This is a genomic window from Streptomyces sp. NBC_01471 (assembly GCF_041438865.1).
Classification (GTDB): Bacteria; Actinomycetota; Actinomycetes; order Streptomycetales; family Streptomycetaceae; genus Streptomyces.
In genome coordinates this window covers 7,793,909-7,851,579 of the sequence record NZ_CP109450.1, presented here as the reverse complement: position 1 = coordinate 7,851,579, position 57,671 = coordinate 7,793,909, and the positions used below count along the sequence as shown (strand labels likewise).

The window sequence follows — 57,671 nt, the reverse complement described above, 5'->3', positions numbered from 1 at the left end:
ATCACCGCCGAGGGCGAAGAAGTTGTCCTCCCTGCCGACGTCCTCCAGACCGAGTACCTCCTGCCACGCCCCGGCGAGCATTCGCTCCGCATCGGTTTCCGGCGCGGAACGCCCGGTTTCGCGCTCGGCCCGGGGGCCGGGCAGTGCCCGCACGTCCACCTTGCCGTTGGAAGTGAGGGGCAGTTCGTCCAGCGACATGATGATGGACGGGATCAGGTGTCCGGAGAGCCGGCCGCCGAGGAAGGTACGGACCTCCGCCGGACCGGCCTCTCCCACCACATAGGCGACCAGATGCGGCGGAGTGTCCGGGTCCTCGTGCGCGACCACCACGCAGTCCTGGACCCCCGGGTGCGCGAGGAGTGCGTGGCGGATCTCCCCGGGCTCGATCCGGAACCCGCGGATTTTCACCTGGTCGTCGACGCGGCCGTGGTACTCCAGGGTGCCGTCCTCCCGCCACCGCGCCAGGTCGCCGGAGCGATACCACAACGACGCATCGTGGGGCACGGGCCCGAGGGTGAACCGCTGGGCGGTCAGCGTGGGGTTGCCGAGGTAACCCTTGGCCACACCGGCCCCGCCGATCATCATCTCCCCGACCACCCCGATCGGCACCGGCGCGCCGTGCGGATCGAGCACCGCGACCGAGAGGTGCGGCAGCGGGCGGCCGATGATGCTGCGGGCGAAGGAGCCCGGCGAGTCGATCTCGTGTGCGGTCACGTGCACGGTGGTCTCGGTGATTCCGTACATGTTGCACAGCCGGGCCCCCGGTGCCTCGACCCGCTCGAACCACTGGCCGACGTGGTGGGGCTGCAGCGCTTCGCCGCCCAGCACGACCCACCGCAGGTCCGCGGCCGGGGCAGGGAGCGCGGCCAGGGCGGGGGTGAGCTGTGCCAGCGCCGACGGGGTCTGGCTGAGGACGGTGACCCCTTCCCCTACCAGCAGTTCCGCGTAGCGCATGGGCGCTCTGGCGATCGCCTGCGCCACCACGACCAGCCGGCCTCCGTACAGCAGGGCTCCCCACGTCTCCCACACCGAGAAGTCGAAGGCGTAGGAGTGGAAGCCCGTCCACACGTCGTGCGGGCCGAGACCGAACCTCTCGGCCACCGCGTCGAAGAGGGCGGTCACGTTGCTGTGCGCCACCTCCACCCCCTTCGGGCGTCCGGTGGAGCCGGAGGTGAAGATCACGTACGCGGAGTCCTCGCCGGACCCGGCGAGACCCAGGTTCCCGTCCGGCCACGCCCCGGACGCCACGGTGCGCGCCACCTCCTCGTCACGCAGCACCAGCCTGACCCGTGCGTCCCCCAGGACCAGCTCCTGCCGTGGGGCCGGGTCGGCGGGGTTGACGGGAACGTAGGCCGCTCCTGCCTTGAGCACGGCGAGGATCGCCACCACCTGGGCCGGACCGCGCTCCAGCGACAGCCCGATCCGGTCTCCGCGTTGGACGCCGCGTGACGCAAGGTACCGGGCCAGCCGGTTGGCACGCCCGTTCAACTCGGCGTAGGTGAGGTGTTCTTGGCCATAGCTGACCGCCGTGCTCCCGGGGCGTTCGGCCGCCACGCGCTCGAACACCTCGTGCAGCCGGGCGCTGTGCGCAACCCGGGGCGCGGGCACCGGCCGGACCACCGCGCGGTCCTCGTCGGTGAGCAGGTCGACGACTCCGACACCGGCGTCGGGGTCGGCCATGACCGCCTCCAGCAGCCGGACATAACGCCGCGCCATGCGCACCACGGTCGACTCGTCGAAGAGGTCGGTGCTGTACTCGACCTCGATCCGGGCCCCGGCGTCCGCGTCGCAGACCGACCAGATCAGATCGAACTTGGCGGCGCCGGTGTCGGCGGACAGCGGGCTGCCGGCGGCCCCGGCGATACGCGGACGGTCCGCGCCCCGGTCGGTGTGATAGCCGAAGACCACCTGCACCAGGGGCGGGTGGCCGGCCTGCCGGTCGGTGAGAACCCGCTCCACCACGGCCTCGAACGGCACGTCCTGGTGCTCGAAGTCCTCCAGCACGCCGTCGCAGACGCGCTCAAGGAGTTGCCGGAAGGACGGCTGCGCCCCGACGTCGATCCGCAGTGCCAGCATGTTCACGAAATAGCCCAGCAGGCCTTCCAGTTCCAGCCGGTCGCGGCCGGCCACCGGGGTACCCAGCACCAGGTCCTCCTGGCCGGTGTGCCGGTGCAGGAGGGCGGCGAAGGCTGCCAGTAGCACCATGAAGCCGGTGGCGCCCTCCTGCCGGCCCAGCTCGCCCGCCCGGTCCAGCAGACCGCTGGGCAGGGGCACGGTGGCCGTGGCGCCGCGGAAGGACTGGGTCGCGGGACGGCGGCGGTCGGCGGGCAGCGCCAGCGCCGTCGGCGCACCGCCCAACCGCTTTTCCCAGTACTTCAGTTCACTCTCGTAGGCGGCTCCGGTCATCCACTCCTGCTGCCAGCAGGCGTAATCGGCGAAGTGCACCGGCAGAGGTTCCAGGGCCGGCGGACGGCCCTGCCGCGCCGCTTCGTACAGCTCGGCCAGCTCCTGCTCGAAGACGCCGGTGGACAGCTCGTCCCAGACGATGTGGTGGAAGACCACCGCCAGGTCCCACTGGTCCTGGCCCGTCTTGAGCAGGCATCCCCGCAGGAGCGGCCCCTTCTCCAGGTCGAAGGGCCGGCGTACCACTTCGCGCAGGAGCTGCGCCGACCGGGACTCGGGGTCCGGCCCGTCGGTGAGGTCCTGCACGGTGAAGGGAACGTCGACGTCCGGCCGGATCACCTGGCGCGGCTCGCCGAGGGCTGCCGAGAACACCGTGCGCAGGGACTCGTGCCGCTGGACCACACCGCGCAGGGCGCGTTCCACGACAACCGGGTCGAGCGGGCCGCGCAGCCGCTGGATCCAGGGCAGGTTGTAGGTGGCCGTCCCCGGTGCCAGCCGGTCGAGGAACCACAGGGACCGCTGACCCGCCGACAGCGGCGCCGTCGTCCGGCCGGTACGGATGATGGGCTGCCAGGACTCGCTCATCTCACCTCACCTCGCTGTTGAGTTCGCTCACCGCGCGCACCCACTCGGCGTCGCCCAGCTGGGGCAGCGCGGCCACCGCCGAGGCCCGCCGCTCCATCTGGTCGAGGGAGCCGGCGTTCGCTCTGACGTACTGGGCCAGTTGGGCGATGGTCCGGGACTTGAACATGGTGCGCAGGGGCACGTCGGTGTGGAGCGCCACCGCGATCCTGGCCCGGACGCGCAGGGTGTTGAGCGAGTGCGCCCCCGAGGTGAACAGGTCCTGGTCCCGGTCGAGCGCCGGCAGGGCGAGCACCATGGACCAGATGCGGTTCAGTACGTGCTCGACCGGCTCGGACTCCCGCGGATCCCCGGGCCCGGACAGGGCCGTGCCTGACGGCAGCGGGTCCCCGGCGTCCCCGGCCCGCAGGGCGGACCGGTCCACTTTGCCGTTGCCGGTGAGCGGGACTTCGGACAGCCGGCGGAAGTGCGTCGGAACCATGTGGTCCGGCAGCACCGATGTGGCCCGTTCCCGCAGTTCCGCTCCATCGACCTCGCATCCGGCCGCCGGCACCACGTACGCCTGCAGCCGGTGGTCCTGGCCGTCGGGCACGAGGACGGTCACCGCCGCGGCCACCGCCGGGTGGCCCTCCAGCACGGTCTCGATCTCACCGGGCTCGACGCGCTGGCCGCGGATCTTGATCTGGTCGTCCAGCCGGCCCACATACTCCAGCTCCCCGTCCTCGCGCCACAGTGCGGCGTCGCCGGTGCGGTAGAGCCGGCTTCCGTCGTCGCTGAACGGGTCGGGCACGAACCGGTCCGCGGTGAGCCGTGGCTGGTTGAGGTAGCCGATCGCCACGGCGACGCCGCCGATGTGCAGTTCTCCCCGGGTGCCGGCCGGCACCGGTGCGCCGGCGGGGTCGAGCACGTACAGCCGTACGCCGCTGATCGGGCGGCCGATCGGAGTGGTCAGGGCCGTCGGCGGCAGTGTCCTGCACTGCCAGGAACTGACGTCGACAGCGGCCTCGGTGGGACCGTAGAGGTTGTGCAGCTCCCCGGGCATCCGGCTGAGGAAGTCGTTGACCAGACGCGGGGGCAGTTCCTCCCCACTGCAGATGGTCCGGCGCAGCGAGAGGCACTTCTCGACGCCTTCCTGAGCGAGGAACACGCGGAGCATCGAGGGCACGAAGTGCACGGTCGTCACTCGCTCGGCGACGATCAACTCCCGTAGGTGGCCGGGGTCCCTGTGGCCACCGGGTCGCACGAGGACCAGTCGCGCACCGGTCATCAGCGGCCAGAAAAACTCCCACACCGACACGTCGAAGCCGACGGGCGTCTTCTGCAGCACCACGTCGTCCCCGCCGAGGGGGTACTGCCGCTGCATCCAGGTCAGCCGGTTGTGAATGGCACGGTGGGAGGTGGAGACGGCTTTGGGACGCCCGGTGGAGCCGGAGGTGAAGATCACGTACGCGGGATCCTCAGGTCCGGCGAGCGGCGTCGGCGGCCGGTCTGACTCCTCGGCCCAGTGACCGGGGTCGTCGAGGTCCAGCACGGTGGCCTTCCCCGCGGACAGCAGGGGGACGAATCGGCGCTGGGCGAGGACCACCGGGGCGGCCGTGTCAGCGACCATGTGTTCCAGCCGCTCGCCCGGGTGGTCCGGGTCGAGCGGGAGGTAGGCCCCGCCCGACGCGACCACCGCGAGCAGCGCCACGACCAGGTTGAGGCCGCGCTCCCCCAGGACGCCCACCACGACCCCCGGCCCGACTCCGAGCGCGCGCAGCCGGTGGGCGAGGCGGTTGGCCGACGCGGCCAGCTCGGCGTGGCCCAGGTGGGCCGCGTCGATGCTCACGGCGGGCCGCTCCGGGTCACCGTCGGGGCGGGAACGGATCAGGTCGTACAGGGTCTCTTCGGTGCCCGGCGGCGCGTCGCCTGTGTGGCGGGCGACGGTTTCCCGCGCGCCCCCGTCGGTGAGGGCAGGGGCGTTCGATCCGTGCTCGGGCGATGAGGCATCCACGGCCGTTCCCTTCGGTACCGTCTCGGACGGGGTGCGCGCTGTCCCCGGTCGATAGGTGCAAGTCACGCTGTCCGGTTCGTTCACCGCGTCGCACAGCAGGGCCTTCCATCCCTCGACCAATTCCCGCACGGTCTCCTCGTCGAAGAGTCCGGCGTTGTACTCGACCACCCCGTGGAGGTGCTGCCCGTCGTCGGTGACCTGCCAGCCGATGTCGAACTTCGCGGTCCCTGTGGGGAGCAGCGCACGCCGGGCGGTGAGCGGTCCGGCCCGCCATCCGTCACCGGTGTGCCGGTGCATCTCGAAGGCGGCCTGGACCAGAGGGGCGTACGAGGTCGGGCGCTGGCCCAGTACCCGGTCCACCACGGCCTCGAACGGCACGTCCTGGTGACCGAAGTCGGCCAGCACGGCGGTGCGGACCCTGCGCAGCAGCTCCCGGAAGGTGGGCTCACCGGAGAGGTCGACGCGCAGGGGGATGAGGTTGACGAAGTTCCCGATCAGCCCGTCGAACTCGGGCCTGCTGCGGCCGGACACCGGCGTTCCGAGCACCATGTCCTCCTGGCCGCTGTACCTCAGCAGTGTGGCCGCGCAGGAAGTGAGCAGCACGAGGAAGGGGGTGGCGTTCTCCTGCCGGGCCAGGGCGCGGACCCGGGAACCGACAGTCGCCGGCAGCGAGAACCCGACGGTGGCGCCGTCGTAGGCGGGCTGCTCCGGGCGGGGGCGGTCGGTGGGCAGACGGAGCAGGGCCGGTGCGCCGGCCAGCCGGCGGGCCCAGTGGTCGAGTCCGGCGCGGTGGATCGCGCCGACTGCCCTTCGTGCCTGCCAGGCGACGAAGTCGTCGTACGTGGCGGTCAGCGGCGTCAGCGCGGGATCTCGCCGTTCCAGGGCCGCGCTGTACGCCTCGGTGAGTTCGCGTTCGAAGACCGCGAGGGAGAGCTCGTCCCAGACCAGGTGGTGGAAGACCACGAGCAGTACGGCCCGTTCCTCGCCGGTCCGTACCAGTACCGCTCGCAGCAACGGGCCGTGCTCCAGGTCGAACGGTGCTCGGACGGTGGCGTGCAAGCAGGCACGGACGGCTTCGTCCTGGTCGGCCGGGGTATCCCGGGAGCCGGTCCCGGCAGGTGCGGGGATCGCGGCCGCGGACGGTTCCACGATGCGCAGGTCGGGTACGAGGTCCGGGCGTATCACGCGCTGTGGCCGGCCGAGGTTCTCGACGAAGACGGAGCGCAGTACGTCGTGTCTGCTCACGACGGTGCGCAGGGCTCCTTCGAGAGCGGCATGGTCGACCGGGCCACTGAGCCGGAACTCCCAGGGCACGTGATACGTGGCGGTGCCGGGCGCCCAGCGCTCCAGGAACCACAACGATCGTTGGCCGGCCGAGAGGCCGTCGACCACCGGCTCGGTGGAGGCGGTGTGGTGAACACCGTCGTGGCCCGGCCGCGGCGGCTCCGCACCGGGCTCCGCCGCGGCCTCAGCCGCGATGTCGTCAAGGACGGCCGCCAGTTCGGCCAGGGTGCCGGCCGAGAAGACCGCCTGGGCGGACAGGCCGGGACCGTACACCGTGAGGAGTTCGGCGGCCAGTTGCAGGGCGGCCAGCGAGTCGCCCCCCAGGGCGAAGAAGTTGTCATCCTTGCCGACCCGCGTTACATCCAGCATCCTGCACCAGATCCCGGCCAGGGACGTCTCCGTGGCGGACAGTTCCCCGGCGGGCGGCTCGCCCTCTGATGTGGCCCCGGCGGCGCTGTCCGGGTCGGATCCCCCGGGCTCGGGCAGGGCGGCCCGGTCCAGCTTGCCTTCGGCGGTGAGCGGCAGGGCGGGCAGCAGCACGACGGTGGGCACCATGTGCGGCGGGAGCGAGTGGCTCGCGTGGGCCACCAGTTCGGCGGCGGCGACGTCCGGGGCCACGGTGTAGGCGACCAGGGAGATCTGGCCACGGGACGTGGGCCGTCCCAGTACGGCGCAGTGGCGGACCCCGGGGTGGCGCTCCATGACCAGGCGCACTTCCGCCGGCTCCACCCGGAACCCTCTGATCTTGACCTGGTCGTCGGCGCGGCCGACGAATACGAGGTTTCCGTCCCCGGCCTCCCGCACCAGGTCGCCGGTGCGGTACATCAGGGCGCCCGGGGAGTCCGCGTACGGATCGGGCACGAAGCGCTCTGCGGTTGTCACCGGGCGGGCCAGGTAGCCCTGGGCCACGGGGGCACCGCCGATGTACAGCTCGCCGACGCATCCGCCGGGAACCGGATCCAACCGCTCGTCCAGCACGTGCAGTCGGCGTTCACCGCAGGCGGTTCCCAGGGGGACCTCCTCGTGCTTCGTCATTCCGGGCGGGATCCGGAACAGGGTCGAGGTGATGACGGTCTCGGTGGGGCCATAGGCGTTGAGCAACGGCACCTCGGGCAGGACGTGCTGCCAGTGGGCCACGGCGGCGGCGGACATGCGCTCGCTGCCCGAGATCATCAGTCTCAGTCCCCGACAGGCCGCGATCTGGCGGTCGCTCATCGACAGGGCGAACGCGTTCCAGTAGCCGCCCGGCAGGTTGGCGACCGTCACCGCGTGGCGCTCGACGAGTTCGGCCAACTCACCGAAGGACAGCAGACCGGGCCCGCGCGCCACCACCGTGGCGCCGATTGACAACGCTGTCAGAGCCTGTTCGAGCGCGACGTCCACGTGGGGGGCGGCGAACCACAGGACTCGGTCGTCCGGCTCCATCTCCAGTCGCTCGGCCATGTCGTCCAGATGGGCGGCCAGGGCCGCGCGAGAGACGCACACGCCCTTGGGTCGCCCGGTGGTACCCGAGGTGTACAGCACATACGCGGTGTTGGCGTCGGTGAGAGTGGCACCGGCCGTCGGCGGGTCGGCGCGGCCCTCCAGAACGGGTTCGGCGTCCGGGCGGGGACCGTCGCGCAGTTCCACCCGGGCACCGCTGTCCGTCAGCACCTCCCGGCGCCGGCCGGCCGGTGCCGTCGTGTCCAGTGGCAGGTAGACGCCGCCCACGCTCAGGACGGCGAGCAGGGCCACCAGGGTGTCGGCGCGTGTGGTCAGGGAGACGGCGACGACGGTCTCCGGGCCGACACCTCGCGCCAGCAGGCGTTCCGCCAGGCGGGCACGGCGGGCTTCGAGTTCGGCGTAGGTGACCGGGGAGCGTCCGTCGCACCGTAAGGCCACCGCTCGGGGCGGCCACGCGGTGAGGGAAATGGTTAACGGTGCGGACATCTCGAATTATCCCTACCGATCCGGGGAGAGGGGCACGTCCGTTACCCCTCTCGCAGCCGTATGCACACAACGACCACGGGACAGGGCATGCGCTGTTCAACTCGGAAAGGTGTGATCAGGGTGAGGTGCGAATTCGTGGCGTGATGGCGACGGGGGGTCAGTGGGCCCGGCGGGACGGAGCCTCCGCAGTTCTGGCGAACCGCCCTTGTTGTGGGGTGAGCACCTCGGGCGCCATCCCCTTCATGGACTATGCCGGCTCATCGACACAGCAGTAACTTTCGTCACTTTGGCTTGCTCGAATCACTCTGATCACTCTGCACGGGCTGGTGGTCATATGCAATAGGCCCATTTTTCGGGTGGCTGGATACAGGTTGTTTGCCCGGCACTCAAAGGTCCGGCCTGCGACGCAGCGATGATGGACCCGAGCACCTCCGCCCGGTGATGTCTCAATGACAGTGCGCGTTTGCGTGGTGCCGTGGCCGCTTCCCTCCCCGCTGGACTATGAGTCCTGCAACCGTGTTTGGTGCGACGGTGTGTCGTAGCGGTCGTCGTTCCTGTGGTGGGGGGATCTCGAAGTCAGCGACGTGTGGCGATGGGCGGCGGGGCTGGAGGAGGGCACGAGCGGTTCGTGCACCGGTTTCAGCGCTCGGAGCCCCGGGAGTCCGCGTTGGCCCATATGCGTGGACTGGTGTCGTCGCTGGAGCGGAAGAGCGCGTGGACGGTCGTTCCCGGCGCCCGCGAAGCCCGACGTGGAGGGGAACCCCGACAGCCACGGTGGCGTCGTCCTGATCTTGTTGTTGGGCGTGCCGGTTTGGGCATGAACCCGAGCCTGGAGGGACGAGAGGGCGAGGGGCGGGGCCGTCGCGGTGGGATGACGATGTCGTGTGCCTTGAGCCGTCGCCTGTTTTCGAGGAGGGTGCGATACATCGCGGTGCGGCTGCCGGCGAACAGTACGGCGAGGGGTTCCGCGGCCAGGGCGACCCGCGGCTGGAGCACGGGCCAGCCGCTCGCCACTTCCCCGCCCGGAGTGACGGGGAAGGCGATGGCCTGCCGGGCGCCGGTCCGCGGGGTGGCGACCAGCAGGCCGCGGCTGGTCCCGATGGCCATCGGAGACCGGGACACGCGCGGGTCGAACAAATGGCTGAGTACATTCATCTGCGCTTAATGGAACACACCTTGCTCGAATAAATATTTTCATATGTTTATCTGCATTTGGTGAAACGTGAGATCCGCTCTCACCCGGGGACGACACCCCCTTACCCCGGACAGCAACCGTGCCACTGATTAACCCGCCAGAACTGACCACCCGTCACGAATTTCTTCCGTCATTATGTACTCAATAACCCCACCCGTCACGGAATTTCATTGAGTACTCGACACCAGTCTGCCGGTATGGGATCGTGGCACGAGGTGCTTCTTATTGAACAGAAGCAGGCATTGTCGCGGGATTATTGTCGCGGGGTTGTGGATTTACAAACCTGTACATCCAGGAACCGAAAACACATCCCCTGGCATTAAGGAGCACGCGTTGCTCAGTTTCAGACGCTTAATCTCGCCCGAGGGACACGTCTGGGAGACAGACGAAATCGTGGCCCGCATATGCGGTGCCACCGAACGTCTTGCGCACCGCAGAATCGAACCCGGTTCACGGGTGATGATGAGCGGAGCCAATTCTCCGGAATGGGTCGTCGACTTACTCGCGCTCATTCACCTCGACGCTTCGGTGGTGCTGGCCGATCATCGCGCCACCCCGTCACAGCGATCGCAGATCCGCGCTCAGGCACGCGTGGTGCTCGAAATCAGCGACGGTACGAGCGACACCGCGGCGTCACGGCCCGCATCGGACACGGCGGCCGTGCCCGATGTCGCGGCCTGGGCCCGGCGCCGGGACGCCGCGATCTCGTGGTCCTCGGGTACAACAGGCAGCCCCAAGGGCATTGTTCGCTCCGGCCGCTCGATTCTGGACAACCTGACGCTCAGCGCGGAACGCATGGGATACCGGCCTGACGACGTCTTCCTGCCCGTCCTGCCGTACTCCCACCAATATGGCCTGTCGCTGGTCCTCTGCTGGTGGCTGGGCGGAGGCACGCTCGTGGTCTACGGGCCGGCCACGCGCCTGGACCGTGCGCTTGAGGTCGGCGCGGAGCACGGCCTCTCCATCGTCGACGGGGCCCCGTCGACCTACAGCAGCCTGCTCAACCTGTTCGACCGCCGTCCCGCTCTCGCGAACACGCTGGAGATGGTACGAGCCTGGTGCGTGGGCGGCGCGCCCCTGGGGCGCCACCTGGCGGCACGGTTCCACGCCCGCACGGGCCGGCACCTGCTCGACGGCTACGGAGCGACCGAAGTGGGAAACATCGCGCTGGCGGCCCCTGCCGATCCGGTCGGGTGCAGCACTCCGCTGCCCGGCGTGACCGTCGAAGTCCACGACGACCACGGCAGGCCGCTTCCCCACGGCCGGCTCGGCGAACTCGTCGTACGCAGTGCCGGTCTGATGACCGGCCACCTGGGTGATGACGGTGAGATTGTTCCGGTTACGGGCCCCGTTCACCGGACCGGAGACATCGGCCGCCTCGATGACGCCGGCCGTGTCTTCCCGGTCGGGCGCAAACACGCCGTGCACCGTGACGGCCACACGCTCTATCCCGACCACCTTGCCGAGCGGGCCGAGTCGGTCGGTGCGCAGACGGAGGTCGTCGCCGTCCCCGATGAGCGTCTGGGCTGTCGTCTGGTGTTCGTGATCACGGACCCGGACGATCACGAGCCTGCGCACTGGAAACGGCTGCTGCGCTCTGTGCTCGCCCGCTACGAGCAGCCCGACCACATCATCGTGCTGCCCGCGTTGCCTCTCACGAACACGGGAAAGCCCAACCTGGCCGTTCTGGAGAAGATCGCCATGACCTCGCTGCCCGCGCCGCATCACAAGACCACCGGCGTATCCGCGTCCGAGTCAACCGTCGGTGCGACCGACTACCGCATTCCCTTCTCCGACCGTGTCGATGCGCTGCGTGAAGTGCGCCGGTACGTGGGCGACAACGAAGACTCGGTGATGAGGATTCTCACCGAAATCTCGCCCCACCACACCGCCAGCGCGGAGATCCGTTCGTTCCTCGCCACGCTCGATGGAGCGGAGGAGGAGATCCGTCGTGTCCGGCCCGGCTGCGTACCTCTGGCCGCGGTCTTCATGCCCTCCAACATCCCGCTCTATTCCTACGCGCTCTACGTGCTCGTGGCGTCTCTTTACAGCGACAGAGTCACCTTTCGGCCGTCCTCCGAGACCAAAAGTCTGATGCAGCGCTTGCACGACCTGCTGGCGCCTGTGCACGGCCTGCCCATCACGCTTTCCGAACTCAGCCAGCGCAAGTTCCTGACGGGACCGGTACGCGAGGCGGACCTCATTGTCTTCACCGGAAATTACTCCAATGCCGAGACTGTCCGCGAAGGGCTGACGGAGGACCAGCTCTTCCTCTTCTTCGGTAACGGCATCAACCCCTTCGTGATCGCACCCGACGCCGATCTCACACGCGCCGTGCATGACGTCACCACCATGCGGCTCTACAACTCGGGACAGGACTGTTTCGGTCCCGACGTCGTGTTCGCTCCCAAAGGCCGCACTGAAGAATTCGTCGGCCTGTTGTCCGCCGAACTGGCTTCACTGCGGTTCGGGCAGAACAGCGACGCCGGAGTCGACTACGGTCCGATCTCCTACGACTCGGCGCTGGTGAATTGCTCGGACTACCTGGTGCGTCATGCGCGTCGAATCCGGCACGGCGGGCGCATCGATCTGCCGTCCCGCAGGATCGAACCGACCGTACTGCTGTGGGGATTCGACGACAAGATTCCCCTGGAAGAGATGTTCGCCCCGGTGTTCAACGTCGTGGCCTACCCCACTGCGAGGCTGTTGCGTGAACGGCTGTCCAGCCCCTACTTCAGCGAACGAGCGCTGGGCGCAATGGTCTACGGGAACGATCCGGAGACGGTGAAAGTTCTGGCCAAGCGGCACCAGACCTGTGTCAACCACACGCTGCTCGACGCCGAGGACGGCAACCGCCCGTTCGGCGGACTCGGGATGCGGGCGAATTACATCTCCTACGGCGGCGAGCGGCACGCCGAACCACTACTCATGTCGCAGGCCGCGGCGCGGAATCTCCCGACGGCCCCCTCAGCCACGGAGGTTGGGAAGTGACCCGGGTGAGCAAACGATATTCCGACGCGTGGTCCGCGATCGTCGACTTGCTGGTGGCGAACAAGGTGGACACCTGCTTCGGGCTACCCGGCGACGATCTGGAGTTGCTTCGTGCCCTCGACTCCGCCGGCCTGGATCTCGTACCGTGCCGTGACCAGCGCAACGCGATGTACATGGCGACCGGCTACGCGCTGCAGTCCGGCAGGCTCGCCGTATGCGCACTGGGCAAAGGCCCGGCTGTCACGCACGCGGCCACGGGTCTGCTGGAGGCGCGGGAGTCCGGCGCACCGGTCCTCGTGCTCGCCGCCGGCGTGCCCGAACGGCGCCGGGGCAGCGGCGGATTCCAGGAACTCGACCAGGTCTCCGTGACAGCGCCCCTCGTGCGGTGGGCGCACCGGGTGGGGCATCCGGACCGGGTCATCCCCGCGACGGTCACAGCGCTGACCCGGGCCGTGGGGCCGCCGTCCGGGCCCGTGTACCTGGAGGTACCCGATGACGTGCGCACGGCGGAGATCCTCGTCACCGGACCGGTGCCGACGCTGCCCGAACCACTGGTCCTTGAATCCGTTCCCGTGACGCCTGGACCGGCACTGGCGGCCCTCCGCGCGAGTCGGCGTCCGGTGGTGCTGGTGGGCGGCGGAATGCGGCACCGCAACGACGACGGTGTGGTCGAACGCTTCGCCGAACGCCTCGGCGCGGCGCTCTTCACCACCGCGTCCGGCCGCGGTGCCGTCGACGAACGCCACCCGCTGTTCTGCGGCGTGGCAGGCCTCTACGCCGCGGCCCCCTTCCGTGAGCTGTGGTCATCCTGTGACCTGGTGGTGTCGCTCGCCGGGCGGCTTGAGGAGACAGTCACCGAAGGCGGAACGCCGTGGCCCCCGGTCGCGGTGGTGCAGGTCAACGTCGATCCGGGCGGGCTGTCGGCCGAGTTCGCGGGCCCGCGTGTGCTCGGAGACGCCCGGCACGCCGTGCTCGGCTGGTCGCGGGCGCTGGATGAGGACGGCGAGGGTGGGCACGCAGACGCGACAGAGGAGTGGCCGGAGAGGATCGCCGTCGCCCGTCAGGCCGTGGCGCTCGAAGTGGAAGCGGAATTGGTCCGCGCGGCGACGCTGCCGGGGATCCGCATCGCCGAGCTGCTCGCCGCGCTCGACGCCACCGCCGGCGAGCCCCGCGTACTGGTCCAGGAGAACGGGCTGCAGGACATGTGGTCCTACGGCTTCCCCTTCCGCGTCGGTGGCGGGTCCATCGTGCCGTCGGAGCAAACCCCCTTGGGCTTCGGAGCGGCAGCGGCCATCGGGGTCAAGCGGGCCGCCCCGGACCATGAAGTCACCGCGTTCATCGGGGACGGAGCGTTCCTCGCGGCCCGCGCGGACATCGCCGTCACCGCTCCGGCCCACGGCGGCGTTCTCTACGTCGTGCTGTGCAACGGCGGGTACGGCTGGCTGGACGCCCAACGTGCCCGCCTGGGCCTCGACAAGGAACGCTACGCCTTCGTCCGCCCAGGCACACCGCCTCCCGCTGTGGACGGGCCGGACATCCACTGTCGAGTGCTGCGCGACAAGACCACGCTGACCAAGGAGATTCTGGCCGCGCGACGGTTCTGCGCACAGGGAGGCACAGCCGCGCTCATGGTGCCGGTCGCCCCCGACGACATCCTCCCGGCCATCCGCGACGCAGAGGTGACTCCCCAGTGACAGACGCGACAGAGCGGGATGACGGCGGGCACAGCCGGGCCCGACGCCGGGTGATGGTCACCGGGTACGGGGCAGTGACGCCGCTGGGCCACAGTGCCGACGAGACATGGACGGCGATGCTGGCCGGGCGCAGTGGCATCGACACCGTGCACACGATCGACGTGACCGGTCTCGGAGTCCGGATCGGCGGCCAGGTCCGCGGATTCGTACCCGGCCGCTACATGCCGCCGAAGGTCAGCCGTCGCGCCGACCCCTACGCGCAGTACGCCCTCGCGGCGGCGCTGGAGGCTTGCGAGCACGCCGGACTCGTCGTGGACGACCGCCTGGCGCCGCGGGTCGCCGTGATCATCGGCAGTGGCTACGGTCCGGTCGGTTCGATCTACCGCGCCGCGAACACGCTGCGCGACAAGGGGCCGCGGGCCATCAGCCCCTTCACCCAGGTCACCACCGCCATGGACAGCGCAGCCGGCGAGATCAGCATGCGGCTCGGCACGCAGGGGCCCAGCCGTGCCCAGAGCACGGCGTGCGCCAGCGGCGCCGACGCGGTGGGCGCGGGAATGCGCATGATCAGCCATGGGGAGGCCGACATCGTCCTCGCGGGCGGTGCCGACGCCTGCGTCACCACCGTCGATCTCGCGGGCAGCGGCAACGCCCGCGCGCTGTCCCGACGCAACGACGAACCGACCGCGGCGTGCCGGCCGTTCGATACCCGTCGCGACGGGTTCGTGATGAGTGAAGGAGCCGCCGTGGTGGTGTTGGAGGCCGCCGAGGTGGCCGTCCGTCGAGGGGCGGCGGCCCTGGCCGAACTCACGGGGTACGGAGCGAGTTCCGACGCTCATCACTGGACCGCCCCGCATCCGGAGGGACGGGGCGCGTGCCTTGCCGTCGAGGCGGCGCTGCGCGACGCGGGGATAACGGGGGCAGACATCGACTACGTCAACGCGCACGGCACCGGGACGCTGCTGAACGACGCCACCGAGACAGCAGTCCTGCGCAAGGTGCTGGGTGATCGTGTCACCCGGATCCCGGTCAGCTCCACCAAGTCGATGACCGGGCACATGATCGGTGCTGCCGGAGTGGTCGAGCTCGTGGCGTCGATCCAGGCCCTCCGCACGGGTGATGTCCCGCCGACGATCAACTGCGACGAGCCGATCGACCCGGACATCAACTTCGTGCCGCACCGGACGCAACACCACGAGCATCTGCGGACCGCTCTCAGCAACTCGTTCGGCTTCGGCGGCCACAATGCCGCTCTCGTGGTCCGAGCGGTATGAGGTCCCGGCCGTGAACCACCTCCCGGAACCGCCCCCGAGCCCCACCACCGTCACCCGCAGCGGGCCGCTCACCTGGGTCCAGCAGTGGCACTGGTTCGAACGCACCATTCCCTCATCGCGGCGGGTGAACCCGACGCCGCTCGCCGACCACTGCCACGTCCCGCCCCCGGCGACAGTCGCCGATGTCCTCATGGCGCTCGCGTCCCTCACCGCCCGCCACGAGGCGCTGCGCACCACTGTCGACCCGCTCCGCCCGGTACAGCACGTCCACCGCGCGGACTGGGCCCCACTGCCGGTCGACCACGTCGATGTCACCTCCGCCGACGCCGACACCGTGGAGGCTGCCACAGCGGCGCTGGCCGCCTGTCCGATCGATCCCTCGCGGAATCCGCCCTGGCTCGCCAGGGTGCTGCTGGAGGGGGGAAAGCCGTGTGCGGTCCTGATTTCCGCCCACCACCTTGTGATGGACGGGTGGGGGCTGGCGGTACTGATCAACCAGCTGCACGATCAACTGCGCGGCAAGGACGTACCGGCGGAGGCATCCGTGGTGCACCCGCTCGACATGGTCGCCGACCAGCCCACGGAACGCGCCCGCGCGGCGGAGCGGGAATGGCTCACGCGTCTCGCGAGTAACCCGACCGGCGTGCTGGCCCCGTTCGGCGGGACCGGGGGCGGCGAGGGGCGCCACCGCCTTCAGCACCGCTCGGTGGCCGCGTACGACGACATCGACCGCGTCGCCCGGCGCCATCAGGTCAGCCCGGAGGTCGTGGTGCTCGCGGTGCTGGCCCACGACGTCGCCACCCGCACCGGCGAACACCGGTTCCTCGCGTCGGTGGTGGTCTCCAACCGGGCCCGGGCCGCGCTGCGGAGCAGCCTCGGTGTGCGGGCCCTGACGGTTCCGGTACAGATCGATCTCCGCCCGGGTGCGGCGTTCGGCGAGGTGGCCGCCTCGGTCGCCGCGGCCTCCGCCGCGGCCTACCGGCACGGTCAGTACCGCCCGGCGGAGCTGGTCGCCGCCCAGGCCCGCATGGACCGTCGCCGCGGTGTCGTTCCCGTACACACCATCGAGTACAACTGCTACTCGTGGCCACGCGACTATCTGGTTCCCGCGCAGAACACTCCGCCGGACGGCTCCGCCACCTGGATCAGCAGCGCGCCCGACGAGCCCTGCGACACGCTCTACGTCGACCTCAGCCGCGACGCAGGGGTCGTCACCCTCGATGTCACCGTCGGAGATCACCTGCTCGACGCCGAGCAGGCCGTGGCGCTGCCCGTCCGTTTGTTCGCTCTCCTGCGCGCGCTGGCCGACGGTGCCGAGTGCCCCGTTCCGGCACGTCCGCTCGCCCCGGCCGCCTCCGGATGGTGGCGAGCCCCGCAGGGATGGGTGTGCCTGGCCGCGGTGGAGGACGTGTTGCGCGGCCATCCCGGAGTGCTCCACGTGACGGTGGCGCCCAGCGGGAACGCCGCGGAGGAGGGCCACGAACCGCACCTCGTCGCGCGCGCTCGCGTCGCCCCTGAGGTCGCCCCCGACGACTTGCACCGCCACGTCCTGGACCATCTCGGCGAAGTGCCCGGTGTCCTGGCCCCGGGCCGTTACGTCCTGACCCCGGCCGACCCCGAATCCGGCCGTCTCACCGGCCGGCCCTGCACCGCCACCGGCTCGACGGGAACCCCGCGGGTCCCGTCGCGCCCGCCCGTGACGAGCGCCGAACGGGCTCTGGCCGCCGCCGTGGCAGCCGCCGGACCCGGCGGTGTGCAGGCCGGCCCCTTCGGCGGGCCTGCCGTGGACATGAACCGTTGCCTCGCCGACCACGGAGTCACCCTGGTCGCCGTCCCTCGTCTACTCGCGTTGCTTCACCGGTTCGGTTTCACCGGGATCGCGTCGGACGAGCTGGCCGGAACAGCCTCGCTCGGTCACCTTGCCGCAGCCCTGGAGCCTTTGACGGCCCGAGCCCATCGTGGAGGAGAAACCTCATCATGACCGCGTCCCCCGCTCCCGCACCGTCCGTGGACCGCCTGGCCCCATGGGCCTTCGCCGCTTTCGTCGATGCGAACACGCACGACACGGCATACCGACCGCCGGTGGTGGACGGTCCCGTCGGGCCGACCATCGTCCGCAACGGCCGCGAGCTGGTGAACTTCGCCAGCATCAGCTTCCTCGATCTGGAGCGTCACATCCCGGTACGACGTCATTTCGCAGAGGGGGCGCTCGCTCACGGCTTGAGCACCAGCGGATCCAGGATGACCCAGGGGATTTGCCGCCCGCACCAGGTGCTGGAGGAGACGATCGCCCGCCACACCGGCAAGGAGCGGGCCATCAGCTTCGCCACGGGGCTGCTGGCCAACATCGGGTTCGTTCACGCCATGAGCAGTTCCGCCCGCTTCGACGCCGGGATCGAGGTGCGTAATCACGACACCGTCTTCGTCGTCGACCGTGATGTCCACTGGAGTATCTGGAAGGGCCTGGAGGGACTTGGCTACGGCCGCAAGGTCCACTCGTTCCGGCACAACGACGTCACCGACCTGGCACGCGTCCTGGACCGGGTCCGGGCCCGCAAGACCGTGGTGATCGCCGAGAGCATCTATTCGGCCGACGGCACCATGGGGCCGATCGTGGAGATTCTCGATGAGTGCGACCGTCACGGCGCCGTGAGCATGATCGACGATGCGAACGGCTTCATGGTCTACGGGCCCGAGAACCGTCCGTACGCCCGGGAGGCGGCTGCGATCCGGGAGCGGGCCGACTTCGTCATGGTGTCGCTGTCGAAAGCCATCGGTCTGGAAGGCGGCGCGCTCGCCGGGCCGGCGGCGGCCATCGACGCCTTCGAACTGCTCTCCGGCACCTCGATGTTCACGGCCGCCATCCAGCCGCCCACCGCTTACGCCGCCGAGCGCACGATAGACGCCCTCGCCGCCGATCCGGGGATCGTCGACGACTACTTGGCGCATGCCGCCCGCTTTCGCCGGCAGATGCACGAGGCCGACACCCCGACGACGCCGACCGAGTCGTACATGCTCTCGGTGCCGATCGGGAACGACGCTGCCGCCCTGCAGATGCGGGAATGGTTCGTCGAGGACGGCTACCTCGTACCCGTCTTCTCCTACCCGGCCGTCTCACGTCATCAGGCGCTACTGCGCTTGTTCCCGCACGCGGGCCACACCGAGGAGCAGATGGACGGCTTCCTGCGCACCCTCCTCGCCTACCGACGGCGCCTCGGGCTCTGACGCCCCACCGAGGTTCGCCGCACCGACCGATGACCGACGGGCGTAACCGACCGGGCCGGCCCGCTGACCACGTCAGGGACACGCGCGGAACACGCGCGGTGGCCGACCCACGCCGACCCATCCCCAAGAAGGAGGAACCCCTGGTGAACAGCACCGACATTCTCAACGCCATTGCCAAGATCGTCGAAGAGGTCGTCGGCGTCGACTCCGCGATGGTGACCACCGAGAAGTCATTCGTCGACGATCTGGACGTCGACTCCCTGGCGATGGTGGAGATGAACATGGCGATCGAGGACCGGTTCGAGCTGAAGATCCCCGACGACCGGGTCGCGGAGTTGAGGACCGTCGGCGACATGGTGAGCTACATCGGCAACTACCGGTGACTGCCGCCGGGTGGCCCAGCCGTGACACCGTTCGGCTCGTTACGGTCGTCGTCGGCTGGTCACCTGTCCTGGCCGTCCGCGCAGCACGATGCGCGCGGCGCGTCAGTGATCAACGAGGACTCAGCCAGTCACAGGGCCGTTCCCCCGCACTGCGCGTACGGCCGCCGGGAGGGTCGGCCGCCGGGCCGCGGCTGCGCGTACCGACGTCGCCGGGCCCGAGGACTGCCGCGCGGAGCCATCGCGGCTCCTGATCACTGCTGGTTCTCTCCTGCGCCCTGCTCGTGTGAGAGGGCAGCGCAGCCGCCCTCTCACAGAGGGGAAGAACCTGGTCTTAGCTCTGGTTGTCGGCCTTCGCCATCGCGTCACGCAGACTCTTGGGACGCATGTCCGTCCACACCTCCGCGATGTACTCCATGCACTCGGCCTTGGAGCCGGACTTCCCCGCCTTGTTCCACCCCGCGGGGAGCTCCCGCTCCGCCGGCCACAGGCTGTACTGCTCCTCGTGGTTCGAGACCACCTCGTACGTGCGGCCGTCGTCCTCTTCGTTCCAGCTCACGCCAGACTCCTTTCAACCAATCAGCAGCTTGGAACCGGTGAACGACCACGACGAGAGCCGGTCACTCCTCGCGGCCACCGCAGGTCGTACGCGGTATCCGCGGCGGGTCATTCTCAAACCGGCACCCGCCATGGCCACCACTGCGAAGTCCCTTCCTCTCGACCGGACTTCGTCGCAAAGTGTGTATCGCCGGGCTGCGCTCTCGTCGACGTGTTCCTCGACTGCGCGCAGCGGGCCTGCTCGCGCAGCAGCGGCGACCCCGGCAGCAGCCCGGTTGCAGCAGCCAGGACCGCGTAGCCGTCTCGGACGCAGGGGGCTGTCTTCTGCGTATGAGGCCGACCCTGCTACCTGTGCAGCGCCGTGCGCCGTCCGGGTCGTGCGAATGCTGCGTGCCTTCGGAGTCACCATGCAGCACCGGGGAGCGCGAGCAGCACCGAGACCGCTGCCTGGTCTCGTACTGACCGACAGTGACGGGTTCGCCGTTCATGATCTTGGGCTGGATGTCATCGAGCACGTTGAGGGGGCGACCAGCTGGAGTTCTTTCCTGCTTCAGGTGGTGTGGACCGACCTGGACCAACTCGCAGTCGATGCGGCGGTGAATGTGGCCTGCTGGTGCGAGAGCGACCACGCCATCCATGACGTCGACGCCCTGAGGATCGTGGTCGGCGACAACTGAGTGCTCACAGCCGTCGGTGATCTGGGCGTCAGAGTGTGCCTGTTGCTGAGGATGGGGCGGCTAGCGGGATGCGCAAGCCCGCCTTGGCCGCCGCCGCCAACTCCACAGCCGCACTCGCGGCCTCCCCCTCCGCAGCCGTGCCGGTCTGGGCCGCCGCCTGGTGCTGGATCTCCGCGATGGACCTCGTCCGTGATCTCCACGATTCGGTCGGGCTTTTCCTGCTGACGCCGGCGCCCCGCCTGCTGGCGGTCCGAGGCGAGCACACTGACACCCGCCTCGATGGACGTCCTCGGTGTACGGATGCCCGGCAACGCAGTCGGCTGCTTTCACCTCATCGGCTTGGGTCTGGGCCAGAGGAGAGAATTACCCGAGCGTATTGAAGCGTTCCCGCGCAGTTCAGGGCTGGCGCTCGCTGGGGCGGGACGAGTTTTTGCTGTGTACGGGCCGTGACACGGAGTGAGAAACCGGGGTCCCAGGGCCGGTGATCTGTGAGCCCGGGCATAGGGGCCACGTCACACAGGACGACACCTAGTAGGTCCGCGGCAGGGTTTGCCCCTTCCCTGCGGGCCCCACCCTACACCTGTCCGATTTGTAACTAAATATCGTCGTAGATCACATAATTGCCATCGCCCCCGACCCTCTCGCAAGGTGATTGACGTACCGGGGAGCCGAGCGCCGGACCGGGCAGAACACACCGCCCGCCATCCAGACACCGGCCCCACGACACGCACCACGGCCCCAGCGCCCCACCCGTGTCGCCGACCCCCCAGTCGGCCTCCCCACGACGTCCCCCACTGGAGAGGTACCCCCATGACTGCCACCACCCGCCGCACCCTCAGCCCCCGCAAGACCTCCGTGGCCGGCATCGCCGCCGCCGGCGCCGCCGCCTGCGCCCTGTCCCTGGCCCCGCACCCCGCCCACGCCGCCGAGCCCACCGCCACACCCGTCTCCGCCGCCGCCGTCACCACCGCCCAGATCACCCAGCAGGCCCACCACGCCGAAAAGGCCGCCCACGCCAAGGCCACCAAGGCGAAGAAGGCCGGCCTGCACACCACCGCGACGAAGACCAAGAAGGCCACACACGCCGACCCCGTCGCCGCGATCGTCAAGAGCCCCAAGTACAGCAACAACCTCGACGGCTGGATCAAGGAATCGCTGGCCATCATGAAGGCCAAGCACATCCCCGGCAGCTACGACGGCCTGCACCGCAACATCATGCGCGAATCCAGCGGCAACCCCCACGCCCAGAACAACTGGGACGTCAACGCCCAGAACGGCATCCCCTCCAAGGGACTCCTCCAGGTCATCCAGCCCACCTTCGACACCTACCACGTCAAGGGCACCAAGAACAGCCTCACCGACCCCGTCGCCAACATCGTCGCCGCAGCCAACTACGCCGCCGACAAATACGGCTCGATGGACAACGTCAACTCCGCCTACTGACCAGACAGGCTGGACAAACCCCCACGACCACCTGAGTCCGTGGGACGGCTGACTCCTCCAGGAGCGGCAGGACTCAGGTCCTGGCGGGGGCCGGAACAGGTTCACGGGTGAACCTGTCCCAGCCCCCGCCCTTTCCCATCCCAGCCCCCACGCCCGCGGGACCCAAAGCCCGCACGTCGTCCCCAGGCTTTCGTTCAGGACTCCGCCGTACTTCGCCGTTGAGGCAGTCCCGTTCCTCGCCGCAACGCAGCGCGGGCAGGCTTCTCCTGAATCACCGGCGCCCTGCTGGCTCGTGACCGACTCGTGCGACGGCTTTCCGCTTCGGCCACGACGCGCGCTTGGCCGGCGCCGGTGCCCGGTACACCTGGTCGGTGCCCATGGAGTTGAAGGCACCTGTGATGTCACAGGGCGCGGATCATGCACAGGCGCGGCCATCGATCGAGGCCGTCAGCCGCTTCCCGCGCGCGGATCTCCCTGAGGCGCGGGCCGGCCCTTCTCCCGTCAAGGGGCTGGAAGCCGCAGCGTGCGTAATACGGCGCGTTCCACGGAACGTCAGCGAAAGTGGTGAGCGTCAGGGCGGGGACTCCGTCAGCCGCCGCCCGATCCGCCAGATGGTCCAGCAGTGAGCGTCCGATGCCACAGCGTGCGCTGTCCGGGTGCACCGAGACCTGCTCGATGTGGAAGTTGCCGTCGACGCGGTCGGCGATGAGGTACGCCACCGGGACGTTCGCCTCGCCGACCGCGACCCAGGCCAGACCGGCCCGCTGGTAGCGGGCCAGTTCTTCCAGGGGCAGCGGTTCGTCATCGGCGATCTCCGGCATACCGATGCCGCGGAAGCACCGCCCTGCGGCCCTTTCGATGTCCTGGAGGACCGGAAGGTCGTCGGCCTGGGCTCTTCGGATGGTCATGGACCTTATTTTCCCTGTCAGCTTCTGTCAGCTTGTCCCTGTCAGCCTGCTCCTGTCAGCAGCGCCCTGGGAATGCGCTCGTACGACCGCACGGTTCGCCCTGCGTGCCTGTCGTGCCTCCCATAGACTGCTGAATCATGCCGGAAATCCGCCATGAGCCCATCGCGCCGACCCGGACCCAGAGACTGGCGACCGGGGCGGAAGTCGACGCGCACCGGCACGACGACCATCAGATCGTCTACGCGGGCCGGGGCGTGCTCAGTGTCACGGCCAGCGCCGGGACCTGGGTCGCGCCCGCCACCCGTGCCATCTGGATTCCCGCCGGAACGGTCCACGCCCATCAGGCCCACGGGGACCTGGAGATGCACCTGGTCGGCCTGCCGACCGGGGACGATCCGATCGGGCTCGACGAGCCGACCGTGCTCGCCGTCGGGCCCCTCCTGCGCGAGCTCATCCTCGCCTACACCGACACTCCCCTCGACGGCAGTCCTCAGCGAGCCCGGCTGCGCGCCGTGCTGCTGGATCAGCTACGTGTGTCGCCCCATCAGCCGCTTCATCTGCCGACACCCACATCCCCTCAACTCAAGGATCTGTGCGACCTGTTGAAGGCCGACCCCGGCGACAACCGCACGCTCACCCAGCTCGGTCAGCACATCGGCGCCAGCAACCGCACACTGTCCCGGCTGTTCCGCACCGACCTCAACATGACTTTCCCCCAGTGGCGCACCCAACTGCGCCTCCACCACGCCCTGGTGCTCCTCGCCAACAACACCCCGGTCACCACAACGGCCCACCAGTGCGGTTGGTCGTCGGCCAGTGCGTTCATCGATGTCTTCCACCGGACCTTCGGGCACACTCCCGGAGCACACCACGGCCCGGTCCACCAGAAGCATCCCCACCCGCCGGCCGTGCAGGACGCCGATCAGCCCCTCACGCAAAACCCCGGCTGACCTCCGAGACGACGCGCACCACCCGGTCGACGTCGGCCTCGGTCGTACTCCAATTGCTCAGTGCGGCGCGCAGCACCGGCTGCCCGAAAAGCACCGTGGGGGTAACGAACGTCTCCCCCGTCTCGGCAATGGCCCGGGCAAGGGCCTGGACGCGCTCGGGTGTGGGCCGGTGAGCGAGTGTGAAGCAGACGACGTTCAGCCGGGTCGGCGCGGCCAACCGCAGTTCAGCGGCGGAGCCGAGACCGGCGGCCAGCCGGCCGGCGAGAGCGGTGCACCGTTCGACGATCTCACGGTAGCCGTCGCGGCCGTAGGCGGTGAGGGTGAACCAGGCTGCCACGGCGCGCAGTCGGCGGGAGTTCTCGGGCGCCAGGTGCAGGAAGTCCGGCTCGCCGGCGGGCGCGCTCAGATAGGAGGCGGTGTTCTGATGGACCCGGACCTGAAGCTCGCGGTGCCGGGTGAAGGCGAGCGCCGCGTCGTAGGGCACGTTGAGCCACTTGTGCAGGTCGAGGCAGACCGAGTCGGCCGCGTCCAGATGTCTCACCAGGTCCGCGTGGCGCGGTGAGAGGGCCGCGAAGCCGCCGAATGCGGCGTCGACGTGCAGCCAGAAGTCGTAGCGCTGCCTGAGCGCGGCGATGGCTCCGAGGTCGTCGAAGTCGACGGTGTTCACCGTTCCGGCGTTCGCCACGACGACCGACGGACGGCCTGCCCGCGCCCGGAGCTCCTCCTCCAGGCGGCGGGGATCGACCGCCTCCCGGCCGCCGGGAAGCAACGGCACGGGCACCAGCGCCGAACGGCCCAGGCCGAGGACGGACAGCGCCTTGGCGATACTGGAGTGCGGCGCCCCGGACAGGACCGGCAGTGGGCCGAGAGCGCCGACCCCGTCCCGCGAGACACGGACGCCGAGCCGTTCACCCGCCCACTCCCGGGCCGTTGCCAGACCCACCGTGTTGGAGGCCGTGGCACCGGTGACGAACACCCCGTCGTGGGCCTCGCCGATCCCGAACAACTCACGCAGCCAGTCAATGGTTTCCCGTTCCAGGGCCGTGGCCGACGAGTCGCCTCCGGTCATGGCGTTCTGGTCGTACGTACCGGTGAGCCAGTCCCCCACCAGGGCCGCCGGAGTGGTCCCGCCGGTGACGAAGCCGAGGTAGCGCGGCCCCGCGCTGCCGGAGAAGCCCGGAGCCCACCGCTCGGCGAACCTGGCCAGCGCCGCTTCTGCACCCACGCCTTCCCGGGGCAGTGGGTCCGCCGTGGGCGCCTGCCCCGTCCACGCGACCGGGCGGGCAGGGAGGCTGCCCAGCTCACGGACGGCGAACGCGGCGCTGTCCGTCAGCAGTTGGGGAAGACGGGAGAGGTCGGAGGCGAGTCGGGGATACATGCCCGCAGCCTAGAACCAACCCCGTCGGCAGCACACCGCCGCAGGCGCCGTCAGCCGTAGACCCGGCGGCCCAGCCACTGGCCGCCGTCGATCACCATGGTCGTGCCGGTGATGTAGCGCGAGCGCTCCTCCATCAGGAACAGGGCGGCCTCGGCGACCTCCTCCGGTGTGGTGAAGCGCCCGGCGGGGACACTGTCCAGCACCCGTTCCCGGGCCTGCGGTGTGGACCACAGTGCGGCGCCCGCGCCCTCGGTCTCGGTCGGGCCGGGAGCGATGCAGTTGACCCGCACGCCGCGCGCGCCCCACTCGGCCGCGAGAGTGCGGGTCATGGCAAGCACTCCGCCCTTGGCCGCCGCGCTGTGGACGGTGCCGGGGTGGCCGTGCCAGGCGTAACTGGCGATCACATTGACGACGGCACCGTCCCCGGCGCCGAGCATGTGCCGCGCGGCGGCCCGGGTGGCGAAGAACGTGCCGTTGAGGACGATGTCGACCACGGCGCGCCAGCCGTTCGGGGACAGGTCCTCGGCGGGGACGACGAAGTTCCCTGCGGCGTTGTTGACCAGCGCGTCCAGCCGCCCGTGGCGGGCGGCGACCGCGTCGATCGCGGCCGTCAGCGCGTCGGCGTCGCGGACATCGACCGAGGCGGTCTCCACCGTGCCGCCCGACTCCCCCGCGAGGCGCGCGGTCTCCTCCAGCGCCTCGGGGCGCCGGCCGAGGACCGCGACCGTTCCGCCTGCCGCGGCATAGCGCAGGGCGATGGCACGGCCGATTCCGGAACCGCCACCGGTGACGACGGCCACCCGGCCGGTGAGTTCAGCGGGGGAGTTCTTCGTGGAGGGGGTGTTCTCGGGGGAAGTGCTCACGGGGCAGTACTCCTTGGGTGGGGGTGTCACCGGGTGGGGATGTCACCGGCGCAGGTGACGGCGGCGGGGGTGACACCGGTGAGGCTGATCAGTGCGTCGACGGCCAGGAGGCCGTCCGTGGCGACGCGGACCGGGTTGAGTTCGATCTCCAGCAGGTCGGGCCGCGCGGTGGCCAGCCGGGAGAGCCGGACGACCGTGTCGGCGAGCGCCCCGGTGTCGACCGGGGGGCGCCCGCGCCAGCCGGCCAGCAGCGGTGCGCAGCGCAGCCGCGCGATCAGGCCCATCGCGTTCTCGTGGGTGCAGGGTGCGAGGGCCAGGACGCTGTCGCGCCATAGTTCCGTCTCGGTACCGCCCGCGCCCACCACGACGACGGGCCCGAAGGACGGGTCGCGGCGGGTGGCGACCACCATTTCGACGACGTGCGGGCGGCGGTCCAGCTGCTCGACGACGTACCGGCCGGGGCCCAGGCGCAGGGACATCGCCATGTACGCGGCCTCCAGCGCGGTGGCGTCACCGAGGCCGACCGCCACGCCGCCGTGTTCGCTCTTGTGCTCCAGCCAGTCCGCCTTGAGGACGTACGGGGCGGTCAACCGGGCTGCCGCACACCTGAGTTCGTTCAGATCGGTGACGGGCAGGGCGGGCGGGAACGCGATACCCGCACCCGCGAGAAGGTCGCGCGCGGACAGGTAACCGAAAGGGACCGGCGGTGCCGCGGGCGGTCCGGCGGGCGGATCCGGCGGACGCGGGTCCGCGCTCCGGGGTGTACGCGCTTCTGCAGGGGTTGGTGCAGGTACCCCACCCGTGGCCCCCGGCTCTGCCGGTTCCACCCCCTCCACCGGACCTCGTTCGGCGAGGCGGGCCGCCGTGCCCAGTGCGCCGACGGCCGTCTCGATGTCCGTGTACGTGGGCACGCCCGCCGCACGCAGCGCCTCGGTGGTCGTGGTGGACCGGGCCATCGAGTGCACCAGCACCGGCAGCCCGTACCGGACGGCCGACCGGGCCAGTTCCAGGGCGACTTCGGTCTCCCGTTCCTGCTGGGCCGGGATGTCGTGGCCGTAGCTGCCGAAGTATCCGCTCATCAGGACGGCGTCGGCGCCGCCCGACGCGGCCACCAGGTCCACGACCCGGCCGTACGTGCCCAGGTCCTGTTCGCCGCCGCCGGCCAGGTCGACCGGGTTGGCGGTGGCGGCCTGCGGTGGGAGGCCGGTGGCGATGGCCGTCCTGGTCGTGTGCGGCAGTGGCTCCACCAGCAGCCCGGCGCGTGAGACGAGGTCGACGGCGAGTGCGCCCTGCCCGCCGCTGTCCGTCACGACGACGACACGCCGCCCGGTGGGGCGCGGAGCGCGGACGAGGAGTTGTGCGGCGGCTATCAGGCGCGCGGGTGTCTCGGCCCGTACCGCACCGGCTGTCTCGCACGCGGCGTCCACGATGTCCGTCGCGGTCGTCATCGCCCCGGTGTGCGACCGGGCGGCCTGCCGGCCGGCGTCGCTGGCGCCGACGGTCAGCAGCAGTACGGGTTTTCCGGCCCGGCGCAGTGCGGTGAGGGCCGCGATCAGCGCGTGTCCGTCGCCGAAGCTCTCCAGATAGAGGGCGACGACCCGGGTGGCGTCGTGGTCGGCGAGGTCGGTGAGGACTTCGTGTGCCGTGACGTCCGCCTGGCTGCCCACGGAGACGAACCGGGAGATTCCGAGGCCCGCGTCGGCGGCGAGGCCCGCGAGCTCCAGCCCGAGCTGGCCGCTCTGCGAGACGATCGCCAGCGATCCGGGTTCGAACCGGCCCCAGACCAGGTCGAGTTGGGCCGACGCGTCGTAGATGCCGAGGCAGTTGGGCCCGATCAGCCGGGCGCCGGCCCTACGGACCCGGGCGGCGAGGCCGGGCTCGTCATCGACCCCGGCGGTGATGGCCAGCAGCCCGCGTGCGCCCCGTGCCAGTGCCTCGTCCACGGCGGCGCCGAGCGCGCGGCCCGGCACGGCGAAGGCGACGAGTTCGGGTGCGTCGGGCAGTTCGCGCAGCGAGGGTGCCGTTTCTTGTCCGAGGACGGTGCCTCCCCGGGCGTTCACCAGGTGCACGGTGCGCCGCGCGCTTCCGGTCAGGGCTCCCCTGGCGAGCCAGTAGCCCCACTTCGTCGGCGTCCCGCTGGCACCGACCACGGCGATGGACGCCGGGTCGCGGAAGGCGTCGAGGCCGGTCACCGGCCGGCTCGCTGTCCCGGTCCGTCCGCCGTGGCCAGCGAGCGGGAGATGACCAGGCGCTGGATGTCGGATGTGCCCTCCTCGATCTCCTCGAGCTTGGCGTCGCGCATCCACTTCTCGACGAGGAACTCCTGCGAGTAGCCCCAGCCGCCGAGGGTCTGCACCGCGGCCCAGGTGTTGGCCATCGCGTTCTCCGATCCGACGAGTTTCGCCATGGCGGCCTCCGCGGTGACCCGCTCGCCGCGGTCGAAGAGGCGGGCCGCCCGGAGCGCGAACAGATGCGCCGCGTCTGTACGGACGGCCATGTCGGCGAGCCGGAAGGCCACCGCCTGGTGCTTGATGATCGGTACGCCGAACTGCACCCGTTCGCGGGCGTAGCCGGTGGCGTGGTCGAGGGCGGCCCGGCACAGGCCTGCGCAGGAGGCGGCGATGAGGATGCGGGAGGCGTCGAAGGTCCGCATCAGCCCGAGGAAGCCCTGGCCCTCGTCGCCCAGCCGGTCGGCGACCGGGACCCGTACGTCCTCCAGGAAGACCTCGGCGTTGACGATCGCCCGCTGGCCCATCTTGCGCATCGGCCTGCCGACGGTGAGGCCGGGGGTGTCCCGTTCGACCACGAATGCGGTCACACCCTTGGCGCCCCGCGCGGGGTCGACGGTGGCGAAGACGACGAAGCGCTGGGCGTACGGGGCGTTGGAGATCCACGCCTTCTGCCCGTTGAGCACGTAGTGCTCGCTCTCTCCGGTACCCGTGCGCACCGCGCGGGTGCGGATGCCGGCGGCGTCGGAGCCGTGGCCCGGTTCGGTGACGGCGAGCGCCGTCAGCGGCGGGGTGTCGCCGCACAGCGGGCCCAGCCAGCGCTGCTTCTGCTCATCGGTGCCCAGCTCCAGGATCGGGTCGGCGAAGAACCCGCTGGAGGTCAGCAGGTTCCCGATGGCGATGTCGCCGTGGCACAGCTCCTCCTGGACCAGGACCTGGGTGAGCATGTCGGTGATGCCGCCACCGCCGTACTGGGTGGGGATCATGAAGGAGGCGAGGCCGATCTCGGCCGCCTTCGCCCACAGGTCGAGCGGCGACTCGGTCTGGGCGTCGTCGACCTCGCGGGCCCGGGGCCGGATCTCCTTCGCCGCGAATTCGCGGCTGAGCTGGAGGATCTGCCGCTGCTCGGTGCTGAGTTCCAGGACGTCGCGGATCTCGAAAGGCATGAATGCTCCCTGGGGTACGGGTACGTGGTGGATCGGCGGGCCGCGGCCGCGGGGCAGTCGACGGCCGTGGGTGGTCGGACGGGCGGGCGGTCAGCTGTGGCCGGCGGCGGGCGGCGACGGCTCGCCCGTGGCGTCCGTGAGCGTGGGAGCCGAAAGCTTGGCGGCGAAGAAGGACGGTGCACGGCGCTGCTGGACGAGCATCACCACGAGGCCCACCGCCAGTGCGCCGACACCGATGAGGAACACGCCTCCGATGTGCCAGTGGGGTGCGAACGGAAGCGTCCAGGAGGTGCCGCCGGAGTCCGGCTTCCAGTCGTTGCGCAGGCTCCATACCCCGGCTGCCACCAGGGTCAGCCCGCCGATGGCCGGCAGGATCACCCGCAGCCAGAGTTCGGTGGCGCCGCGGTGGTCCGCCCGCCGGTGCGCCCACGCGGAGGTGATCCCGGTGAGGCCGTAGTAGAGGGCGATCATCAGCCCGCAGGAGGAGACGGCGTCGCCGATCACATGTCCGTGAGCCAGGAAGTTCATCGCCAGGTAGACCACCGCTCCGGCCGCCCCGGTGGCGATCGTCCCGGCCTTCGGAACGGAGAAGCGGGGGTGCACGGTACCGAGGGAGCCGGGCAGCGCCCGGTGCCTCGCCATGGCCAGCATGGTGCGCCCGAGGGTGAGTACGGTCGTCTCGGTCGACGCGGCAGCCGAGGACAGCACCATCAGGACCATGAGGTGCCACATCAGCGAGCCGAAACCGCTGGTGCCGAACACGGCGCCGCCGAGGGCGGAGAAGACGTCGCCGGAGTGGTCCGGGTTGGCCAGGCCGTTGCCGGTCGTGCCGATACCGGCGAACGAGAGGGTCGCGTAGGTGGCGCCGAGGTAGAGCGCCAGCAGCAGCAAGGTCGAGAGCGTCGCGGCCCGGCCGGGCGTCCGGCGGCGGTCGGCCGTCTCCTCGTTGACCGTCAGGGCGGTCTCCCAGCCCCAGTAGATGAACAGCATGAGGACCAGGCCACTGGCGAAGGCGCTGGGTGAGGAGATCGCGAACGGGTCGAGCCACGAAAGCCGCGGGTGCCGGGCGTCCGAACCCGCGTGGCCGGTGCAGACGCGGACGAGCGCGACCACGGAGAAGACCACCAGCATGGCGAACTCCAGGAAGAGCAGGGCGCGCTGGACGGCGGCGGCGACCTCGATGCCCCGGTAGCAGACGGCGGTCATCAGCGCGATCCAGCCCAGGCCGACGGCCAGTACCCAGGGGCTCGACGGGTCCTCGCCGATGCCGTCTGCGCCGAACAGCAGGAACACGTACTGGCCGGCGACCTGCGCGAGGCTTCCCATGACGAGGACGAACGAGGCGATGATCGCCCAGCCGCCCATGAAGCCGATGCGCGGGCCCAGCGAGCGGCTGGCCCAGGTGAAGATCGTCCCGCAGTCGGGGTCCGAGCGGTTGAGCGCCGCGTAGCCGAAGGACACGAACAGGATCGGGACGAAGGCCAGCACTACGACCGCGGGTGCCTGGAAGCCGACGGCCGCGACGACGAAGGCGAGCGTGGCGGCGAGGCTGTAGGCGGGGGCGGCCGATGCCGTCGCCAGGATCAGGCTCGTGACCATGCCCAGTGCCCCGGGCCGCAGCCCCTTGGACTGGGCTTCGGCCGAGCCGGTCGGCTCGGTCTGCTCGGTGGTTGCCATGGATGCTCCTCTTGCTCACGGAGTGGAGGGCCGGCCGGGATGTACAGCGCGCAGGAGCACCCGGGACGGGTCTTCGCGGCAGTCGTGGAGTCGCAATACTGATTGGTGCGTCACCATTGCTGATACCGGAACCTCCGTCAAGGGGTACGGACAAAGATGATCGCAACGGTTGACTGACAGTTCAGTCTTGCTCCACCCTCTCCCTCATGAGGTCAGAGACCGAACCCGAGCAGACCGAACCCGAGCAGACCGAACCCGAGCAGACCGAGCCCGTACCGGCCCCCGCGTCGGGCCCCCGCACACCGGCCGGACCCGCGTCGGCGCGGCGCGCGCCGGACGAACGCGCGCCGGACGAACCGGCCGGGGATCAGCTCCTCCGGGCCGATGTCGTCGTCGTCGGCGCCGGCTACGCGGGGCTCAGCGCCGCGCTCCGGCTGCGCGAGCAGGGCCTCGACGTGGTCGTACTCGAAGCTTCCTCCCGCGTCGGCGGCCGGGTGCTGAGCGAGGAGCGGCCCTCAGGGCCCGTCGTGGACCACGGCGGCCAGTGGGCGGGCCCGACACAGCAGCACCTGCTGGCACTGGCCGAACGCTTCGGCTGCCGCACCTTTCCCACCTGGGAGACCGGACAGCACACCGAGGTCTGGCACGACGGCTCACGCGTCGGATACGCGGGCGCGGCACCGGCCGCCGGCCCAGGAATCGCCGACTATCTGCGGATCACCGCACTGCTGGACGAGCTCGCGCTGACCGTCGACCTCGAACGGCCGTGGCTGACTCCGCGCTTCACGGAGTGGGACGGCCGGAGCGCCGAGACGTTCTTCCGCGAACAGACCGCCGACCCGGACGCCCTGGTCCGTCTGGCGCTCGCCGTGCAGGGCGTGTGGTGTGCCGAACCGCGCGAGATCTCGCTGTTCCACGTGCTGTTCTACATCCGGGCCGCCGGGAGTTACGAACAGCTCATGGAGACCGGGGACTGCGCCCAGGACCGGCGGTTCGCCCAGGGCGCGGCCGGCCCTGCGCACGCGGTCGCGCAGCTGCTCGGCGACCGGATCCGGCTCGGGGAGCAGGTGTGCGATGTGGAGCAGGCCGGGTCCGCGGTCCGGGTGCGTACCGCCGCCGGGACGGTGGTGCAGGCCCGCCGTGCGGTCGTCGCCCTGCCGCCGCCGGCAGTCCGCTCCATCGCGTTCAGCCCCGCGCTGCCGGAGTCCCGCTCGGGCTGGATCGCGCACAGCGCCATGGGGCGGGTGGCCAAGGTGCATGCCGTGTACGCCGAACCGTTCTGGCGGGCCGAGGGTCTGTCCGGCATCGCGACGCTCTACGGTTCGCCGCCGGTCGGCGTCGTCTTCGACAACTCCCCCGAGGACGGGTCGGCCGGCGTCCTCGTGGCCTTCGTCTACGGCGACCGGGCCGACGCCTGGGCCGGACTGGACCAGGACGAGCGCCGGACGGCCGTACTCGGCAGCCTCCGTGCCGTCGTGGGCGAACGGGCGGAGCGGCCGGTCGACTACACCGAAACCCTCTGGGCGGACGACGAGTTCGCCCGGGGAGGCTACGCGGCCTACGCGGCCCCCGGGGGCTGGAGCGGTTACGGGGAGCACGGCTGGCGGGAGCCGACCGGTGCGGTGCACTGGGCCGGAACCGAGACCGCGACGGTCTGGAACGGCTATATCGACGGAGCCATCGCGTCCGGCTACCGCGCCGCCGGCGAGATCGCCGACGCCCTCGCCGCTCCCACCGCCCTTGCGGAGAGGCACGGCTGAGGCCCCGGCCCGGCGGTCCGGCATACCGGCGCGGGGCCGGTCGAGCATAATGGGGCCCGCCATGGCGAAGGAGACTCAGACAACCGCGGATCCGGCCCGCTCGTGGGCCCAGGAACCGGACCGGCCCCCGGAGACGGCGGCCGACCGTGCGCGCCGTGTGGTGCTCGCCGCCGGCGTCAGCCAGCGTGAGTTCGCCGGCCTCATCGGGATGGATCCCACAGCGCTGTCGAAGGCGCTGCGCGGCACCCGCAGGCTCCAGGACCACGAGCTCGCCGCCATCGCCCGCGTCGGCAAGGTCCCGGTGCGGTACCTGGCGACGGGCCGTGGCCGTGAGCCGGTGGCCCTGGCACGTGCGGCCGCGGCGGGCGCACGGCGGCGGGCCGAGTCCCTGGACGCCGATGTGCGGCGCACCCAGATCCTCGAAGCCACCGCTCGGCTCATCGCACGCCGGGGCATCCACGCCGTCCGCGTCGCCGACATCGCCCGGGAGTGCGGCACCAGCACGGGCACCGTGCACTACCACTTCCCCGCGAAGGACGGTGCCCTGCGTGCCGCGCTCAGCTACTGCGCCGACCGGCTGCACGCGCGGCTGCAGAGCGAGTTCGAGCAGGCCGGCGACCCGGTGGAGATGCTGCGCAGGCTGGTCGAGGTCCAACTGCCCAGCAGCAGGGAGGACATCGACGAGTGGTCGGTGTGGATCCAGTCGTGGACGGCCGCGATGCTGGAGCCGTCGCTGCGCGAGGCGCAGCGGGCGGCCTATTCGCGGTGGCGCGGGACCGTCCTCGGCCTCATCCGGCACTGCCAGCGTGAGGGCCTGGCGCCCGATGCCGACCCCGAAGCCATGACCAGCCGTTTCACCAGCCTGGTGGACGGGCTGGCGATCCAGATGCTCTCCGGCAGCGCCGAGATGCCGGTGGAGCGCATGCGCGAACTGCTCCTGGACGCCTTCGAACCGCACATCGCGCTGCGCCACTGCGGCTGACCGGCCCGTCCCGGTCCCGGCCCCGCGCCGCGACAGACGACGGGGGGGCCGGGAGGGGCGAGGGGCGGTGCGGCAGCGCCGCCCGCGACTGTGTCACTTCGGCGCTGTGCCACTTCGCCGCTATGTCGGTTCGACGCGCTCCAGCTTGGCTCGTCGTACCACCTGCGGCCCCACCTCGGCGGCCCGGGCCACCAGCGCGGGTCCGTCCCAGTCCGGCGGCCAGCCGTCCCACAGGCGCAGCCGGCCGTCCACGACGACCGCGGCGATCTGGTCCCGGTTCGAGAGGCGGACCAGTTCCCAGCGCAGGTCGTAGGACGGGGTGAGCTCCGGGACGTTCACGTCCACGACGAGGAAGTCGGCTGCCTTGCCGACGGCGATCTCGCCGGTCACGCGCGCCAGACCGACGGCGTCGGCGCTCAGTGTCGTGGCGTGGTCGAGCCACAGCCGTCCGGCACCGCACGAGGAGTCCCCCGTAGCCAGGCCGGACGTCAGCCGCTGGGCGGACTCCGCCGCGTCGACCAGCCGGAACCCGTCGCCACGGGTGCCGTCGGTCCCCGTACCGAACCGCACACCCATCGCGGCCATCATGGTGGCCTGCGCGACGGCGTTGCCCTTCCAGGCGCTGGCCACCGGGTTGTAGCTGACGGCCGCGCCCGAGTCCGCGAGCTGACGCATCTCGGTGGGGCTGGCCAGCGTGGCGTGCGCGCCCAGGAGGTGCGGGCCGAGTGCCCCGATGTGATGCAGATAGTCGATGGGGCGCCGGCCGACGCTCTTCAACGAGCGTTCCACGGAAGCGAGATGTTCGTTGACATGGATCTGGAACACCGCTCCGGCTTCCGCGCACAGGTCCGCGGTCTTCTTGATGACCGAGGCCGTCGCGTCCTCGGGAACGGCGATGGCCAGGGAGGGGTGGATCAGCGGGTGGCCGCCCCACCGTCCGAGGTGCGCGGGGCCGCCCTTCCCGTCGGAGACGATCTTGGAGAGTACGCAGCGGATCCCGGCTTCCTCGGTGGCCTTGGCCAGCGCCCCGACATCGACCGGAGCGCGGGTCCCGGCGTCGGCGACCGTGGTGAAGCCGCCCCGCAGAGCTTCCAGCGCGGCCAGCTTCGCCGAGAGGTAGGCGGTCTCCTCGTCCAGCGCGTGCTCCAGCGGTTCCCAGATCGTCTTGAAGATCTCCGAAGGCTGTCCGAACGACTTGGCCTTGCCGAAGCTCTGGGTCAGATGGTGGTGGGCGTCGATGAAGCCCGGCATCAGCAAGTGCCCGTCCAGCCGGACGGGATGCAGGTCACCGTGGGCGGCGATGAGGCGCTTGGCCGGGCCTATGGCGCGGAATTTCCCGGCCTCCACGAGGACGGCCTGCCCCCGCACCGGCCCGTCGGCGAGGAGGACCAGTTCCGGTACGAGCAGCACGCGCCTGCCCGAGAGCTGGCCCGGCCGGAACGTGCGCGCGCCGCCTGCCCGGGAATCCGCGCCGTGTACCGCCGCGGGGGCCGCGTGGGCCGCACCCCCGGCGGGGACGTGTCCGGGCGGCTCGGCGGCGGCGCTCGGACCGGCGGCCACGGATGCTCCGAGGAGCCCGCCCGCGCCGGTCAGTCCGACCCCGGCGAGGAATCCGCGCCGCCCGACTCCGTCCCGTCCCCGGCCCCGCCCTGTGATGGGCCCCTGGCCTCCCTGCTGTCCACCGGACAGTCCCTGTACCGGATTCCCCCGGTCCCCGTTATTCCGCTGGCCCCCGTTGGAGGGATCCCGCTGCCCGTCGTTCGCCAACCCGCTCGCCTGCTTTCCGTCCGTACCCGACTGACCGTTCGTGCAGAGGCGCCCGCACACGGGCAGCAGCGGGTGTGCCGCGCACGTGACGGAGCCGGAAATCACCGGCGTACGAGGTCGACCGCGCCGGGTGGCCTGACCCTAGAACCACGCCAAGAACCGGAACAAGCCTTCCGACATACGGGATTTGGCCGGTCGGGACCGGGGCGGCGGAACGGATCGGCCGGCTCGCTCACCTGCTGGCCAGAGCGCCGCAGCACGGGCCGGTGGTGGCGTAACCTCACGGAAACATGGAACGGGCACGGTGTTTTCAAGCCGGCCGGACCGGGCATCGCGGCAGCCGGAGCCCAACGGGAAGGCCGGCGCCGACCAGCGGCTTCCGGTCCGGCTACGCGATCACCCTCGCGATGAAGGCCATCACGTTGTTCCGGGTCCGGGCGATCTTCTCGTCCACGGAGAGGGTTTCCCTGAACGCCCACCCGGCGCCGGTCGGCTTCTTGTCCCGTACATAGAGCGAGCAGGCCAGGTCGGTACAGAGGTACTGGCCCACGGTATTGCCCTGCCGGCCGGCCTCGCCGGGGCGGCGTGCGGTCATCAGCGCCACCCGGCCACTGGTGTGGGTCGTGAGGCACAGCGAGCACATGCTGCGGGAGGTGAAGCCCCGGCTGGCCCCGGTCGGCGCGCGCAGCACGAGGCCGAGGAGCCGGTCGCCGTCCTCGGCGACGAGGTAGGCGCGGTCGGGCGCCCCCGGGTCGCGCCAGCCGAAGAAGTCGAGGTCGCCCCACGGGACCTCTTCCAGGTCCCTGGGGATGTTCACACGCTTGGCCTCACCCTTGGAACAGTTCACGAACGAGGTGCGGATGTCGGTCTCACTGAGGTGTCTCACATTCATCGACGCTAACTCGCCTAATATATTTAGACAAACCCTTTATTTCATTAGCTTATGGAGGACGCATGGTACGACCGGGCATCACCCCCGAACGCCTCACCAGGACGGCAGCCGAGCTCGCGGACGAGATCGGCTTCGACAACCTGACCCTCACCGCGGTCGCGCGCAGGCTCGGCGTCAAGGATCCGAGCCTGTACGCGCACATCCGCAACGCGCGCGAGCTGAAGATGCGGGTGGCTCTGCTGGCCCTGGAGGAACTGGCCGACGCGGCGGGCGCCGCTCTGGCCGGGCGTGCGGGCAAGGAGGCCCTGGTGGCGTTCGCCAATGCCTACCGTGACTACGCCAAGGCGCATCCCGGCCGCTACACCGCGGCCCAGTTCGAACTCGACTCGGAGGCCGCCCTCAACAGCGCGGCGCCCCGGCAGTCGCAGATGACCAGGGCGCTCCTGCGCGGCTACAACCTGCCGGAGCCCGACGAGACCGACGCGGTGCGCTTCCTGCACAGCACGTTCCACGGGTACGTGAGCCTGGAGCGGGTCGGCGGCTTCAGCCACACCCCGCGCAGCGCGGACGCGTCCTGGGCCTATGCCCTGGACACCCTCGACTTCGCCCTGCGCAACCGGCCCACGGCCTGACCGGCCGCGCCGGTCCGCCGCGTCCCGGCCGGACGGCAGCTCACGAACGGCCCCTGGGCAGCGGCGCCGTTCGTGAGCCTGCGCGCCGCCGTCAGCCGCTGACGCTCGGCGCCCCGGTCTCGATGTGGCCGGTGTACCGGCGGGACCAGGTGCTGTCGCAGTCGGCCGTGACGGTGAAGTCGTACCAGCCGTGCGAGAGGGACACCGCGTTGAAGTGGTCCTCGGCGGTGCCGCCCGCCGCCACCCGGTAGGTCCAGGGGCCGTCCGAGCGGTAGTTGGCGGATGTGACGGTGAACGTGACCGCCGCCGCCGATGTGTTGGTGAAGGTGAACCAGATGGCCTGCTTACCGGTGTCCGGCGCCACGGCGTACCGGGCAGCCACCTCCACGGATTTACCGGCCTTCGACGCGTCGCCGGTGAACCGTCGCTGGAAGCGGTTCGGCCCCATCAGCGTGAAGTCGTACTTCCCCGATCCGTACCCCGCGCCGATGTTGAACGAGTCGGTCGCCGTACCGCCCGCGTCGACGGTGTACTGCCAGGGTTCGGTCGTCCGGTAGGCGTTGGGGTGGATGGAGAAGTGCGCGGCGCTCTTCGCCGGGGCGCCTTCGTTGGACATACCGAACCAGGCGAGGATCTTTCCGGCCGAGCCGAATTCCAGCCGGTCCAGATTGGCGTTCGGCTGGTACGGAATCGCACGGGCCGGACGGGTGCCGCTCTCCTGGGCGGGAAGGGCATTGGTCTGCGGAGCCGGGTTCGGCAGCGACGTGCAGCTGTCGATCCCGATCACCTTCGCGGTGGACGGGAGGCCGGACGGCACTCCGTACACCGGCGCGGTGAAGTCGAAGACGCCCGTGAGGTCGCCGGTCACCCTGCGCCGCCAGGCGCTGATGTTCGGGCAGGTGGCCGGGGTGCCGAGGGCCGTGGTCCAGGTCTCCAGGAAGCGGAGCACCGAGGTGTGGTCGAAGACCTCCGACGACACCCAGCCGCCCCGGGTCCACGGCGACATCACGACCATCGGCACCCGGAAGCCGAGTCCGAACGGGACCCCGTTCAGGAACTCGCCCGGCTCGTCGGCGGGCGGTGACGGCGGGGGCACGTGATCGAAGAAGCCGTCGTTCTCGTCGTAGTTGAGGAAGAGGACCGTCGAGTCGAACACGTCCTGGTCGGCCGCGAGCGCCCGGTAGACCAGGTCGACGAAGTGTGCGCCGTCGCCGGGCGGAGCGTACGGGTGCTCGGAGAACGCCTGGTTGGCGACCACCCACGACACCTGTGGGAGGGTGCCCGCCAGGACGTCGGCCTTGATGGCGGCGGCGATGTCGTCAGGGGTGGAGCCGCTGGTGGCCGGTACGGAGGCCATGCCCCGGTCGTGCAGCGGGTCGCCGGGAGCGGCGCCGGTGAACTTCGTGAAGTAAGCGAGGCCGTTGTCGCCGAAGTTGTCATCGGCGTTCTGGTAGAGCTTCCAGCTCACCCCGGCGCGCTGGAGTGCTTCCGCGTAGGTCTCCCAGGTCAGCCCGGACTCGTCGCCGCCGTCGCTGCTGGAGGAGTCGACCTTGCCGCTCCAGAGGTACGTCCGGTTGGGCCCGGTGGCGCTGAGGGTGGACGAGAAGTACCCGTCGCACACGGTGTAGTTGTCGGCCAGCGCGTAGTGGAAGGGCATGTCTCCGCGGTCGAGGTAGCCGAGCGTACGGACGTTGCCGACCCCCGACACCCAGTTGTCGAGGCGGCCCTTGTTCCAGGCGGAGTGCTGCGAGGACCAGCTGTGCGGCAGGTCGCCGTTGCACTGGGCGAGCGTCTCGCCGTCGACTCCGCCGGCCGCCGGGGTGGAGCTGAGCTTCCACGGGTACTGGCGCCCGGCGCCGTTCGGCTGGTTGAACACGGACTGCCCGCCGGACAGCGATATGCCGCTGCGGTCGCCGAACCCCCGGACCCCCTTGAGCCGCCCGAAGTAGTGGTCGAAGCTGCGGTTCTCCTGCATCAGGACCACCACGTGCTTGACGTCCCTGACCGTTCCGGTCGCCCCGGCCGCCCTCCCCGCGGCCTCGGCGCGGTTTCCCGTGCCCATCGGAACGACGGCACCGGCAACCGCCCCCGCGCCGAGCGCCACGAAGCCTCTTCGACTGATCGGTGTCATCCGCCTGCCCTCGCCCTAGGAATCAGTTGCGCACACGTGATTGCGCTTGCGCCGTATCGCGCACAAGAGTGCAGGATTCGTGGGGTCCGCAGCTAGCCCCATGCCACCAGCACTCTGTGAAGATCCGCCCAACACCGCGCTGCGGGCCGGGGCCGTGAGGATGAACCCGCCGGACGGTGGTCGTGTGCGGCCACGCGGTCTAGGATTCCCCTCCGTCCCCACAGACCTGACGGGACATCAGCCCTCGACCGCCCGCTCCCGCGCACTCCCCCACCCCGTAGGAGATTCCTCATGCGACGCGGATCCACCGTGCTGCTCGCCCTGCTCGGCGCTCTGGCGCTGATCTGGGGCACAGCCCCCGCCTCCCTGGCCGCGCAGCGGACCACCGTACGGGCGGCGCACAACCCTGTGATCTTCGTCCACGGCTACAACGCCGACCCGGGCGTGTGGGGCGGCATGATCAGTGACTTCAAGGCCGACGGCTACACGGACAACGAGTTGTTCAGCTGGGGCTACGACACACACCAGTCCGTCAACGAGGTCCTCGCCGGGCAGTTCGCCGACTACGTCAACGACGTGCTGCGCACGACCGGGGCGTCGAAGGTCGATCTGGTCGCGCACTCCTTCGGCAGCCTGACCACCCGCTGGTACGTCAAGTTCCTCGGCGGCACCGGGACGGTGGACCACTGGGTCTCACTGGGCGGCCCGAACCACGGAACGTACCTGACCTGGGCGTGTGTGATCTGGGACCAGGCCTGCCGGGACATGTCGCCCGGCTCGTACGTGCAGGACCAGCTGGCCGCCGGCGACGAGACACCCGGCGCGGTGAAGTACGCGACCTTCTGGTCGGAGTGCGACGAGGTCATCGACCCGGACAGCAGCGTCGCCCTGGACGGCGCGGTCAACACGGACGCGGGCTGCCTGAAACACAACGACCTTCTGGGGGACGCCGGAGTGTCCCGGGGCGTACGGGAGTTCCTCGGGCGATGACCGCCGCCCCCCCGGCAGTACCGTGTTAGCGCTCCTGCTGCTCCAGCACATCGGCGACCACACAGCTGACGTTGTCGGGGCCGCCGGAGCGGTTCGCCAGAGCGACGAGTTCGCGTACCGCCGCGTCCGGATCACCGGCCGCCGTGACCGTCTGCTGTATGTCCCCGGCCGGCACGACCGCGGAGAGTCCGTCCGAGCAGAGCAGATAGCGGTCCCCGGCGCGGGCGTCGCGCAGCCGAAGATCCGCAGCGGCGTCGCCCTCGCCCGCCAAGGCCCTGATCAGCAGCGCCCGTTGAGGGTGCGAGGTGGCCTCATCCGGGCTGATGCGTCCTTCGTCGACCATCGACTGGACCAGGGTGTGGTCGTGGGTGATCTGGAAGAACTCACCGTCGCGCAGGAGGTAGGCGCGCGAGTCACCGATGTGGACGAGGGCCAGCTGAGATCCGGTCCAGAGCATCGCGGTGAGCGTGGTCCCCACGCCCTGAGGGGCCGGGCCGGCCGCCGCGACGCCGCCCACGGCCTGCCGGGCCCGCTCGATGGCCTCTTCGAGGACACCGAGGAGACCGCCCGCCGGAACGCTGTCGGTTTCGAGGCGCTTGAGTACATCGACGGCGGCGGCCCCGGCCGGGGCTCCCCCGGCACCGAACCCGTCGGCGACGGCGAGCAGGCGGGATCCGGCGTAGGCCGTGTCCTGGTTGCCCGCACGGACCCGTCCGGTGTCGGAAAGGGCCGCGTAGCGGAATTTCAGCGGGGTGGGGTTCGAGGTCATGGGTGAGTCCTTCCGGGACAGGTGGTCGACGAGGAAGGAGGCGAGGTCCCGCCGGGCCGCGGTGTCGGCCTCGATCCGGGTCCAGAACGCGCGGACGGCCTGAGCCGCCTCCGGCGCCGGCAGCTCGCAGACGCCCCGGATCCCGGTCAGCGGCATCCCGAGACGGCGGAGCCAGGCGACCAGCCGGGCCCGTTCCAGTTGCTGCGGGGCGTACAAGCGGTAGCCGGTCACGGGATCCACCCGGGCGGGCGTCAGCAGCCCCAGTCCGTCGTAGAGACGCAGCGCCTTCGGCGACAGCCGGGACGCCTTGGCGAACGCACCGATGGTCAGCAACTCCATGCCCGCTCCTCGCTCCTCGCTCCTCCTCATACCGGGCCATCGGCCCGGCCCCACCGATGCTGCGGCCTCCCCCAAGGTGAAGGTCAACGACGCGGGGCGAGCCGGCGGACGACGGGCGCTGGGCGGCAGGCCGCGGTGCTGCACACTCCCCACACATCCGGACCTCTTGACCCCGGGAGCCCGACGATCCTACTTTCCCTTCGAGAAAGCGCTTTCCCCATGGCGGGGAGTGGCGTTCACGTGATCCGCACCGGATTGCCGCAGCAGCGAGAGGACCCCTGGATGCGCCTCGGAAGAACGAACCGCTCCGCCCCACGTGTTGCCAGGAGCTCCCGGCGGAAGCGGGGGCGCGGGTGGGCGGCCGTCACCCTCTCCGTCGCCGTGACCGGGCTGACGGCCCTCGCCCCGACGGCCTCCGCGAGTCCCGGCTTCACGGTCTTCACCAATGAGCGGGGCGCGGACACACCCGGCCTCGACCAGTACGGCGCCGTCAAGTCCACCGTCGTGTACGACTACTACGCGCTGACCTGTGATGCCGGCGGGTGCTACTCGAACGGCGGGGCGCTGCCGACCGAAGCCGCCTACGAGAGCAAGGTCAAGGAGTACATGGGCGCGAGCCAGTTCGGCGGAGGCACCACCGCCCCGGTCGTGCTCGACTTCGAGAACATCGTTCTCACGGCGGAGTCCGGACAGGCGGCGACCAACGCCTTCAACCTCTGGAAACAGCTCATCACCTGGACGCACAAGGCCGCACCCTCCGCACCGGTCGGCATGTACGGCTACGACTCGTCGACCACCAACAACAGCCTCACCCAGCAGTTGCACCAGAACGGCCTGCTCGACTTCTTCGCACCCCGCGCCTACCGCGGCAGCTCCCAGACGGATGCCGCATGGAGCGGCACACTCGACGCGGCCGTCGCCAACGACCACTCCCTCGCGGCGGGCCAGCCCATCTATCCGTATATCTCGCCGAGTTGGGACGGCAGCCCCGGTGGCCCCACCATGTCGGGCACCACCTGGGGCTACACCATCGACGAGCTCAAGGCGAAGACCGACGGCGCGGTGGTCTGGGAACCGTCCGCCAACGACGCCTCGGCCTGCAACTGGGTGGCGCAGAACGCGTACGAGATGGGTGTCCTCACCGGTACGCCGAGCAACGGGCCCCTCACCGCAACCGCGAAGCCGCCCAGCGGCAACTGCACGGTGCCGCGCGGGACCACCACCACCGTGCCCGTCACCATCACCAACACCTCGGGCTCGACCACGGCGGCGACGCGGATGCAGTCGTTCACGGGCGGATCAGGATTCAGCGGCAGCTGGCAGTACTGGAGCGTGCCGTCACTCGCGCCGGGCGCGTCGTTCAGTACATCGCTGCCGCTGGCGGTCGCCTCCACGCAGTCCACCAGCACCGCACTGCTGCACATCCGGACCGGACTGAGCGACACACGCTGGGCGGTCGTCGTGAAGTAGCCGTACGGGACCGGGCTTCCGGACGGCCGGTCAGAAGACGGGTGGGCCTTGTTCGATACGGCGCATGACCGGCTCGAACCGGTCGAGCCCTTCGCCGGTCTGCAACTGGCGTTCGTCCCACCAGGTGGCGCCGGCGTCGATGAGCGGTCCGATCACGTCATGCGCCCGTGCGGCGTCGGCGGGGCTGGCGCCGCCGAGGACGATCTCGAAGGGAGTGCCGTGGGTGTCGGCGCGCAGGTGGTGGAGGTAGGCGACCAGATCGCGCACCTCGTCGACGGGCGGAATCTGTCCGTGCCTGGCCGAGGCGAACAGGGGGACCGCGCCGTCCCAGCGGGCAGCGCGACGCATCGGCGGACGGCTGGGCCAGAATCCGCCGATCCACACCGGCGGGCGGGGCTGCTGCACCGTGGCGGGCAGCAGGGTCACGTCCCGGACCGTGTAGTGCTGCCCGTCGCAGGTGACGGACTCACCCGACCAGTAGCGCCGCAGCAGATCCAGGCCTTCGTCCAGACGCCCGGCGAGCACCCGCGGGTCGGTCGGCTCACCGAAGCTTCCGTACTCGTCCTCGACGGGACCGCCGAGCCCCGCACCGAAGATCACTCTGCCGCCGCTGAGGGCGTCGAGAGTGGCCACTTGGCGGGCGAGCTGCTCCGGGCGGCGCCGTGCGACCGGGGTGACCAGCGTGCCCAGCCGGAGCGTGGAGGTCGCCAGCGCGGCGGCGGTCAGCAGCATCCAGGGGTCCCCGAAGGGGGTGCCCCGGCGCGCCCGCTTGTCGTGCACCACGTGGTCCCAGACGAACAGCCCGTCCCAGCCCGCCTGTTCGGCGGCTGCGGCCACTTCTGCCACGGTCCTGGGATCTGCGAAATCACCGAAGTTCGGAATGTTGACCGAGAAGCGCATTCCCGCATCCTGCTTCATGGCTCCGGGACGGGCAATCGAACAGCGGGGCTGCTCACCCGCTCGGCGGGCGGCAGCCGCTCGCTGTCCTGACAGGAGGTCCTAACGGCCGGCCGCTGCGGCGGCATTGCCCCGCACCGTGACCTGCCGGCCCTGCCCGGTGGTCTCCGACGTGGTGCTCAGGCAGCTGCCCGACGCCGGGTCGGTGACGGCGGGGAGGCTCCCCACATGGTCCGTGCCCGCCTCGGTGCCGACCGGCTTGCCGTAGGTCACGGTGACCTGCTGGCCGCAGCCGGCCGTGAGGTAGGGCTCGATGAAGCCCTGGTCGGCGTTCTTGAACCGGCCCGACGCCGACGGGAGGCTGAAGCTCCCGATGTGCGCCACGGAAGCGCCGGTCGCGGTCTCGACCACGTCTCCCGTCATCAGCTGCGTGTCCCCGGTGACACTCGCACGCTTGAGGACGAGCGAGTACATCGTGCCCGGCGTATAGGCGAACCGGACGGCGCAGCTCACTCCGTCGCCGCCGTCCGCGCCGTAGTTGCAGTGGGTGTCCGCCGTGGTGGCGTCAGCGTTGAAGGAGCTGAAGACCGCCTGGAGGGTGTGGTGACCGTTCGCGTCCACGGGCTCCGGCTGGAATCCGGCGTACGGCCGGGTGCCGCTCTCCAGCGTCGTGTAGTAGGCGAAGTAGATACCGGACGCGTCAGGGGCGGAGTCCACGGACATCGGCAGCTTCAGCGTCGTCACCGGGGTCGGGGCGCCCGTGCTCCAGCTCAGCGTGGGTGTGGACGCCCACGACTGTCCGGCCGTACCGAGGGCCAGCAGGGCGGTGGCACCGAGGACGATGCCGGATCTGACGAGACGGCGCCCGGACTTCCCGATGGATGAACCCGCGATGAATGACCTGCGCATGACATCTCCTGACAGCCGGTGTTCGGGTTGGGCGTCAGCATGTAAGCGATTGCTATCGCACCGCAAGAGGGTTCGCCATGTTTCTGTCTTTTACTATGGCCAGAGCTCTGTGGGCAGTAGTAACCGGTCACCTTCTGGGGGTAATTGACCCAGACCCGCACCCAGCGGCTACCGCCCACCGTCAGCACGACGCCCCCCCTGCTCGGCCGTCCGTACGGCGCCCGCTCCTTCAGCCGTCCGTCAGCGAATGGTCCCCGACACCGGGTCCAGGACCTCCTCGGCGAGGAGTTCGAGGAGCCGGCGGTCCTCCTCGGCGGTGCCGCGCAGACCGGGTGAGTCCGGGTTGGTGTCCAGGAGCAGATGAGTGGCGCCCAGGTCCGCCAGGGCCGTGAGGTCCTCGCGGATCTGGCCGAGTGTGCCGTGGCCCACCGGGTGGTCTCCGTCGATCCTCGTCCCGGTGACGCGTACCTGCAGCCGGGGCACCAGAGCCGGCGCCGCCCGCCCCGCACGTTCCGCCTCTTCGGCGAGCACCGGCAGCGCCGCGCGCATGGCGGACAGTGTCGCCAGATAGGGGTGCCAGCCCTCACCGAGCCGGGCCGCACGCCGGAGTGCGGCAGGCGAATTGCCGCCCACCCAGACGGGAAGTCCCGGCCGGGTCTGCGGGGCGGGGGCGGTGTGCACGTCCTCGTACGAGACGTAGTCACCCCGGAAGGTGGTGGGGTCCTCGCTCCAGGCCGCCCGGATCGCGGCCAGGTACTCGTCCGCGATACGGCCGCGCTCGGCGAACGGCACGCCCAGCGCGGCGTATTCGGCCCGCGACCAGCCGGTCCCGGCGCCGAGGATGAACCCGTCCGGGTTCAGGCAGTCGATGTTGGCCGCCAGCCGCGCGGTGTGCAGGGGATGGCGGTAGGGCACCACCGTCACGGTCGTCCCGAGCGTGAGCCCCGGCACCCGCCCCGCGAGGTGCGCGGCGAGCACGAACTGGTCGTAGAAGGGGGCCGGATACGCCTGGTGTACATCGGCCGTCACCGCGACATGATCGGAGATCATCGCGAAGGAGTAGCCCAACTCCCTTGCGTCCAGCGCCTGCTGGACGAGAGAGGCAGGGGTGGTGCCGGGGCCGAAGTTGAGTATGTTGACGCCGAATCTCATCGAGGGAGCGTAACAATCATCCGGAACCGGGGCACACTCCCCCGCGTCGCACACCCTTCCCGGTACATGCCACCGCTCCCCGGCACGCACCGGGGCAAGTCCTGTCACACGGCGCAGGTCACGATCGCGCGCCCGCTGTTGCCGCCGGCCAGCAGGGTGGCGAACGCTTCCGGGGTCCGTGCGAAACCGGGCACCGAGGTGTGCACACTGCGCAGCGTTCCCTCCCTGACCAGCTTGCCCGCCTCGGCCTCGAACCGCGGCCGCAGCTCCTCGTGCGCGGTCACCGCGAATCCGCGCAGCGTCAGTTCCTGGTAGATCGCCCGTGCGTAGTTGGCCGGGCCCCGGCGCTCCCCCGCGGATCCGTACTGCGAGGCGATGCCGCAGATCATCGCCCGGCCGCGGAAGCTGAGCACGTCGAGCGCGGCCTCCAGCTGATCGCCGCCGATGTTGTCGAAGAAGAGGTCGATGCCGTCGGGTGCGGCGGCCCGCAGCAGGTCCACGGCGGCGCCGTGACGGTAGTTGAACGCCTCGACACCCAGGTCTTCGGTGAGCAGGCTGGTCTTGGCGTCCGAGCCGGCGCTGCCGATGACCCGTGCGCCGTATGCCCTGGCCCACTGGACGGCGCAGCTGCCGACCCCGCCCGCAGCGCCCGACACGTAGACGGTCTCCCCCGGGCGCACCCGGCCGAGGTGCACCATTCCGGTGTAGGCGGTGAAGCCGACGTGTCCGAGTACGGTGAGATGCGTCTCCAGCGGGAGGTCCGACCGGTCCCGCGGGATGCGTCGCAGCTCGCCCGCGTCCACCACGTCGGCGGTACGCCACGGAGATCGCGGCCGGACCGCGAGGTCGCCGGGCCGGTACGCGTCGCTGCGGGACACGAGCACCTCGACCACGGCGTCGCTCTCGGGCACGGACCCGATGGTGAGCCCCGGGCCGTACGGGGTGCCCGCGGCGCCGATCCTGGTCGCCATCCCCGCGTTGAGCCCCAGTCTGCGCAGTGCGACCAGGACCTGGCCGGCGCCGGGGGTGGGCGGTGCGCCCGTCCCGGCCACCTCGAAGTCCCCGGCCCGCACCGCTCCTGCCGGATACCGGGCCACCCGCACCTCTTCGACGATCATGGGAGGCAGACTATCGCCGGCGGTACGGCGGGCGGCCCGGCCCTGCCCGTCCGGGTCAGAGCTCCGGCCGCACCGGGACGTAGCCGCTGTCGAGCAGCCGGGGAAGGTAGTTCCTGACCGCGGCGACGGTCTGGGACCGGTTGCCGCCGCCGTCGTGACAGAGCACGATCGTGCCGTCCTTGACATCGCGCAGCACGGAGTTGGTGATGCTGCGCGTGCCCGGCCGCGCCCAGTCGTTGGTGTCGAGCGACCAGCCCAGCGGCTCCATGCCGAGGTCGGCACAGATCCCGAGGGTCGGCGGGTTCCAGTCGCCGTACGGGGCGCGGGCCCAGTCGGGCGGGGCGCCGAGAACCTTCTCGATCAGATCGCTGGTCCGGGCGAGTTCGGTCCGGGCGGCGGCCGGCTTCAACTTGGTGAGCTGGGGGTGGGTCCAGGAGTGGTTGGCGACGGCGTGTCCGCCGTTCGCGATGTCGTGCAGCAACTGCGGGTACTGGACGGCGTTCTCGCCGATGACGCAGAACGTCGCCTGCACGTTGTACTGGGCCAGGATGCGCAGCACCTGAGGTGTGTACTCGGGGTCGGGACCGTCGTCGAAGGTGAGCGCGATCCTGCGGCCGCCGTTCTCCTCCATCGAGTACACCGCATGAGTGCGCACCGCCGGATTGTGTGCCGGGGCACCCATGGATGTCTCGCCTGCGAAGGGCCGCAGCCGGTAGTCGGGGGGACGGGCTGCCGCCGCCGCTGGAGGTCCGGCGGCCGGCGGTGCCTGGACACGGTGGGGCGGCGCGGTGGCGGCCGGTGCCTGAGAGGGGTGTGGGGCGGCGGCCGGTGCGGTGTCGCCGGAGAGGCCCCACACCCGGGAGACGACTCCGCCGATGCCCAAGGCGCCCAGACCGACCGCGGCGCGCACGAATCTGCGCCGACCCTGCGTATTAGTGTGATTTTCTGACTGCATGGCACCGTACTGCCATACGCGGGCGCGATTCCGTGGCCGACACCGCCGCAGGCGCGTCCGATTCCACCCCGTCGGACCTGTCCGCTGCCCGCCCCGTCCGCCGGATGGGCGCATCCCGGCCGGCCCGGGCGGGGGAAGACTGGCGGGCGCTCGGGTCCGTGGCCATGATTCCGCACCGGTCCGTGGCCGTATTCCGCGCCGGTTCAGCCGCTGTCGGAGGCGCGGACCGTCCACCTCTCCTCCACCTTGGCGATGCGCCAGTAGGCGAGCGCGGCAGCCCACACGACGACGAAGAGGGCGACGATGAGATAGCCCACGTTCCCGAGGTCGAGGCCCGCTATCCAGTCGGTGACCGCGTCCTGGAGGTCGAGCTTGTCGTGCAGCACGCTGATCAGTTCGATCGTGCCGATGAGGAACGCGACGGCGATCGACAGGCCCGTGATGGCGAGGTTGTAGAACACCTTGCGCACCGGGTTGGAGAAGGCCCACTGGTACGCGAAGTTCATGAAGGTGCCGTCGAGCGTGTCGAAGAGGCTCATTCCGGCCGCGAACAGCAGCGGCAGGCAGAGGACGGCGTACCAGGGCAGGCCCGCGGCGGCGCCGCTGCCCGCCATCACCATGAGGGCGACCTCGGTGGCGGTGTCGAAGCCCAGGCCGAAGAGGAAGCCCAGCGGGTACATCTGGCCCGGCCTGGTGATGGACTTGGTGAAGCGGCCGAGGATGCGGTTCATGAACCCGCGCGAGTTCAGGTGCGATTCGAGTTCGGCCTCGTCGTAGCGTCCCGCGCGCATCTCCTTGAAGACCCGCAGAATGCCCACGAGGGCAACCAGGTTGAGCGCCGCGATGAGGTACAGGAAGGAGCCGGAGACGCTCGTGCCGACGACGCCCAGCACCTGGTGCGCGTCCGAGCCCTCGTTCATGAGGACCCCGGCGAGCCGGGCTCCTCCGGCGACCAGCGCCGCCATGGCCACCACCACACTGGAGTGCCCCAGCGCGAACCAGAAGCCCACCGAGACCGGGCGTTTCCCGTCGGCCATGAGTTTGCGTGTGGTGTTGTCGATGGCGGCGATATGGTCGGCGTCGAAGGCGTGCCGCATCCCGAGTGTGTACGCGGTGATGCCGAGACCGACCCCGAACGCCTTGGATCCGACCTCGTAGTGGCCTGGCTCGACCAGCAGGAACAGCACGCCGAACGCAACGGCGTGGAGGGCGGCTATCACCCCCAGGAGCCCGGCGGTACGTACGGTGTCCTCGCGCCGCCAGGCGAACGCGGCGGAATCGGGCAGGGTCATGCGGGTCACGCTCCAGCACCTCGTGGATCACTTCGTGAGATGGCGTGGCCGGTCTCCAGGCTGACGGGCTCGCTGATGCCCGCCACCGGCCCTGCCTTGCCGGCCGCGCACGCGGCCAGTGGCTGCGACGGGACGGCGACCCCCCGATCACAGTGGTGAGGGCCGCTCCGGTCCGAGGCCCCGAGGGGGCTTTCACCGGTCTTCCCGAACACCACGGCTCACTCACACCAGGGTTCTGGCCGCCGGTGGCGGCAACCGCCCCACCTGGGCAGGTATCGGATCTCACACCCACCGGCGGCCGGGTGGTCCGCTGCCGCACACCGGTGCCGGGAGAGCCGGGCTCCCCCCGTCGCACCAGCGGCAGCGGACCACCGCGAGGAGACCGCGCCGGTCAGTCCTCGCCCTCCAGATTCCCTTCGGTCTCCAGGTACACCTGGCGCAGCGCTTCGAGCGTCGCGGGGTCGGGCTCTGCCCACATACCGCGGGACTCCGCCTCCAGGAGGCGTTCCGCGATCCCGTGCAGGGCCCAGGGGTTGGCCTGCTGGAGGAAGTCGCGGTTGACCGGGTCGAGTACGTACGTCTCGGTGAGCTTGTCGTACATCCAGTCGGCGACGACACCGGTGGTGGCGTCGTACCCGAAGAGGTAGTCGACGGTGGCGGCGAGTTCGAAGGCGCCCTTGTAACCGTGGCGGCGCATCGCCTCGATCCAGCGGGGGTTGACCACCCGCGCGCGGAAGACCCGTGAGGTCTCCTCGACGAGCGTGCGGGTGCGGACGGTCTCGGGGCGGGTGGAGTCTCCGATGTACGCCTCCGGGGCGCTCCCGCGCAGGGCCCGGACGGTGGCGACCATGCCGCCGTGGTACTGGAAGTAGTCGTCGGAGTCCGCGATGTCGTGCTCGCGGGTGTCCGTGTTCTTCGCGGCGACGGTGATCCGCTTGTACGCCGTCTCCATCTCGGCGCGGGCCGGGCGGCCGTCCAGTTCCCGGCCGTAGGCGTAGCCGCCCCACACCGTGTACACCTCGGCGAGATCCGCGTCGGTGCGCCAGTCGCGGCTGTCGATGAGCTGGAGGATTCCGGCACCGTAGGTACCCGGCCGCGAGCCGAAGATCCGGGTGGTGGCCCGGCGTTCGTCGCCGTGCTCGGCGAGGTCGGCCCGGGTGTGGGCGCGTACGTAGTTCTGCCCGTCGGGCTCGTCGAGGGATGCGGCCAGCCGTACCGCGTCGTCCAGGAGGCCGATGGTGTGCGGGAAGGCGTCCCGGAAGAAGCCCGAGATGCGCAGGGTGACGTCGATGCGGGGACGGCCCAGCTCGTCGAGCGGCACCGGCTCAAGGCCGGTGACCCGGCGTGAGGCGTCGTCCCACACCGGGCGGATACCGAGCAGTGCGAGGGCTTCGGCCACGTCGTCGCCCGAGGTGCGCATCGCGCTGGTGCCCCACAGGGAGAGCCCCACGGAGGTGGGCCACTCGCCGTTGTCGGTGCGGTAGCGCTCCAGGAGCGAATCGGCGAGCAGCTGTCCGGTCTCCCAGGCGAGCCGGGACGGGATGGCCTTGGGGTCGACGGAGTAGAAGTTGCGGCCGGTCGGCAGGACGTTGACCAGGCCGCGCAGCGGGGAGCCGGAGGGCCCGGCGGGGACGAATCCGCCGTCCAGCGCGTGGAGGGCGTGGTCGATCTCGTCGGTGGTGGCAGCCAGCCGCGGAACGACCTCGCGGGCCGCGAAGCCGAGGATGTCGGCCACTGCCTGCGGGTGGCCGTCGGCGACCTTGACGGCGGCCTCCGGATCCCAGTCCGCCGCTTCCATCGCCTCGACGAGGACCCGCGCCTGCTCCTCCGCCGCGTCGGCCGCGGTACGGGTGGCGTTGGCCTCGTCCAGGCCCAGCGCTTCGCGCAGCCCCGGCAGTGAGGCGGTGCCGCCCCAGATCTGTCGGGCGCGCAGGATGGCGAGCACCAGGTTGACCCGGTCGGCTCCGGCGGGCGGGTTGCCCAGGACGTGCAGTCCGTCACGGATCTGCGCGTCCTTGATCTCGCACAGCCACCCGTCGACGTGGAAGATGAAGTCGTCGAAGCCCTCGTCGTCGGGCCGGTTCTCCAGGCCCAGGTCATGGTCGAGTTTGGCGGCCTGGATGAGCGTCCAGATCTGGGCCCGGATCGCGGGGAGCTTCGCCGGGTCCATGGAGGCGATCTGGGCGTACTCGTCGAGGAGTTGCTCCAGGCGCGCGATGTCGCCGTACGAGTCGGCGCGGGCCATCGGCGGGACCAGGTGGTCGACCAGCGTGGCGTGGACGCGGCGCTTGGCCTGGGTCCCCTCGCCCGGGTCGTTCACCAGGAACGGGTAGATGAGCGGAAGATCACCCAGGGCCGCGTCGGGACCGCACGCGGCGGAAAGGCCCGCGTTCTTGCCGGGCAGCCACTCCAGGTTTCCGTGCTTGCCGAGGTGGATCATGGCGTCCGCGCCGAAGCCGCCGTCGTCCGCGGAGGCGGCGATCCAGCGGTACGCGGCCAAGTAGTGGTGCGAGGGCGGCAGATCGGGGTCGTGGTAGATCGCGATGGGGTTCTCGCCGAATCCGCGCGGCGGCTGGATGAGGACCAGCAGATTGCCGTGGCGCAGGGCGGCGAGCACGATGTCGCCCTCGGGGTTGCGGCTGCGGTCGAGGAACATCTCGCCGGGCGCCGGGCCCCAGTGCTCCTCCACGTTCGCACGGAGTCCGGCGGGGAGCGTGGCGTACCAGCGCCGGTAGTCGGCGGCGGGGATACGGACGGGGTTCCGGGCGAGCTGCTCATCGGTGAGCCACTCCTGGTCGTGGCCGCCGGCCTCGATCAGCGCGCGGATCAGTTCGTCGCCGTCACCGGAGGCGAGACCGGGGACGTCCCGCGGACCGAAGTCGTACCCCTGGTCGCGGAGCCGGCGCAGCAGGGCGACGGCGCTCGCGGGGGTGTCCAGGCCGACGGCGTTGCCGATCCTGGAGTGCTTGGTGGGGTACGCGGAGAGCACCAGGGCCAGGCGTTTGTCGGCGGGGGCTATGTGCCGCAGCCGCGCGTGGCGCACGGCGATCCCGGCGACGCGGGCGGCCCGTTCGGGGTCGACGACATAGGCGGGGAGCCCGTCCTGGTCGATCTCCTTGAAGGAGAAGGGCACCGTGATCAGCCGGCCGTCGAACTCGGGTACGGCGATCTGGCTGGCCGCGTCCAGCGGCGACACGCCCTCGTCGTTCTCCTCCCAGACGGCCCGTGAACCCGTGAGGCAGAGCGCCTGGAGGATGGGGACGTCCAGGGCGGTGAGGGCGCCCGCGTCCCAGGACTCGTCGTCGCCCCCGGCGGAGGCCTGGGCGGGCTTCGTTCCGCCGGCGGCCAGGACGGTGGTCACGATGACGTCCGCCGCGCGCAGCGTTTCGATCAGCTCCGGCTCGGGGGCGCGCAGCGAGGCGACGTAGAGCGGCAGGGCCCGGCCCCCGGTGTCCTCGACGGCCTCGCAGAGGGCGGCCACGAAGGCGGTGTTGCCGCTCATGTGGTGGGCCCGGTAGTAGAGCACCGCGACAGTCGGCCCGTCCGTGGTGCGGGCGGTGCGGTCCAGCGGGCCCCAGCTGGGCGCGGGCGCCGGGGGCTCGAAGCCGTGGCCGGTGAGGAGCACGGTGTCGGAGAGGAAACGGGCGAGCTGGTCGAGGTTGGCGGGCCCGCCGTGTGCCAAATAGGCATGGGCCTCGGCGGCGATTCCGACCGGGACGGTCGACGCCTCCATCAACTGGGCGTCGGGGGCCTGCTCGCCGGTGAGGACGACGACCGGGCGCCCGTCCGCCAGGAGCAGGTCGAGGCCCTCCTGCCAGGCGCGGATGCCGCCGAGGAGGCGTACCACGACCAGGTCGGCGCCTTCGAGGAGCGCGGGCAGGTCGGTGAGCTGGAGGCGGGCCGGGTTGGCGAAGCGGTAAGCCACCGGGCCGTCAGCGGCACGGGCGCTGAGCAGGTCGGTGTCGGACGTCGACAGGAGCAGGAGCATGCGGCGTCAGGCCTTCCTCGGGGTGTCCACGCCCCGGGCGGTGGTCAGGACGGCGGGAGTTCCTGGCTCACCCGGCTCGGAAGCCGGGCTCACAGTGGCGGGACCGCGCCGGAATCTCACCGGGCTTCCTCCCCTGTCGCCGTCTAGGCGATTGCGGGCCGAACGGCCCGTCGCCAAGCATAGTAACGACCTTGACGGGCGACCGGCAGTGGGCCACCGGGTCCGCCCGCGGCGCACCCGGTCCTTACGAGCCGTCGCATCGGTGCAGGACATGGGCCTTGCGGACTGGTCGGTATGCTCGCCGCCATGCCCCTCTCCTCCGCACCTCCGCCTCCACGGGAGCCGGCCGCCCGCCGTGACCGCGGTGACGCGTGTCCGGGCAGCCTGCGCCTGCACACGGCGGCCGACGGCGCGCTGGCGCGGGTCAGGATCCCGGCGGGCGTACTGACGGTTTCGCAGGCCGGGACGCTGCTGGACGTGGCGCGGCGGCTGGGCGACGGGGCGCTGCATCTGACGTCGCGCGGCAATGTGCAGCTGCGCGGGCTGGCCCCGGACCGGGGCCAGGAGCTCGCCGAGGTGTTCGCGGGCGCCGGGCTGCTGCCCTCGGTACGCCATGAGCGGGCCCGCAATGTCGTGGCCTCCCCGCTGTCCGGCCTCGACGGGCGGGGAGCGGCCGATGTCCAGCGCTGGGCGCGGGAGTTGGACGCACTACTCTGTGGCTGCGAGGCGGCCGCGGAGCTGTCGGGCAGGTTCCTGTTCGCGCTCGACGACGGCCGCGGTGACGTGGCCGGGCTCGGCGCGGATGTGACGTTGATCGCTTCTTCGGGCGCCGGTGCGCTGCTGTGCGCCGGCGATGCGCGGGAGACGCTGGCGGTGCCGGCCGAACACGCGGCCCGCTGTGCGCTGCTGGCGGCCGAGACCTTCCTGAGCACAGCCCGTGCCGCCGGAACCGGCGCCTGGCGCGTGGCGGAACTGCCCGGCGGACCGGCGGCGTTCGTCCGCGCGGTCGCGGAGCGGCTGGCAGCCGCCGGCATCCCGGCCGCTGCCCGGGACCGGGCGGAACGGCTGACGTCCGGAGCCGGGCCCGCGCCCGGTCCGGTGCCGGCCCCGGACGGACGGACGGCGCTCTCCGTCGGGGCGCCGCTCGGCCTCATCACCTCCGCCCAGTGGCGCCTGCTGACCGACACGGCGCAGCACGACGGCAGCGGCGAGCTCCGGCTGACCCCGTGGCGGGGTGTGGTGCTCCCCGGTCTCGGACCGGACACCGCTGAGGCCCGGCTCGCCGGACTGTCGGCCGCGGGACTGATCACGGGACCGGACTCCCCCTGGCACGGGGTCGGGGCGTGCATCGGGCGCCCCGGCTGCGCGAAGTCCCTGGCCGATGTGCGCGCCGACGCCGCACCGGCCCCCGGCACCGGTCACGGCCTGCCCGTGTACTGGTCGGGGTGCGCACGGCGCTGCGGCCACCCCCACGGCGACTGGGTGGACGTGGTCGCCACGGACGCCGGTTACGAGGTCTCCGTACGCGGTGAACGGCTGCGCGAGACCATGAACGACCCCTCAGAGTTCGCCGCCACCGTGGCGGAAGCCCGGACCACGCCCCTCACGCAGTGACGAAATGAGCGAGAAGACAGTGTTCGACTACGAGAAGGACGGCCCGGCGATATACCGCCAGTCCTTTGCGACCATCCGCGCAGAGGCGGACCTCTCGGAGCTTCCCGCCGATGTCAGCCAGGTCGCCGTCCGGATGATCCACGCCTGCGGCATGGTCGACCTGGTGCGCGATCTCGCCTACACGCCGCAGGTGGTGGCGCGCGCCCGCGAGGCGCTGCGCGCCGGCGCCCCCGTGCTGTGCGACGTGGCGATGGTCGCCAGCGGGGTGACCCGCAAGCGGCTGCCCGCCGGCAACGAGGTGGTGTGCACGCTGTCCGACCCGTCCGTGCCCGGTCTCGCGGCGGAGCTCGGCACGACGCGTACCGCCGCGGCCCTGGAGCTGTGGCGCGACCGCATGGAGGGCGCCGTGGTGGCCGTGGGCAACGCGCCGACCGCGCTGTTCCGGCTGCTTGAGATGGTCCGCGACGGCGCTCCGCGCCCGGCGGCGGTCATCGGGATGCCCGTCGGCTTCGTCGGCGCGGCCGAGTCCAAGGACGCGCTGGCCGACAGCGTCCACGGTCTCGACCACCTGGTGGTGCGCGGGCGCCGCGGGGGCAGTGCCATCGCGGCGGCCGCGGTCAACGCCATCGCGAGCGAAGAGGAATGAACACCAGCATGAGCAAGCAGAACACCGGGCGGCTGTACGGGGTCGGGCTCGGCCCCGGTGACCCGTCGCTGATGACCGTACGCGCCGTGGAGGTCATCGCCCAGGCGCAGGTCGTCGCCTTCCACAGCGCCCGGCACGGCCGGTCCATAGCCCGGTCCATCGCCGCCGGGCACATCCGCGCCGACCACATCGAGGAGGCGCTGGTCTACCCGGTCACCACGGAGACCACCGACCACCCCGGCGGGTACCGGGGCGCGATGGAGGAGTTCTACGCCGAGGCGGCCGCCCGGCTGGCGGCCCATCTCGACGCGGGCCGCACCGTGGCAGTGCTCGCCGAGGGCGATCCGCTCTTCTACGGCTCGTACATGCACATGCACAAGCGGCTGGCGGACCGTTATCCGACCGAGGTGATCCCGGGGGTGACCTCGGTTAGCGCGGCCGCCGCCCGGCTCGGTGCGCCGCTCGTCGAGGGCGAGGAGGTGCTGACGATCCTGCCGGGCACGCTGCCCGAGGAGGAGCTGACGGCCCGGCTGGCGTCGACGGACTCCGCGGTGGTCATGAAACTGGGCCGCACCTTCCCGGCAGTGCACCGGGCGGTCGAGCGGTCGGGGCGGATGGCCGAGGCCCGCTACGTGGAGCGCGCCACGATGCCGGGCGAGCGGACCGGCGAACTGGCGGACGTGGAAGCCGGATCGGTGCCGTACTTCTCGGTGGCGGTGCTGCCGAGCCGCGTCGGCGCGCCCGAGCCGGTACGCGAGCACGGTGACGTCGTCGTGGTCGGCACCGGCCCCGCGGGCCCGCTCTGGCTGACCCCGGAGACCCGGGGCGCGCTGGCGGCCGCGGACGACCTGGTCGGCTACACCACGTATCTGGACCGGGTCCCGGTCAGGCCCGGCCAGCGGCGGCACGGCTCCGACAACAAGGTGGAGTCGGAGCGCGCCGAGTTCGCTCTCGACCTGGCCGGGCGCGGCCGGAAGGTCGCCGTGGTGTCCGGCGGTGATCCCGGTGTGTTCGCCATGGCCACCGCCGTACTGGAGGTCGCCGCCCAGGACGCGTACCGCGATGTCCCGGTGCGGGTGCTGCCCGGGGTGACCGCCGCCAACGCGGCCGCCGCCCGGGCCGGTGCGCCGCTCGGCCACGACTACGCCACGATCTCGCTCTCGGACCGGCTCAAGCCGTGGGAGGTGATCGAGGAGCGGCTGCGCGGCGCGGCCGCGGCCGACCTGGTGCTCGCGCTGTACAACCCCGGCTCCCGCAGCCGGACATGGCAGGTCGGCAAGGCTCGTGACCTGCTTCTCGAATACCGCTCGCCGGACACGCCCGTGGTGCTGGGCCGGGACATCGGCGGACCGGGCGAGAGCGTGCGGATCGTACCCCTCGCAGCCCTCGATCCGGCCGAGGTCGACATGCGCACGATCCTGCTCGTCGGCTCCTCCCGGACGCGGACCGTGCGGCGGGGCGACGGTGAGGAGATCGTCTGGACCCCCCGGAGCTACCCCGAGGGGTGACGGGGTGGGTTCCGGCGGGGCTCGCGGCGGCAGGGGTCAGGCCGTATCGCGCAGGTCCCGTACCCAGCGGGCGGCTTCCCCGGGGGTCCCCGCGACCTGTACGCCTTCGGGAACGGCGGGGCGGCGGACGACGACCACCGGGAGACCGGCCTCCCGTGCCGCGGTGAGCTTGGCGGCGGTGGCCGGTCCTCCGCTGTCCTTGGTGACCAGCACGTCGATCCGGTGGTCGCGCAGCAGCGCCCGCTCGCCGTCCAGGGCGAAGGGTCCGCGGTCGAGCAGTGTCTCCATGTGCAGCGGGTGCGGCGGAAGCGGAGCGTCGACCGACCGCACCAGGAACCAGAGTCCGTCGAGGGCCGCGAACGCGGCGAGGCCCATCCGCCCGGTGGTGAGGAAGATCCGGTGTCCCAGCGCCGGGAGCATGGCGGCGGCCTGTTCGAGCGAGTCCGCGGGGTGCCAGTCGTCGGCGTCTCCGGCCACCCACCCGGGTCTGCGCAGGGCGAGCAGGGGAACATGGGCGGTGGCAGCGGCCGAAGCCGCGTTGAAACTGATGGTTCCGGCGAAAGGATGGGTCGCGTCGATGAGCGCGTCGACCTCGTGCTCGCGCAGCCACTGCGCCAGTCCCCCGGCTCCGCCGAACCCGCCGATACGGACCTCGCCGGGCGGCAGCACGGGCCGTGCGACCCGTCCGGCCAGGGAACTGGTGACGCGGACCCCGGGGTGCAGGTCCGCGGCGACCCGCCGGGCCTCGGTCGTGCCGCCGAGTATCAGTACGTGCATCGGAGCCTTTCGTGGCTGAGGGGAGTGGTGGCCGCAGCGCCCAACTCAAGCACACCGGGCTGCGGCCCGGCTGGACGACCGGCGCCTGCGCGACCGCTGCCGCGACGGCCGCCTACACCGCGCTGCTGAGCGGCGAGTTCCCGGACCCGGTGACGGTCACCCTGCCCAAGGGGCAGACGCCCTCGTTCGCGCTGGCGGTCGAGGAGCTGGGCGAAGGGCGGGCGACGGCGGGGGTGGTCAAGGACGCGGGCGACGATCCGGACGTCACCCATGGCGCGCTGGTCC

At 71.0% G+C, this 57,671-nt stretch carries 39 protein-coding genes, 1 pseudogene and 2 riboswitches (2 of these 42 running past the window's edge); of the genes and pseudogenes, 18 read left to right on the top strand and 22 right to left on the bottom strand.

Translation table 11 applies throughout. From position 1 onward, the window contains the following. The 3 genes and pseudogenes from OG285_RS35455 to OG285_RS35445 form a co-directional block, all read right to left on the bottom strand. Positions 1 to 2,988 carry the 5' portion of an amino acid adenylation domain-containing protein gene (locus OG285_RS35455; RefSeq protein WP_371793389.1) on the bottom strand. 1,527 nt of this gene lie to the left of the window's left edge, so the window shows 2,988 of its 4,515 coding nt (coding positions 1-2,988); the start codon lies at positions 2,986 to 2,988; the stop codon falls past the left edge of the window. Between the two features lies 1 nt (position 2,989). Then, complete coding sequence (locus OG285_RS35450; RefSeq protein WP_371793388.1) at positions 2,990 to 8,191, bottom strand: amino acid adenylation domain-containing protein; 5,202 nt, start codon at positions 8,189 to 8,191, stop codon at positions 2,990 to 2,992. A 778-nt stretch (positions 8,192 to 8,969) separates the two neighbouring features. After that, positions 8,970 to 9,223 (bottom strand): annotated as a pseudogene (locus tag OG285_RS35445) (ISAzo13 family transposase); the annotation flags it as partial. Between the two features lie 496 nt (positions 9,224 to 9,719). Here OG285_RS35445 and OG285_RS35440 point away from each other — a divergent pair. The 6 genes from OG285_RS35440 to OG285_RS35415 all read left to right on the top strand — a co-directional run bounded on the left by OG285_RS35440 (position 9,720) and on the right by OG285_RS35415 (position 18,953). Beyond that, positions 9,720 to 12,377, top strand: coding sequence for an aldehyde dehydrogenase family protein (locus tag OG285_RS35440; RefSeq protein WP_356835778.1), 2,658 nt, complete (start codon positions 9,720 to 9,722; stop codon positions 12,375 to 12,377). Between the two features lie 5 nt (positions 12,378 to 12,382). Continuing rightward, positions 12,383 to 14,071 (top strand): thiamine pyrophosphate-binding protein, encoded by a 1,689-nt coding sequence (locus tag OG285_RS35435; RefSeq protein ID WP_371793387.1) that lies wholly within the window; start codon positions 12,383 to 12,385, stop codon positions 14,069 to 14,071. Beyond that, the gene (gene fabF, locus OG285_RS35430; RefSeq protein WP_371793386.1) at positions 14,068 to 15,345 is read left to right on the top strand and encodes a beta-ketoacyl-ACP synthase II; all 1,278 of its coding nucleotides are present in this window, start codon (positions 14,068 to 14,070) and stop codon (positions 15,343 to 15,345) included. The genes OG285_RS35435 and fabF overlap by 4 nt, the downstream gene beginning before the upstream one ends. A 10-nt stretch (positions 15,346 to 15,355) precedes the next feature. Further along, positions 15,356 to 17,326 (top strand): condensation domain-containing protein, encoded by a 1,971-nt coding sequence (locus OG285_RS35425; protein ID WP_371793385.1) that lies wholly within the window; start codon positions 15,356 to 15,358, stop codon positions 17,324 to 17,326. After that, entirely contained in the window at positions 17,323 to 18,570 is a 1,248-nt protein-coding gene (locus OG285_RS35420; RefSeq protein ID WP_356835786.1) for an aminotransferase class I/II-fold pyridoxal phosphate-dependent enzyme, read from the top strand. The genes OG285_RS35425 and OG285_RS35420 overlap by 4 nt, the downstream gene beginning before the upstream one ends. 143 nt (positions 18,571 to 18,713) lie before the next feature. Then, complete coding sequence (locus OG285_RS35415; RefSeq protein ID WP_371793384.1) at positions 18,714 to 18,953, top strand: acyl carrier protein; 240 nt, start codon at positions 18,714 to 18,716, stop codon at positions 18,951 to 18,953. 331 nt (positions 18,954 to 19,284) lie between these two features. Here OG285_RS35415 and OG285_RS35410 read toward each other — a convergent pair whose 3' ends face one another. Continuing rightward, entirely contained in the window at positions 19,285 to 19,509 is a 225-nt protein-coding gene (locus tag OG285_RS35410) for an MbtH family protein (protein ID WP_356835788.1), read from the bottom strand. 406 nt (positions 19,510 to 19,915) lie between these two features. On the opposite strand from OG285_RS35410, the gene OG285_RS35405 reads away from it, so the two are divergent. Further along, a complete protein-coding gene (locus OG285_RS35405) occupies positions 19,916 to 20,185 on the top strand; it encodes a hypothetical protein (protein ID WP_371793383.1) in 270 nt (89 codons plus the stop codon). Positions 20,186 to 20,995: 810 nt separating this feature from the next. After that, positions 20,996 to 21,628 carry a transglycosylase SLT domain-containing protein gene (locus OG285_RS35400; RefSeq protein ID WP_371793382.1) on the top strand — a complete coding sequence of 211 codons (633 nt, stop codon included), beginning with the start codon at positions 20,996 to 20,998 and terminating at the stop codon, positions 21,626 to 21,628. A gap of 401 nt (positions 21,629 to 22,029) precedes the next feature. Here OG285_RS35400 and OG285_RS35395 read toward each other — a convergent pair whose 3' ends face one another. Continuing rightward, positions 22,030 to 22,536, bottom strand: a complete 507-nt coding sequence (locus OG285_RS35395; protein WP_371793381.1) for a GNAT family N-acetyltransferase — start codon at positions 22,534 to 22,536, stop codon at positions 22,030 to 22,032. 137 nt (positions 22,537 to 22,673) lie between these two features. On the opposite strand from OG285_RS35395, the gene OG285_RS35390 reads away from it, so the two are divergent. Further along, entirely contained in the window at positions 22,674 to 23,486 is an 813-nt protein-coding gene (locus OG285_RS35390) for a helix-turn-helix transcriptional regulator (RefSeq protein ID WP_356834624.1), read from the top strand. Here OG285_RS35390 and OG285_RS35385 read toward each other — a convergent pair. The 5 genes from OG285_RS35385 to OG285_RS35365 form a co-directional block, all read right to left on the bottom strand. Beyond that, positions 23,467 to 24,864 (bottom strand): aspartate aminotransferase family protein, encoded by a 1,398-nt coding sequence (locus OG285_RS35385; RefSeq protein ID WP_371793380.1) that lies wholly within the window; start codon positions 24,862 to 24,864, stop codon positions 23,467 to 23,469. The two genes, OG285_RS35390 and OG285_RS35385, sit on opposite strands and share 20 nt — an antisense overlap. Positions 24,865 to 24,914: 50 nt before the next feature. Further along, positions 24,915 to 25,727 (bottom strand): SDR family oxidoreductase, encoded by an 813-nt coding sequence (locus OG285_RS35380; RefSeq protein WP_371793379.1) that lies wholly within the window; start codon positions 25,725 to 25,727, stop codon positions 24,915 to 24,917. Positions 25,728 to 25,753: 26 nt separating this feature from the next. Continuing rightward, positions 25,754 to 27,919 (bottom strand): acetate--CoA ligase family protein, encoded by a 2,166-nt coding sequence (locus OG285_RS35375; protein ID WP_371793378.1) that lies wholly within the window; start codon positions 27,917 to 27,919, stop codon positions 25,754 to 25,756. After that, a complete protein-coding gene (locus tag OG285_RS35370; RefSeq protein ID WP_371793377.1) occupies positions 27,916 to 29,121 on the bottom strand; it encodes an acyl-CoA dehydrogenase family protein in 1,206 nt (401 codons plus the stop codon). The genes OG285_RS35375 and OG285_RS35370 overlap by 4 nt, the downstream gene beginning before the upstream one ends. Positions 29,122 to 29,211: 90 nt before the next feature. Next, positions 29,212 to 30,798 carry an APC family permease gene (locus tag OG285_RS35365; RefSeq protein ID WP_371793376.1) on the bottom strand — a complete coding sequence of 529 codons (1,587 nt, stop codon included), beginning with the start codon at positions 30,796 to 30,798 and terminating at the stop codon, positions 29,212 to 29,214. 206 nt (positions 30,799 to 31,004) lie between these two features. On the opposite strand from OG285_RS35365, the gene OG285_RS35360 reads away from it, so the two are divergent. Further along, positions 31,005 to 32,558 (top strand): flavin monoamine oxidase family protein, encoded by a 1,554-nt coding sequence (locus tag OG285_RS35360; protein ID WP_371793375.1) that lies wholly within the window; start codon positions 31,005 to 31,007, stop codon positions 32,556 to 32,558. A 61-nt stretch (positions 32,559 to 32,619) separates the two neighbouring features. Continuing rightward, on the top strand, positions 32,620 to 33,540 hold the full coding sequence (locus OG285_RS35355) for a TetR/AcrR family transcriptional regulator (RefSeq protein ID WP_356834610.1): 921 nt from the start codon (positions 32,620 to 32,622) through the stop codon (positions 33,538 to 33,540). A gap of 120 nt (positions 33,541 to 33,660) precedes the next feature. On the opposite strand, the gene OG285_RS35350 is transcribed toward OG285_RS35355, so the two are convergent. Both OG285_RS35350 and OG285_RS35345 read right to left on the bottom strand, forming a co-directional pair. Continuing rightward, on the bottom strand, positions 33,661 to 34,950 hold the full coding sequence (locus tag OG285_RS35350) for an amidohydrolase family protein (protein ID WP_371793684.1): 1,290 nt from the start codon (positions 34,948 to 34,950) through the stop codon (positions 33,661 to 33,663). 745 nt (positions 34,951 to 35,695) lie between these two features. Continuing rightward, a complete protein-coding gene (locus OG285_RS35345; protein ID WP_356834608.1) occupies positions 35,696 to 36,193 on the bottom strand; it encodes an FBP domain-containing protein in 498 nt (165 codons plus the stop codon). A gap of 68 nt (positions 36,194 to 36,261) precedes the next feature. Here OG285_RS35345 and OG285_RS35340 point away from each other — a divergent pair, with 68 nt between their 5' ends. Further along, positions 36,262 to 36,831: a TetR/AcrR family transcriptional regulator gene (locus OG285_RS35340; RefSeq protein ID WP_371793374.1), complete on the top strand. Its 570-nt coding sequence runs from the start codon at positions 36,262 to 36,264 to the stop codon at positions 36,829 to 36,831. Positions 36,832 to 36,922: 91 nt separating this feature from the next. Here OG285_RS35340 and OG285_RS35335 read toward each other — a convergent pair whose 3' ends face one another. Further along, positions 36,923 to 38,962: a phosphocholine-specific phospholipase C gene (locus OG285_RS35335; protein ID WP_371793373.1), complete on the bottom strand. Its 2,040-nt coding sequence runs from the start codon at positions 38,960 to 38,962 to the stop codon at positions 36,923 to 36,925. Positions 38,963 to 39,253: 291 nt separating this feature from the next. Between OG285_RS35335 and OG285_RS35330 the strand changes: the two genes are divergently transcribed. Further along, positions 39,254 to 39,952 (top strand): esterase/lipase family protein, encoded by a 699-nt coding sequence (locus OG285_RS35330; RefSeq protein ID WP_371793372.1) that lies wholly within the window; start codon positions 39,254 to 39,256, stop codon positions 39,950 to 39,952. 25 nt (positions 39,953 to 39,977) lie between these two features. Here the strand turns inward: OG285_RS35330 and OG285_RS35325 are convergent, their stop codons facing one another. Then, entirely contained in the window at positions 39,978 to 41,060 is a 1,083-nt protein-coding gene (locus OG285_RS35325) for a MerR family transcriptional regulator (protein WP_371793371.1), read from the bottom strand. A 381-nt stretch (positions 41,061 to 41,441) separates the two neighbouring features. Between OG285_RS35325 and OG285_RS35320 the strand changes: the two genes are divergently transcribed. Further along, positions 41,442 to 42,530 (top strand): hypothetical protein, encoded by a 1,089-nt coding sequence (locus tag OG285_RS35320; RefSeq protein WP_371793370.1) that lies wholly within the window; start codon positions 41,442 to 41,444, stop codon positions 42,528 to 42,530. A 30-nt stretch (positions 42,531 to 42,560) separates the two neighbouring features. Here the strand turns inward: OG285_RS35320 and OG285_RS35315 are convergent, their stop codons facing one another. The 7 genes from OG285_RS35315 to cobN form a co-directional block, all read right to left on the bottom strand. Further along, positions 42,561 to 43,430, bottom strand: coding sequence for an LLM class flavin-dependent oxidoreductase (locus tag OG285_RS35315; RefSeq protein ID WP_371793683.1), 870 nt, complete (start codon positions 43,428 to 43,430; stop codon positions 42,561 to 42,563). Positions 43,431 to 43,529: 99 nt separating this feature from the next. Further along, positions 43,530 to 44,336 carry a hypothetical protein gene (locus tag OG285_RS35310; RefSeq protein WP_356834596.1) on the bottom strand — a complete coding sequence of 269 codons (807 nt, stop codon included), beginning with the start codon at positions 44,334 to 44,336 and terminating at the stop codon, positions 43,530 to 43,532. Positions 44,337 to 44,576: 240 nt separating this feature from the next. Then, positions 44,577 to 45,488 carry a TIGR03619 family F420-dependent LLM class oxidoreductase gene (locus OG285_RS35305; protein WP_371793369.1) on the bottom strand — a complete coding sequence of 304 codons (912 nt, stop codon included), beginning with the start codon at positions 45,486 to 45,488 and terminating at the stop codon, positions 44,577 to 44,579. Positions 45,489 to 45,592: 104 nt separating this feature from the next. Continuing rightward, a complete protein-coding gene (locus OG285_RS35300) occupies positions 45,593 to 46,606 on the bottom strand; it encodes a zinc-binding dehydrogenase (RefSeq protein ID WP_371793368.1) in 1,014 nt (337 codons plus the stop codon). 55 nt (positions 46,607 to 46,661) lie between these two features. Next, entirely contained in the window at positions 46,662 to 47,516 is an 855-nt protein-coding gene (locus tag OG285_RS35295) for a polysaccharide deacetylase family protein (RefSeq protein WP_371793367.1), read from the bottom strand. A 248-nt stretch (positions 47,517 to 47,764) separates the two neighbouring features. Next, entirely contained in the window at positions 47,765 to 48,853 is a 1,089-nt protein-coding gene (locus OG285_RS35290; protein WP_356834642.1) for a HoxN/HupN/NixA family nickel/cobalt transporter, read from the bottom strand. A gap of 28 nt (positions 48,854 to 48,881) precedes the next feature. Then, positions 48,882 to 49,084, bottom strand: a riboswitch (cobalamin riboswitch). Between the two features lie 160 nt (positions 49,085 to 49,244). After that, positions 49,245 to 52,841 carry a cobaltochelatase subunit CobN gene (gene cobN, locus OG285_RS35285; RefSeq protein WP_356834588.1) on the bottom strand — a complete coding sequence of 1,199 codons (3,597 nt, stop codon included), beginning with the start codon at positions 52,839 to 52,841 and terminating at the stop codon, positions 49,245 to 49,247. 36 nt (positions 52,842 to 52,877) lie between these two features. Continuing rightward, a riboswitch (cobalamin riboswitch) is annotated at positions 52,878 to 53,028 on the bottom strand. A gap of 107 nt (positions 53,029 to 53,135) precedes the next feature. Between cobN and cobG the strand changes: the two genes are divergently transcribed. Genes cobG through OG285_RS35270 form a run of 3 tightly spaced genes read left to right on the top strand, consistent with a single transcriptional unit; the run spans position 53,136 to position 56,609 of the window. Further along, on the top strand, positions 53,136 to 54,455 hold the full coding sequence (gene cobG, locus OG285_RS35280; protein ID WP_356834586.1) for a precorrin-3B synthase: 1,320 nt from the start codon (positions 53,136 to 53,138) through the stop codon (positions 54,453 to 54,455). 19 nt (positions 54,456 to 54,474) lie between these two features. Then, positions 54,475 to 55,101 carry a precorrin-8X methylmutase gene (locus OG285_RS35275; protein WP_356834640.1) on the top strand — a complete coding sequence of 209 codons (627 nt, stop codon included), beginning with the start codon at positions 54,475 to 54,477 and terminating at the stop codon, positions 55,099 to 55,101. Positions 55,102 to 55,109: 8 nt separating this feature from the next. Continuing rightward, the gene (locus tag OG285_RS35270) at positions 55,110 to 56,609 is read left to right on the top strand and encodes a precorrin-2 C(20)-methyltransferase (protein ID WP_371793366.1); all 1,500 of its coding nucleotides are present in this window, start codon (positions 55,110 to 55,112) and stop codon (positions 56,607 to 56,609) included. 36 nt (positions 56,610 to 56,645) lie between these two features. On the opposite strand, the gene OG285_RS35265 is transcribed toward OG285_RS35270, so the two are convergent. Further along, on the bottom strand, positions 56,646 to 57,386 hold the full coding sequence (locus tag OG285_RS35265) for a cobalt-precorrin-6A reductase (RefSeq protein ID WP_356834582.1): 741 nt from the start codon (positions 57,384 to 57,386) through the stop codon (positions 56,646 to 56,648). Positions 57,387 to 57,397: 11 nt separating this feature from the next. Between OG285_RS35265 and OG285_RS35260 the strand changes: the two genes are divergently transcribed. Then, a protein-coding gene (locus tag OG285_RS35260; protein ID WP_371793365.1) for a cobalt-precorrin-5B (C(1))-methyltransferase crosses the window boundary here: on the top strand, positions 57,398 to 57,671 show its start. The gene runs 845 nt beyond the window's last position; 274 of the gene's 1,119 nt are visible here — the first part of the coding sequence; the start codon lies at positions 57,398 to 57,400; its stop codon lies beyond the right edge, outside the window.

Bases quoted from the DNA above. Each gene is read 5' to 3' on its own strand.
- OG285_RS35450 (WP_371793388.1), bottom strand. From the start codon at position 8,191: ATGTCCGCACCGTTAACCATTTCCCTCACCGCGTGGCCGCCCCGAGCG.
- OG285_RS35420 (WP_356835786.1), top strand. From the start codon at position 17,323: ATGACCGCGTCCCCCGCTCCCGCACCGTCCGTGGACCGCCTGGCCCCA.
- OG285_RS35405 (WP_371793383.1), top strand. From the start codon at position 19,916: ATGCAGCACCGGGGAGCGCGAGCAGCACCGAGACCGCTGCCTGGTCTC.
- OG285_RS35400 (WP_371793382.1), top strand. From the start codon at position 20,996: ATGACTGCCACCACCCGCCGCACCCTCAGCCCCCGCAAGACCTCCGTG.
- OG285_RS35395 (WP_371793381.1), bottom strand. From the start codon at position 22,536: ATGACCATCCGAAGAGCCCAGGCCGACGACCTTCCGGTCCTCCAGGAC.
- OG285_RS35390 (WP_356834624.1), top strand. From the start codon at position 22,674: ATGCCGGAAATCCGCCATGAGCCCATCGCGCCGACCCGGACCCAGAGA.
- OG285_RS35385 (WP_371793380.1), bottom strand. From the start codon at position 24,864: ATGTATCCCCGACTCGCCTCCGACCTCTCCCGTCTTCCCCAACTGCTG.
- OG285_RS35370 (WP_371793377.1), bottom strand. From the start codon at position 29,121: ATGCCTTTCGAGATCCGCGACGTCCTGGAACTCAGCACCGAGCAGCGG.
- OG285_RS35365 (WP_371793376.1), bottom strand. From the start codon at position 30,798: ATGGCAACCACCGAGCAGACCGAGCCGACCGGCTCGGCCGAAGCCCAG.
- OG285_RS35360 (WP_371793375.1), top strand. From the start codon at position 31,005: ATGAGGTCAGAGACCGAACCCGAGCAGACCGAACCCGAGCAGACCGAA.
- OG285_RS35355 (WP_356834610.1), top strand. From the start codon at position 32,620: ATGGCGAAGGAGACTCAGACAACCGCGGATCCGGCCCGCTCGTGGGCC.
- OG285_RS35340 (WP_371793374.1), top strand. From the start codon at position 36,262: ATGGTACGACCGGGCATCACCCCCGAACGCCTCACCAGGACGGCAGCC.
- OG285_RS35335 (WP_371793373.1), bottom strand. From the start codon at position 38,962: ATGACACCGATCAGTCGAAGAGGCTTCGTGGCGCTCGGCGCGGGGGCG.
- OG285_RS35330 (WP_371793372.1), top strand. From the start codon at position 39,254: ATGCGACGCGGATCCACCGTGCTGCTCGCCCTGCTCGGCGCTCTGGCG.
- OG285_RS35325 (WP_371793371.1), bottom strand. From the start codon at position 41,060: ATGGAGTTGCTGACCATCGGTGCGTTCGCCAAGGCGTCCCGGCTGTCG.
- OG285_RS35315 (WP_371793683.1), bottom strand. From the start codon at position 43,430: ATGCGCTTCTCGGTCAACATTCCGAACTTCGGTGATTTCGCAGATCCC.
- OG285_RS35310 (WP_356834596.1), bottom strand. From the start codon at position 44,336: ATGCGCAGGTCATTCATCGCGGGTTCATCCATCGGGAAGTCCGGGCGC.
- OG285_RS35305 (WP_371793369.1), bottom strand. From the start codon at position 45,488: ATGAGATTCGGCGTCAACATACTCAACTTCGGCCCCGGCACCACCCCT.
- OG285_RS35300 (WP_371793368.1), bottom strand. From the start codon at position 46,606: ATGATCGTCGAAGAGGTGCGGGTGGCCCGGTATCCGGCAGGAGCGGTG.
- OG285_RS35290 (WP_356834642.1), bottom strand. From the start codon at position 48,853: ATGACCCTGCCCGATTCCGCCGCGTTCGCCTGGCGGCGCGAGGACACC.
- cobN (WP_356834588.1), bottom strand. From the start codon at position 52,841: ATGCTCCTGCTCCTGTCGACGTCCGACACCGACCTGCTCAGCGCCCGT.
- cobG (WP_356834586.1), top strand. From the start codon at position 53,136: ATGCTCGCCGCCATGCCCCTCTCCTCCGCACCTCCGCCTCCACGGGAG.
- OG285_RS35270 (WP_371793366.1), top strand. From the start codon at position 55,110: ATGAGCAAGCAGAACACCGGGCGGCTGTACGGGGTCGGGCTCGGCCCC.
- OG285_RS35265 (WP_356834582.1), bottom strand. From the start codon at position 57,386: ATGCACGTACTGATACTCGGCGGCACGACCGAGGCCCGGCGGGTCGCC.